Annotated in this window: 41 protein-coding genes (2 of these 41 cut by a window edge); 23 read left to right on the forward strand and 18 right to left on the reverse strand. The window is 42.8% G+C overall.

Going from position 1 to position 57,671, the window contains the following annotated elements:
* Positions 1-560, forward strand: partial view of a bifunctional 3-deoxy-7-phosphoheptulonate synthase/chorismate mutase type II gene (locus tag Q1W14_RS01490; RefSeq protein WP_300698570.1) — the 3' portion only. 508 nt of this gene lie to the left of the window's left edge; 560 of the gene's 1,068 nt are visible here — the last part of the coding sequence; its start codon lies beyond the left edge, outside the window; its stop codon occupies positions 558-560.
* Positions 561-649: 89 nt separating this feature from the next.
* Positions 650-1,423, forward strand: a complete 774-nt coding sequence (locus Q1W14_RS01495) for a prephenate dehydrogenase/arogenate dehydrogenase family protein (RefSeq protein WP_300698572.1) — start codon at positions 650-652, stop codon at positions 1,421-1,423.
* Here Q1W14_RS01495 and Q1W14_RS01500 read toward each other — a convergent pair.
* Complete coding sequence (locus Q1W14_RS01500) at positions 1,416-4,271, reverse strand: HAMP domain-containing sensor histidine kinase (RefSeq protein ID WP_300698573.1); 2,856 nt, start codon at positions 4,269-4,271, stop codon at positions 1,416-1,418. The genes Q1W14_RS01495 and Q1W14_RS01500 overlap by 8 nt on opposite strands.
* Positions 4,272-4,286: 15 nt before the next feature.
* Entirely contained in the window at positions 4,287-6,434 is a 2,148-nt protein-coding gene (locus tag Q1W14_RS01505; protein WP_300698575.1) for a hypothetical protein, read from the reverse strand.
* Between the two features lie 133 nt (positions 6,435-6,567).
* On the opposite strand from Q1W14_RS01505, the gene dnaG reads away from it, so the two are divergent.
* Complete coding sequence (gene dnaG / locus Q1W14_RS01510) at positions 6,568-8,667, forward strand: DNA primase (RefSeq protein ID WP_300698576.1); 2,100 nt, start codon at positions 6,568-6,570, stop codon at positions 8,665-8,667.
* Positions 8,668-8,669: 2 nt separating this feature from the next.
* Here dnaG and folE read toward each other — a convergent pair whose 3' ends face one another.
* The 13 genes from folE to Q1W14_RS01575 all read right to left on the reverse strand — a co-directional run bounded on the left by folE (position 8,670) and on the right by Q1W14_RS01575 (position 19,831).
* A complete protein-coding gene (gene folE, locus Q1W14_RS01515; RefSeq protein ID WP_300698578.1) occupies positions 8,670-9,263 on the reverse strand; it encodes a GTP cyclohydrolase I FolE in 594 nt (197 codons plus the stop codon).
* A 36-nt stretch (positions 9,264-9,299) separates the two neighbouring features.
* Positions 9,300-9,758: an SPOR domain-containing protein gene (locus Q1W14_RS01520; RefSeq protein WP_300698581.1), complete on the reverse strand. Its 459-nt coding sequence runs from the start codon at positions 9,756-9,758 to the stop codon at positions 9,300-9,302.
* 123 nt (positions 9,759-9,881) lie between these two features.
* Positions 9,882-10,637: a triose-phosphate isomerase gene (gene tpiA, locus Q1W14_RS01525; RefSeq protein ID WP_300698584.1), complete on the reverse strand. Its 756-nt coding sequence runs from the start codon at positions 10,635-10,637 to the stop codon at positions 9,882-9,884.
* Positions 10,638-10,681: 44 nt separating this feature from the next.
* Positions 10,682-11,986, reverse strand: coding sequence for a BT_3928 family protein (locus Q1W14_RS01530; protein ID WP_300698586.1), 1,305 nt, complete (start codon positions 11,984-11,986; stop codon positions 10,682-10,684).
* Complete coding sequence (locus tag Q1W14_RS01535; protein ID WP_300698588.1) at positions 11,976-12,518, reverse strand: DUF1599 domain-containing protein; 543 nt, start codon at positions 12,516-12,518, stop codon at positions 11,976-11,978. Before Q1W14_RS01535 ends, Q1W14_RS01530 begins: the two co-directional genes overlap by 11 nt.
* A 105-nt stretch (positions 12,519-12,623) precedes the next feature.
* A complete protein-coding gene (locus Q1W14_RS01540; protein ID WP_300698589.1) occupies positions 12,624-13,493 on the reverse strand; it encodes a M23 family metallopeptidase in 870 nt (289 codons plus the stop codon).
* 268 nt (positions 13,494-13,761) lie between these two features.
* Positions 13,762-15,858 carry an ATP-dependent DNA helicase RecG gene (gene recG, locus Q1W14_RS01545; protein ID WP_300698591.1) on the reverse strand — a complete coding sequence of 699 codons (2,097 nt, stop codon included), beginning with the start codon at positions 15,856-15,858 and terminating at the stop codon, positions 13,762-13,764.
* Positions 15,846-16,517 (reverse strand): 2-C-methyl-D-erythritol 4-phosphate cytidylyltransferase, encoded by a 672-nt coding sequence (locus Q1W14_RS01550; protein ID WP_300698592.1) that lies wholly within the window; start codon positions 16,515-16,517, stop codon positions 15,846-15,848. The genes recG and Q1W14_RS01550 overlap by 13 nt, the downstream gene beginning before the upstream one ends.
* Positions 16,518-16,550: 33 nt before the next feature.
* Positions 16,551-17,099, reverse strand: coding sequence for a DJ-1 family glyoxalase III (locus tag Q1W14_RS01555; RefSeq protein WP_300698594.1), 549 nt, complete (start codon positions 17,097-17,099; stop codon positions 16,551-16,553).
* Positions 17,100-17,114: 15 nt separating this feature from the next.
* A complete protein-coding gene (locus Q1W14_RS01560) occupies positions 17,115-17,945 on the reverse strand; it encodes a TonB family protein (protein ID WP_300698596.1) in 831 nt (276 codons plus the stop codon).
* 9 nt (positions 17,946-17,954) lie between these two features.
* Positions 17,955-18,329, reverse strand: a complete 375-nt coding sequence (locus tag Q1W14_RS01565; protein WP_294587604.1) for a biopolymer transporter ExbD — start codon at positions 18,327-18,329, stop codon at positions 17,955-17,957.
* A gap of 72 nt (positions 18,330-18,401) precedes the next feature.
* A complete protein-coding gene (locus Q1W14_RS01570) occupies positions 18,402-19,118 on the reverse strand; it encodes a MotA/TolQ/ExbB proton channel family protein (RefSeq protein ID WP_300698598.1) in 717 nt (238 codons plus the stop codon).
* Complete coding sequence (locus Q1W14_RS01575) at positions 19,118-19,831, reverse strand: pyridoxine 5'-phosphate synthase (protein ID WP_300698600.1); 714 nt, start codon at positions 19,829-19,831, stop codon at positions 19,118-19,120. The genes Q1W14_RS01570 and Q1W14_RS01575 overlap by 1 nt, the downstream gene beginning before the upstream one ends.
* Before the next feature lie 104 nt (positions 19,832-19,935).
* Here Q1W14_RS01575 and Q1W14_RS01580 point away from each other — a divergent pair, with 104 nt between their 5' ends.
* From Q1W14_RS01580 to Q1W14_RS01640, 13 genes are all read left to right on the forward strand, one after another.
* Complete coding sequence (locus tag Q1W14_RS01580) at positions 19,936-20,808, forward strand: NAD kinase (protein ID WP_300698602.1); 873 nt, start codon at positions 19,936-19,938, stop codon at positions 20,806-20,808.
* 485 nt (positions 20,809-21,293) lie between these two features.
* Positions 21,294-21,872, forward strand: coding sequence for a sigma-70 family RNA polymerase sigma factor (locus Q1W14_RS01585; RefSeq protein WP_300698603.1), 579 nt, complete (start codon positions 21,294-21,296; stop codon positions 21,870-21,872).
* A gap of 53 nt (positions 21,873-21,925) precedes the next feature.
* The gene (locus tag Q1W14_RS01590) at positions 21,926-22,930 is read left to right on the forward strand and encodes a FecR family protein (RefSeq protein ID WP_300698604.1); all 1,005 of its coding nucleotides are present in this window, start codon (positions 21,926-21,928) and stop codon (positions 22,928-22,930) included.
* A gap of 213 nt (positions 22,931-23,143) precedes the next feature.
* On the forward strand, positions 23,144-26,461 hold the full coding sequence (locus tag Q1W14_RS01595; protein ID WP_300698607.1) for a TonB-dependent receptor: 3,318 nt from the start codon (positions 23,144-23,146) through the stop codon (positions 26,459-26,461).
* Between the two features lie 11 nt (positions 26,462-26,472).
* Positions 26,473-28,209 (forward strand): RagB/SusD family nutrient uptake outer membrane protein, encoded by a 1,737-nt coding sequence (locus Q1W14_RS01600; RefSeq protein WP_300698609.1) that lies wholly within the window; start codon positions 26,473-26,475, stop codon positions 28,207-28,209.
* A gap of 126 nt (positions 28,210-28,335) precedes the next feature.
* Positions 28,336-30,207, forward strand: a complete 1,872-nt coding sequence (locus tag Q1W14_RS01605) for an FAD-dependent oxidoreductase (RefSeq protein WP_300698612.1) — start codon at positions 28,336-28,338, stop codon at positions 30,205-30,207.
* A gap of 5 nt (positions 30,208-30,212) precedes the next feature.
* Complete coding sequence (locus Q1W14_RS01610) at positions 30,213-30,986, forward strand: DUF5040 domain-containing protein (RefSeq protein WP_300698614.1); 774 nt, start codon at positions 30,213-30,215, stop codon at positions 30,984-30,986.
* Between the two features lie 30 nt (positions 30,987-31,016).
* The gene (locus Q1W14_RS01615; RefSeq protein ID WP_300698616.1) at positions 31,017-33,074 is read left to right on the forward strand and encodes an alpha-galactosidase; all 2,058 of its coding nucleotides are present in this window, start codon (positions 31,017-31,019) and stop codon (positions 33,072-33,074) included.
* A 20-nt stretch (positions 33,075-33,094) separates the two neighbouring features.
* Positions 33,095-34,387 carry an acetylxylan esterase gene (locus Q1W14_RS01620; RefSeq protein WP_300698618.1) on the forward strand — a complete coding sequence of 431 codons (1,293 nt, stop codon included), beginning with the start codon at positions 33,095-33,097 and terminating at the stop codon, positions 34,385-34,387.
* Positions 34,388-34,398: 11 nt separating this feature from the next.
* Entirely contained in the window at positions 34,399-36,390 is a 1,992-nt protein-coding gene (locus tag Q1W14_RS01625) for a glycoside hydrolase family 97 protein (protein WP_300698620.1), read from the forward strand.
* A 23-nt stretch (positions 36,391-36,413) separates the two neighbouring features.
* Positions 36,414-38,210: a glycoside hydrolase family 2 TIM barrel-domain containing protein gene (locus Q1W14_RS01630; RefSeq protein WP_300698621.1), complete on the forward strand. Its 1,797-nt coding sequence runs from the start codon at positions 36,414-36,416 to the stop codon at positions 38,208-38,210.
* Entirely contained in the window at positions 38,207-40,927 is a 2,721-nt protein-coding gene (locus tag Q1W14_RS01635; protein WP_300698624.1) for a sugar-binding domain-containing protein, read from the forward strand. The genes Q1W14_RS01630 and Q1W14_RS01635 overlap by 4 nt, the downstream gene beginning before the upstream one ends.
* 11 nt (positions 40,928-40,938) lie before the next feature.
* Positions 40,939-41,709 carry a hypothetical protein gene (locus Q1W14_RS01640; protein WP_300698626.1) on the forward strand — a complete coding sequence of 257 codons (771 nt, stop codon included), beginning with the start codon at positions 40,939-40,941 and terminating at the stop codon, positions 41,707-41,709.
* Here Q1W14_RS01640 and Q1W14_RS01645 read toward each other — a convergent pair.
* Positions 41,702-41,833, reverse strand: coding sequence for a hypothetical protein (locus Q1W14_RS01645; protein WP_300698629.1), 132 nt, complete (start codon positions 41,831-41,833; stop codon positions 41,702-41,704). The genes Q1W14_RS01640 and Q1W14_RS01645 overlap by 8 nt on opposite strands.
* Positions 41,834-41,927: 94 nt before the next feature.
* Between Q1W14_RS01645 and Q1W14_RS01650 the strand changes: the two genes are divergently transcribed.
* Entirely contained in the window at positions 41,928-44,138 is a 2,211-nt protein-coding gene (locus tag Q1W14_RS01650) for a glycoside hydrolase family 3 N-terminal domain-containing protein (protein ID WP_300698632.1), read from the forward strand.
* 101 nt (positions 44,139-44,239) lie between these two features.
* Here the strand turns inward: Q1W14_RS01650 and Q1W14_RS01655 are convergent, their stop codons facing one another.
* Positions 44,240-46,054: a von Willebrand factor type A domain-containing protein gene (locus Q1W14_RS01655; protein WP_300698633.1), complete on the reverse strand. Its 1,815-nt coding sequence runs from the start codon at positions 46,052-46,054 to the stop codon at positions 44,240-44,242.
* A gap of 156 nt (positions 46,055-46,210) precedes the next feature.
* On the opposite strand from Q1W14_RS01655, the gene Q1W14_RS01660 reads away from it, so the two are divergent.
* From Q1W14_RS01660 to Q1W14_RS01675, 4 genes are all read left to right on the forward strand, one after another.
* On the forward strand, positions 46,211-46,780 hold the full coding sequence (locus Q1W14_RS01660; RefSeq protein ID WP_300698636.1) for a sigma-70 family RNA polymerase sigma factor: 570 nt from the start codon (positions 46,211-46,213) through the stop codon (positions 46,778-46,780).
* Positions 46,777-47,985 carry a carboxypeptidase-like regulatory domain-containing protein gene (locus Q1W14_RS01665; RefSeq protein ID WP_300698638.1) on the forward strand — a complete coding sequence of 403 codons (1,209 nt, stop codon included), beginning with the start codon at positions 46,777-46,779 and terminating at the stop codon, positions 47,983-47,985. Before Q1W14_RS01660 ends, Q1W14_RS01665 begins: the two co-directional genes overlap by 4 nt.
* A gap of 421 nt (positions 47,986-48,406) precedes the next feature.
* Positions 48,407-50,866 carry a glycoside hydrolase family 3 N-terminal domain-containing protein gene (locus Q1W14_RS01670; RefSeq protein ID WP_300698640.1) on the forward strand — a complete coding sequence of 820 codons (2,460 nt, stop codon included), beginning with the start codon at positions 48,407-48,409 and terminating at the stop codon, positions 50,864-50,866.
* A gap of 17 nt (positions 50,867-50,883) precedes the next feature.
* Positions 50,884-53,088, forward strand: coding sequence for a glycoside hydrolase family 3 N-terminal domain-containing protein (locus Q1W14_RS01675; protein ID WP_300698642.1), 2,205 nt, complete (start codon positions 50,884-50,886; stop codon positions 53,086-53,088).
* A gap of 28 nt (positions 53,089-53,116) precedes the next feature.
* Here the strand turns inward: Q1W14_RS01675 and Q1W14_RS01680 are convergent, their stop codons facing one another.
* The gene (locus Q1W14_RS01680; RefSeq protein WP_300698643.1) at positions 53,117-53,665 is read right to left on the reverse strand and encodes an RNA polymerase sigma-70 factor; all 549 of its coding nucleotides are present in this window, start codon (positions 53,663-53,665) and stop codon (positions 53,117-53,119) included.
* 164 nt (positions 53,666-53,829) lie between these two features.
* On the opposite strand from Q1W14_RS01680, the gene Q1W14_RS01685 reads away from it, so the two are divergent.
* Positions 53,830-54,837 (forward strand): FecR domain-containing protein, encoded by a 1,008-nt coding sequence (locus Q1W14_RS01685; RefSeq protein WP_366945714.1) that lies wholly within the window; start codon positions 53,830-53,832, stop codon positions 54,835-54,837.
* 141 nt (positions 54,838-54,978) lie between these two features.
* Positions 54,979-57,671 carry the 5' portion of a TonB-dependent receptor gene (locus Q1W14_RS01690; protein WP_300698645.1) on the forward strand. The gene runs 544 nt beyond the window's last position, so only the first 2,693 of its 3,237 coding nucleotides appear in the window; it begins with the start codon at positions 54,979-54,981; its stop codon lies off the right edge, out of view.

Here is a 57,671-nt window from a genome sequence, read left to right on the forward strand (position 1 = left end):
ACGATAAAAAGATATACCGCAACCTGCCTCAATGGCATATCCCTATCGAGTTGCGCCGTCGTATTCCTAACTTGCCCATCATCTGCGACCCGAGCCACATTGGTGGAAAACGTGAATTGATTGCCCCACTTTCCCAACAAGCTATGGACTTAGGCTTCAACGGTCTGATTATCGAAAGCCACTGCAATCCCGATTGTGCTTGGAGCGACGCCTCACAGCAAGTTACTCCGGATGTTCTTGATTACATCCTTAACTTACTCGTTATCCGTAAGGAAACCCAAACTACTGAAAACCTCAGTGAATTGCGTAAGCAAATCGATGAATGTGACAACAATCTTATTCAGGAATTAGCCAAACGTATGCGTGTAGCCCGTGAAATCGGTACTTACAAGAAAGAGCATGACATGACCATCTTACAAACCGGACGTTACAACGAGATTCTCGAAAAACGTGGTTCACAAGGAGCACTTTGCGGTATGGATTCTGAGTTCATAAAGCATGTTTTTGAAGCAATACACGAAGAGAGTGTGAGACAACAAATGGAAATCATTAATAAGTGATTAGTGTTTAGTGATTAGTGATTTGTTTATAAATACAGTTGTATAACAAATCACTAATCACTGATCACCAATCATTAATAAAGTTTATTATGCGAATATTAATACTCGGAGCCGGTAAAATGGGCTCCTTCTTTACAGATATATTAAGTTTTCAGCACGAGACGGCCGTGTTTGACGTCAACCCGCATCAGTTGCGTTTTGTCTATAACACTTATCGTTTCACTACGCTGGACGAAATAAAGGATTTTGAACCGGAACTGGTCATCAATGCCGTTACAGTGAAATATACGTTGGATGCATTCCACCAAGTGTTACCAGTGTTGCCCAAAGACTGTATTATCAGTGATATAGCTTCTGTAAAGACAGGGTTAAAGAAATTCTACGAAGAAAGCGGTTTCCGTTATGTATCTTCGCATCCTATGTTCGGACCGACTTTTGCCAGCCTCAGTAATTTGAGCAGCGAAAATGCCATCATTATCAGTGAAGGAGACCATCTAGGAAAGATATTCTTCAAAGATTTGTATCAGACTATGAAACTGAACATCTTTGAGTACACTTTCGATGAACATGATGAAACGGTAGCTTACTCTTTGTCTATTCCATTCGTTTCTACCTTTGTATTTACAGCAGTGATGAAACACCAGGAGGCACCAGGAACCACCTTCAAAAAGCACATGGCTATTGCCAAAGGACTGCTTAGTGAGGATGATTACCTACTTCAGGAAATCTTGTTCAATCCTCGTACTCCGGCACAGGTAGAGAATGTACGCTTGGAGCTGAAGAACCTATTGGAAATCATCAATAACAAGGATGCAGAAGGCATGAAGAAGTATCTGACTAAAATCAGGGAAAAAATTAAATAACAGGATGAGATGGCAGTACAAACCAAAATGTACTGCCTTTTCCTTTTTCCGAAATCACACCAATCTCACCGTTCAGATGTTTCACGATACTCTTACAGAGCGCTAACCCAAGACCCGTGCCTTGTACGTACTCATCCAACTTCACAAAACGGTTAAAAATATTCTTTTGATCCTCCGGTGCAATACCACAACCGGTATCAGCAACATAGAAGTAATAACTTCCATTTTCTTCCTTCTTATACCCCAAAGTGATACTGCCTGCCTCCGTAAACTTCACCGCATTGGAGAGCAGATTCCAAAGTATAACTTGCAAATATTCCCTATCTGTAGTGATAAACCGTTCTGCTTCAACTTCCGGTAATTCACGAATAAATTGTAGCGAACAATTGTGCAGATTAGAATTTCTAACGTACTTCTCCATATCAAGAAAGATATCAGCTACATTGCACTGCATATAGCAGAAGTTAACTTTACCGCCATCAAGTGCAGACAAATCAAGGATATTTGTAATCAAAGCATCGAGCAGACGAATGTTGTGCAAGATAATAGGAGTATATTCATTTCGATCTTTTTCATCATTTAACATTGAAAGAATCATGGAAAAACCAACAATTGAGTTCAAGGGAGTGCGTACTTCATGGCTTATACTGTTCAGAAAACCTCGTGTTTCTTCATTGGCTTCTTCTGCCTTCAGCTTCGCTTCTTCCAGTTTTTTCTCACTTTGTTTCTGCTCATCAATACACAAACTCAGTTCTACCAAGCGGTTAGAAGGTTGAATAAAATACATGTGTTGACGAATCCAATGTTCTTTACCATCAGCATTCAATACTTGTATATCCCTGCAAAAAGGTTCGTTCACTCCTCCTGCACGTACAGTTTCCTGAAATTTTAATAAGGCCTCCCTATCTCCCGCTACTACCCGTTCATAAGTGGGGAATGTACCCGAAACATACGTTTCATTCATATTCTTGCACCAAGAATCGGTAGCCATGCCCACTGCCGACTGGGCATCATAAAATACCACTCCTACCTGTGAAGAATCCGAAGCAAAGCGGAATAGATCTTCAAACCGTTCTTTCTCTTGACGTTCCCTGATAGTCGGAGTCAAATTGACTGCAATAGCCATAAAATAGGAATTATCATTATCTATTTCATGCAACGGTTTAACAATCAACTGATAAACTTCCGATTCTGCAAAGTTAGTTCTCGACAGCCTACCCGCATAATCAAGAGAGACCTCACAATTCACTGTTTTTTGAGATCGTATTTGTTCTTTCAAATCATCACTCAAGTAGGGACTCTCAAAGATATTCTCCAAAAACAAGTCACTATTTCCATCCGATGTTTCCACAGTTCCATTGATAATTCGTAATACACGTTTCCCATTTTCGTCATACAAAGCAAAATCAATGGAACTGTTTTTATAGATTACCTGCAATTTATCGTACAAGCGTTTATACCGCGCATAGTCAGCCTTAATTCTCTTGTTATAGCGGTTGTGACGCCAACTGATAAAGGCATAGCAACATACTAACACTAAAACAAGTATACTCACCAGCAGTTGCTTTTCATATTTATGAACAAAATCGGGAGGAATATGAACATACGTTACCCCTTCTATTTCATCTGCAACCTTAGCCAGTTTGAAACGTTCAACCGCCGTACGGTTCAAAACAATTCCCATCTCCGACAATGTATCAAAAGGAAGAGTCATAATACAATCCCCCTGAACTGCACGTTCCAACAAACCCATTGCAAAATCTGCCGACTTCATTAAATTCAAATAGCATCCACCCACCCAGTAATTATCTTGATCGAAATCGCGTTTGGTCAAGGTAAACAATGGTGTAGTCAAAACATTCGTAAACAATGAATCTATTTCTTTATCACAACGTTTACTGTGTACCCCGCTGATATTCCAGCTGTAAGTCAAGAATGCCCGATGCTCGGCAGGTTCCAACATAACATCATAAATTGAATCCGTATTCAGGAAATTACTTATCATTTTGATGTATTTCACGCCAGGCATTACCTTCTTGACCGTGTTTTCCACTTCCAACTGTGTCTCCATACTTCGGTATGAATTTCTATCCACCCATATCAATTCTTTCAGATCGGGTAACATGCGATGAATCAATTCGAGGTTTTGGAGTATGGGAAGCTTCACGATATTGCCGGAATAATTCATCTTGAAATCAAGTTGATATAAATCTTGTCCCTCCTGAGTTATTCTGGTGACTGCAATCATCGAATCCTTTTTGGCCATCTCAATAAAAGGATCTTTAAGTGGCAGCGATTTGCCCACTATAAAATAATCGCGAATACCTAATTTTGAGTCGAAACGGAATGGCCTTTCGGGATACCATCCATTAGCGGAAATTGAATCTTTTACCGCACATAACACCATAGGAATTCTCCGCCATTTTCCTAACTGTACTATATAGGAAATGTAGTTCATAAAACCTTCCTCACCTATCCAAACGAGCGCATCCGGTATATCATCTTGTACGAACAATGAAACAGTCTTTAAGTCTGTAGCCTTTACAGAAGTTTGCGTACGTTCGGCATACCCCCATATAATAGATCGTAAAGTCAGTGCGCTTGCAGCAGTATAAACTGCGCTTTCCGTTCTCAAATCGCCGGAATAAACCATCCAATCCGGATGAATTTTAAGAATCTTTCTTTCTAAGCTATCGGCAATGTCTTTACTCCATTTAATATGTTCACCATAAGAATTGATAATGAGTATTCTTTTCCCTACCGAAGTTTCTGCCGGAGCCGCTACTGCTACCGTTATTCCTAAGAGTAACAGAATGACAGACACGCTATAGAAAATCCAATTCCTCATATATATATTCCAATATTATTTATCCAACTCGACTTTAGAAATGCTTATTATCTCATCCAGCAATTTCAGCAATTGATGATTACCACTTTCAATACGGGTATTGAGTTCAGCCCGACGTTCCAAATCGTCGGTAAAAACCAATTCCTGTGCACATAGAATAACCTCTTTCAGCGGAACACGGATTTCGTCCCTCATATTAGCAACAAAAGCATTCTTGAAACGATCGGCTTCTTGTGCTTCGTGCATGGCAGTTTCCAATTCCCGTTCTCTGGCCATTTGTTCATCCATGTTAAGTATCATTTCGGCAACGATAATATGCCCTCTTTGAGGAACAAACTCCAAAGGTTGAATCATGTATCGTATGAAATGAGATTCACCCGTCTCTGTTTGTATTTGCAGACTTTCCAAGAAATGCCTGGACACTCCATAACGAACATTCTCTAAATAAGACTCCACCTTTTTGCGGTCTTCAGGTATCAGACATTGGTGAATGTGAGAAAAATCATTAGTACCCCGTTGTATATTCAATGTATCATACCAAGCGTCAGTTGCAAAGCCATGCCCGTTGACCAAATTATATTCGGCTATTCCAATCACTGCCTTATTCATAGCAAAATTCAACATATTGCAAATCTTCTCTTTTGCTTTTCTCTCGTTTTCAATATTCGTATTGTCAATAACAATAACCAGGATGTTATTTGCCTCTGTTTCTTCATCCACTATCAGACAACATTGAATACGGTAACAGTGCTCTTCCTGATAAAGCAGTCTACTCACCAATTCTTTGTTGAAAAGGGCTTCACGCATTTCATTATCTATAAATCCCGGATCAAAAAGCCGGAATTCGTTAGAAGTAGAACGAGTAAATCGCTTACAGAAAATATCTGTCTCGGCATTACGTTTCAATAAATTTCCATCTGTATCGAATAACATCAAACCAATAGGCATATTTTCATATACTACCTGATACTCGTCATATAAAGATTTATAGCGCTGAAACAATGCCTTCAAGTTATGCCGATACCGACGTGAATAGATTATTCGAAAAGTAACGAACGCCAACACTATGGCAATCAACAAAATAATAGATATAATACGTATATGACGCACAATAAAGGGCTGCGGCACATTTCGACCTATCACATTAGGTAAGTTCTCAACTGCCGAGTGCAAACCGGCATGCATCAAGGCAGTCTGATTCAAATAATAAGCAGCTTTTGGAGCAACACTATAAGAAAGGCTATCGGCTCCCCCCATCTCTATAAAACGAATTACTGCTTTTACAGTCTCATCGGCAATAGCAGAATAAGGAGAGAAATACCCGCCTACCGGGATATGCGATTGGTAGGTTTTATCACGTAACGTAAGAACTGGTACACGTACACAAGTAGGCACCGGCACACCATTAGTAACAAGTACCGATCCGGCAGGTAATTCTTCCAAAGTTTGTATCATAGAAGCGTCATTACTACGTTCAGTCCGCAACTCATAGAGAGAAATGCCCGAAAGATTACAGCTTTGTTCCAATTTCATTTTAGCATAAATATCGGCATAACTGCCATCGGAAAGAAAATATATTTTTTGCAAGCTGGGCACCAATGCAAAAGCCAGTTGCAGGGTTTGCAAGGTATAATCCGATTCAATAACGGCAGCTGTTTTTATAGTAGATGTAGAACTTTCTAAAGAGATAAAAGCGGTATCGGATAATTGCTTGTCCGGAAAGAAATTCTGATAATCTTTTAATACTTCTGCATGAACGCCACACAGTACAACCGGAACCTTCTCCCAAATACCCCTCAGATCCATGCTTCGATAAAGCATCCAGCTCTCATCTCCAATGAGTACCAACACTTTGGGCACATAAATTTTATTGCTTAACCTACCATAAGCAAAAGCCCCTTGCATGGCAAAACGGTCTGCTAAATAGGAAGTACGAGCTGCAATACCGGCATAAGTGATATTTACTTGTAGTCCTGTTCTTTTTGCTTCTAGGTTATTTCGAATTTCCTTTGCCAATGTGGTACTCCACTCCTGCTCATAAGAATAGGAATTCAATATCATGACAAATTCCGGTTTCGATGCCTCATCTTTGGAAGATTGAGCCAACATTACCGAAGGATACAACATATATCCAAGTAATAAAGCTACAACGAACCTGTACATTCTATAACATTTGTTGCAAATATAGACTTTATAATTGAATATTTTATCTCAAACGTTACTTTTTATTCACATAGGTTACTATATTTGATAATTCAAGAAATATCATGTATTTTTGCAAACCCAAATAAAAACAATGATAGACCAAGCCACCATAGACCGGATATTAGATGCGGCACAAATTACCGATGTCGTATCGGATTTTGTCACTCTGCGCAAACGCGGAGTCAACTATGTAGGTTTATGTCCGTTCCACGAAGATAAAACTCCCTCTTTCTATGTATCACCTGCCAAAGGGCTCTGCAAATGCTTTGCTTGCGGAAAGGGTGGAAATTCTGTGCACTTCATCATGGAGCACGAGCAGATGTCTTATCCCGAAGCATTGAAGTACCTAGCTAAGAAGTATGGCATTGAAATCAAGGAACGGGAACTCTCCAACGAAGAAAAGATTGTGCAGAGCGAACGCGAAAGTCTGTTCATTGTCAATAACTTTGCACGCGATTATTTCCAAAATATACTGCGTAACCATGTAGACGGGCGCAGCATCGGTATGGCTTATTTCCGTAACCGGGGTTTTAGGGATGATATCATCGAAAAGTTTCAGTTAGGTTATTGCACCGAAAGCCATGATGCTCTTGTACAAGAGGCTTTACAGAAGGGATATAAGAAGGATTTTCTTATAAAAACCGGACTTTGTTATGAAACGGACGATCATCGTCTGCGTGACCGATTCTGGGGACGCGTTATCTTCCCGGTACACACTCTTTCAGGTAAAGTAGTCGCTTTTGGCGGCCGCGTACTTGCCAGTGCCACCAAAGGAATCAAAGTAAAGTATGTCAACTCTCCCGAATCGGAAATCTATCATAAGAGTAATGAACTGTACGGCATTTATTTTGCCAAGCAAGCCATTGTGAAGCAAGACCGTTGCTTCTTAGTGGAAGGTTATACAGACGTTATCTCCATGCATCAATCGGGTATTGAGAATGTCGTAGCTTCTTCTGGAACAGCATTGACTCCTGGACAGATACGTCTGATTCACCGTTTTACCAATAATATGACCGTACTCTACGATGGAGATGCTGCCGGCATCAAGGCATCTATCCGAGGTATCGACATGTTGCTGGAAGAGGGTATGAACATCAAAGTCTGCCTTCTCCCCGATGGTGACGACCCGGACTCTTTTGCTCGTAAGCATAATGCTACGGAATTTCAGGAATTCATACAGAAACACGAAACCGATTTTATCCGTTTCAAGACTAATCTATTGCTGGAAGACGCAGGTAAAGATCCGATAAAGCGTGCTGAGTTAATTGGTAATCTGGTACAAAGTATTTCGATTATTCCCGAAGCCATTGTACGTGATATATATATCAAGGAATGCGCCCAATTATTGCGTATAGAAGACAAACTGTTGGTATCTGAAGTTGCCAAACGACGAGAAACACAAGCCGAAAAGACAGCTGAGCGTCTGGAACGTGAGCGCCGTTCTGCTGCTGCCAGCGCTGCTAATTCTGCTGCGGGAATTGGTGATAATGTGGCGCCCCCTTATCCTGAAGATGCAGCTTTTGCCGAACAAGCTGCAGGTCCAGATGGTAATTTTCCACCACCGGAATTCAACAATCTCCCACCTACGGAGGAATATGTATCTTTCATCCCGCAAGATGGCAAGGAAGGACAGGAGTTTTACAAGTACGAACGGTTGATTTTACAAATGATAGTTCGCTACGGCGAAAGAGTCATGTGCAATATTACTGATGAAGAAGGTAAAGAGACTCCTATCACAGTAACCGAATATATAGTCAACGATTTAAAGCAAGATGATCTTGCTTTCCACAATCCGCTTCACCGACAAATATTAACGGAAGCTGCGGAACGTATACATAATGAAGGGTTCACTGCCGAACGCTATTTTCTGGCGCATCCCGATACCACTATCAGCAAGCTGAGCGTGGAACTTATCAGTAATCGCTACCATTTAAGCAAATACCACTCTAAGAGTCAGAGAATCGTAACCGATGAGGAACGCCTCTTCGAATTGGTTCCTACTTTAATGATTAACTTCAAATACGCCATTGTCAGTGAGGAACTTAAGCATATCATGTTTGCTTTGCAAGACCCTGCTGTAATCAATGACGAAACGCAATGCAACAGTGTCATGAAACGCTATAATGAGTTGCGTGAAATAAAAAGTATTATGGCAAAGCGTTTGGGAGACCGAGTCGTAGTAAGCTACTAATTTTAGGAATTTGAATTATGACGAATCAGATTCATAAACTCTTCACGGGTCTTTGCCTGATTAAAGGCTCCGGTAAAATCTGAAGTAGTAGTAATAGAATTCTGCTTCTCAACCCCACGCATTTGCATACACATGTGTTTAGCCTCTACTACAACCATTACCCCCAAAGGATTCAAGGTTTCTTGAATACATTCCTTGATTTGTAATGTCATGCGCTCTTGTACCTGCAAGCGGTGAGAGAAAATATCTACTACACGGGCAATCTTACTCAGTCCGGTTATATAGCCATTAGGAATATATGCCACATGTGCTTTTCCGTAAAATGGAAGCATGTGATGTTCGCAAAGTGAGAAGAAATCAATGTCCTTAACAATTACCATCTGGCTGTATTCTTCCTTGAATTTTGCAGAGCGGAGTACTTCATGCGGGTCCACAAAATAACCCTTAGTAAGTGACAACATCGCTTTCGCTACTCGCTCGGGAGTTTTCTGCAAACCTTCGCGTTCGGCATCTTCGCCCAACAAAGTAAGAATACGATGATAATGTTCTTTTAGCTCATCCAATGAAGGAGATTCTATTTCTTCTTTTCCTAACATGATGGAATTTATAATTTATGATTTACCTCTTGACGATTATAGAGGGATATTGATTTGATCTTTTACAATGGAAACTTCTTTAAATACACCGGTAGCACGTAACTGGCGCATCATGGCATCTGCTTCTTCAATACTGCGGAAGTCTCCGGCACGACACAACCAACGAGGAAGATTGAAAAAAGTATATACCGTAAGATCAGGAAAGCGCTCTTTTACACGCGAAGCTACCGAATGAGCTTCGTTTTTAGCCTCACGGGTATTATTGCCTGCATACACCTGCAAACGAAATCCCGAACTCTTAATTACTTTCCGTTCTTCAGTACCGGCAGGAGTATACTCCGATCCGATTAATGCCCCGATACGGGCATCTTGATGGATGGTCACCTTACCTTGTCCCGGCACAGTGCGTTCCAAACTCTTCACAATATTATTCTGTGCTACAGAAAAAGTTGCAAAAGCAAAACATACAACTAAAAGCAAACCAAACCTCTTCATAAATTGAGAATTGAAAATTAAGAATTGAGAGTTACTAAATTGAGAGTTGAGAATTAAAAATTGAGAAACAGCTGCGCTTACACGCTGCATAGTATTTCTCAATTTTCAATTCTCAATTTTCAATTAATTAAAAGCGTCGATGATACCTTTGAAGTCAGCAACTTTCAAAGCAGCACCACCAATCAAACCGCCGTCAACGTCCGGATTAGCGAACAATTCTTTTGCGTTAGAAGCCTTGCAGCTACCACCGTAAAGAATAGAACAGTTTTCTGCAATTTCTTTTCCGTATTTAGCAGCAACCAATGAACGGATATATGCATGAATTTCCTGAGCTTGTTCAGCAGAAGCAGTCTTACCTGTACCAATAGCCCAAACCGGCTCGTAAGCCAAAACGATCTTAGAGAAGTCTTCAGCAGACAAAGAGAATACAGATGCCAACTGTGAAGCAACTACTTCATTTTGTTTTTCAGCTTCGCGTTCTTCCAATACTTCACCGATACAGAAGATCGGAGTCAGATTGTTTTCCAAAGCCAATTTTACTTTTTCTTCCAAGATAGCTACTGTTTCACCATAGTAAGCACGACGTTCTGAGTGACCTAAGATTACGTACTGAGCTCCTGTAGAAGCAACCATAGCAGCAGATACTTCACCGGTATAAGCACCAGATACCTTGTCTGCACAGTTTTCTGCACCTACACCAATCTTAGCAGCATCTACCAACGGAGTAACAGATGCCAAATGGATGAACGGAGTACAGATGATTACATCACAGTTAGGCTTTTCGTTAGCCAACGCTTCATTCAATTCTTTTGCAAGTGCAATACCCTCCTGAAGGGTTTTGTTCATTTTCCAGTTTCCTGCAACAATGTTTTTTCTCATTTTGTTTTATTATTAAAAGGGTTAATATATTTACGATTTTCTATTTACGATTTACTATTTGCGGCTGTTTGCCGTTTCTTCTCTCTTCGCCTTATGACTAGAATATCCAGCCCGATAACCATCATAAGCGGGATAATGAACCAAAGGAAAACGTAACCGATAGTGTTCAAGTCACTAACCTGCTTTTGTTTGCCTAATTCCAGTTTATCCAAACTGTCGGATAACACATACTCATCGGGCAGTTGGTTATCACTCCACTTATTCAGAATCGTTCCGTCCTTAATCAACATCAATCCAGGATTGGAACGAATAATCGTTTTCAGCGTAATGTCATCCATTTGGCAAAAAGGATATTCCGCACCGGTTTTGTCACGCCATAATTCTATTTCACTGTCAGGAGAGGAGGTCAGGGCATAAAAGCCGTAACCGTGCTCCATACTATAATCATATATCTCGTTGATAAGGTCAATATTGCTGTCATCCGCATTCTCTATGCGAGGGGCGACTAACAAGAAAGTATAGTCCTTATCCATCAACACGCTATCTGTGATATCTTCTCCGGTTTCCAGACTCTGCATTGAGAAGTCATGAATAGGAGGTTCATATCCTTTTTCCTTCAGTATGGTTCGCGTCTCTATATATTTCCAGGTACTATCCGGATAGTTTTCTAGAGTAAATTCCTGACGTTTACCGTTCTTTTCCATAATGAAGCGACTTTCGAATACGCTTGGTTTGGCACCTTTGGGGATTTCCATTGCTTCCCGAATGTTCGTTCCAATCTTATAAGGACGGAAATCAAGTATCGGCAAATGTCCCAGACAATAAAACGAAAGCACAAATACAAACAGGAACGTGTACATAGATACCATCCATTCCAGTTTTACTGTAATAAAGCGAATCAGTAGTTCTTTCCACTTAAAAACTGATATTGCGGCAATCAGCAACACAATATTCTTCCCGAATGTCTGCCAGTTGGTCAAAACCCAAGCATCGCCGAAACAACCGCAATCTGATACCGGATTAGCCAAAGCCAGATAGAAGGTCAACGGAGTCATTACCCCCATTAACAATAATGCCAATACCGATGCCGTATTCTTCCGAATGCCTAAAAACAAGAAAACACCTACACTGAATTCTACAGCCGACAATATGATGCCGATAAACAAAGGCAGGTAAGATGGAAACCAGGATATGATGCCAAAAGCCGTCATATAATCCTGTATCTTATAGAAAGAGCCTAACGGATCGACCGCCTTTACAAATCCGGAGAATATAAAAGTTATTCCCAGTAAAAAGCGGCAGGCATTAACCCAGACTTTCTGAATAATATGTAATTTCTCAGTCTCCAAATTCAAGCTTAATCAAACCGAATACGGAATAATTTATCATATCCATATAATTAGCGTCGATGCCTTCTGAAACCAAGGTTTGCCCGGACAAGCTTTCAATCTGCTTGGTTCTGTGAATCTTCATCAATATCAGGTCGGTATAAGAACTGATACGCATACTACGCCATGCTTCATCATAATCGTGATTTTTAGCAAGCATCAGGTCCAAAGAGATCTTAGCGTATTTGTCATACAACGTCAATGCTTCCTCATTCGTTATATCAGCAGACTCGGCATAACCTAGTTCCAACTGAATTAAACCAATGATTCCATAATTGACAATGGCAATAAACTCTGAACGGATTCCTTCGTCAACCAAAGTGACTCCTTTAGTTTCAATACTCCTTATACGATTGGCTTTGATGAATATCTGATCTGTCACGGAAGCCGGACGAAGAATACGCCACGCCGGACCGTAATCATGAAGTTTCTTGGAGAACAAATCACGGCAAATGGCGATGATATGTTCAAATTGCTGCTTGGTATCTTTCATATCCTTACAAATGAGCAGCAAAGGTAGGAAATAATTAAAGAAAAAAGAAAAGAGGACACTCTAAATTATATTAAAGTGCCCTCTTCTATAGAGATTGTTTACGTTTTATGAACAACGGAGTACCTGCCCCGGACGAAGAATAGTCTTACGTGTAATGCGGTTCAGTTTGCAAAGTTTATCTACAGATGTTCCCTGACGGGATGCAATTCTTCCTAATGTATCACCACTCTTAACCTTGTAGAATCTGCCTTCACCGGATGCCATGCTACGAGCCGTACCGGTAGAACCTTTCGTCTTCTGGAAAGTATAAGAATCAGCAACTATATCTTGCTTTTCAAAGTCAAACATAAGAGCGGGGTTCATAGGAATACCCAAGAAACGGGTTTCAAAGTGGAGATGTGAACCGGTAGAACGTCCGGTATTACCACCCAATGCAATAGGTTCGCCGGCTTTTACCAACTGATTGATATCTACCAATTGTTTGGACAAGTGTCCATATACAGTTTCTAATCCATTATCATGACGAATAACAACGTATTTTCCGTATCCACGGCGTCCCTGATTCTTGACTACCCGTACTTTTCCATCAAAGGCTGCGCGAATAGTATCGCCTACATACACTTTAATATCCAAGCCATAATGTCCTCTTCTTCTGCGGGGACGATAACCAAAGACATCGGTTATCTTGGTATTGGGGGTAGGCATACAGAAACCGGTCAAATCGAATGTATAGTTATCCGGGACAATAGCGTCTCCGTAAGCTTGTACAAACTCATTGTTCCAGTTAGGATATAGATCCAAACCCGGATACAAAGATTGTTCGGCACGGATTTGTTTCTGTAATGCAAGTGAATCTACACTCTTAAGTTTTCTGTCAATAGGGGCTTGACGAGCAATCAGGTCTTGAGAAAAAGAGTTCAAGCTCACCATTGCTGTCGCAGCTAATACAACTGTTTTAATCCAATTAAAATTCATTCGTTCGTCATTCTTTTCGATATTCGTTGCAAGCATTCTTGGCTAATCAAAACACCACTGTTTTCACGAATATCCCGATTGATTTTTTAAAAATTCTCCCAAAGGTAACGTTTCTCTCTGAAAAATTGCATCTGTTATTAACTATTTTTTCGGACGGGAAAGGCCACTAGAAGGTAGTAATCAGCCCTAATCCCTTATGAATAGGGAAAATACAGGCAAACATGTTTTACAACATAAAATGTAAATAATGCGTATGTTTAACCGTTTTTCAGCTAATAGCTGCCCAATTAACGTTCGTTTTTCTTAGTACTTTCAGCTGCCTCCAAAGCACTTCATTCTCAGGTAGAGTACCGCTAGGATCGACATCCACAACCTTTTGGGCAACTTCTCGAACGTATTGTAGTAACTGACCATCACGAGCAATATCGGCTATCTTCAAATCAAAGGCAATTCCACTTTGTTGGGTTCCTTCCAAGTCACCGGGACCACGAAGTTTCAAGTCGGCTTCTGCAATTTCAAAACCATCGTTGGTACGCACCATAATTTCCAAACGCTTCCTCGTATCTTCAGCCAGTTTATAACCGGTTACTAAAATGCAATAGGATTGATCGGCACCACGTCCTACACGACCACGAAGCTGGTGCAGTTGGGATAATCCGAAACGCTCTGCATTCTCTATGATCATTACCGAGGCATTCGGCACATTCACCCCTACTTCTATTACGGTAGTCGCAACCATAATTTGTGCTTCACCGGAAACAAAGAGTTGCATCTGCGCATCCTTCTCGGCTGGTTTCATCTTGCCATGTACCTTGCAGACCCGGCAATCGGGAAAGGCTTCGCAAATATGCAAATAGCCTTCTTCAAGGTTTTTCAAGTCTATCTTCTCGCTTTCTTTAATCAATGGATAAACCATATATATCTGGCGTCCTTCGGCAATTTGTTTATGTACAGACTGGTACATACTCGCACGGCGGTTGTCAAATTGGTGAATAGTGGCAATTGGTTTACGACCGGGAGGAAGTTCGTCTATAACGGATACGTCCAAGTCACCATATAGCGTCATAGCCAATGTACGTGGTATAGGGGTGGCAGTCATTACGAGTACATGAGGAGGTTGCTGATTCTTCGTCCACAAACGAGCACGTTGCGCTACTCCGAAACGGTGTTGTTCATCAATTACTACCAAACCTAATGAAGCGAAATTCACCGTATCTTCGATGACAGCATGGGTACCGATCAAAATCCGCACATCTCCCGTCAACAAGCCGGAAAGAATTGCTTCACGGCGTTTTCCTTTGATAGATCCGGTTAACAGTTCTACATGGATGTCCATACCGTACAGTAGTTCACGAATCGTTTCATAATGCTGATTTGCCAGAATCTCGGTAGGCGCCATCATGCATGCCTGAAAACCATTATCGAGAGCCATCAACATACTCATTAGAGCTACGAGCGTTTTTCCACTACCCACATCTCCTTGCAACAGACGATTCATTTGTTTACCGGAACCCACATCCCGACGAATTTCTTTCAACACTCGCTTCTGTGCATTCGTCAATTCGAAAGGAAGGTTACGGGTATAAAAGGTATTGAACACCTCTCCTACTTTCTCAAAGATATAACCACGATACTTCCGCTGGCGGTCTTTTGCATAACGGAGAATATTCAGTTGGATATAAAAGAGTTCTTCAAACTTCAGCCGGTACTCCGCTTTACGCAATAAGTCCGAATTACCGGGGAAATGGATATTAATCAGTGCCTCCGTCAATGGCATCAGATGATACTCATTCAAGATTGCAGGAGATAGCGTTTCAGGCAGTGGTTCCTGCAATTGCTGCACCACTGTATTCATCATCTTCTCAATCATATTCGAATTGAGAAAACTTCTTTTCATCTTCTCCGTCGTATTGTAATAGGGTTGCAAACCCATGGAAGACAATTTAAGTTCTGAAGCGAGGTCGATATCAGGATGGGCAATGTTCATCCGTCCGTTAAAAACGGTAGGCTTACCGAAGACGATGTATTCCTGATGTACTTTATATTTTCCGATAATGAATTTGATACCTTGAAACCAAACCAAGTCAACAACACCTGTGCCATCCGAGAAATGGGCAATCAACCTGCGTTGACGTCCTTCACCTGCGGTTTCAAAACTCAGGATTTCACCTTTCAACTGTATATAAGGCATCGTGCCGTCGATCTCCTGAATATAATAGATACGACTCCGGTCTACATATTTATAAGGGAAATAATAAAGTAAGTCATGCAAAGAGTAAATGCCCAACTCTTTATTGAGCACCGATGCACGTTGAGGTCCGACGCCCGACAAATATTTTATGTCTCGCGTAGTTAAATCGAACATGAATCAAGAAGTGCTGTAGCTATTTTTAAATCAAAAGGAGTAGTTATTTTTATATTTTCCCGATTGCCAGTAGTCAATATAACGGGGATACCCAAGGCTTCTACAACTGAGGCATCGTCTGTAAAATGAGGTGTATAAGGTTGATTATATGCTTGCTTCAATAGTTCCGCATCGAAGACTTGAGGAGTTTGCACTAGTTTATAATCATCACGATTCACAGTAACACTTCCTTCCCCTTCGATATGCCGAACCGTCTCGACCACATCAATAACAGGAATGACCGCCCTCTTTTCCGCAGCTAAATCGTAGCAACGTGAAATTACCTCTTGCGACACAAACGGACGAACTCCATCATGTACTCCTACCAAACCGGGAGTATTCACTAAAGCCAAGCCGTTTTTCACCGAATGGAAACGAGTTTCCCCGCCATCGACAATAGTATGTGGTACTAAAAGAAGATACTCCCGGCACAGCTGTTTCCAATAATCCTGTTGGCTGTGCGGAAGTACCAATATTATCTGTATCTCAGAGTTGTAGGTATAAAAAGCTTCCAATGTACGCATCAACACTGGTTTCCCTCCTATCGGAAGAAACTGCTTCGGGAGTTCAGTACCCATGCGCAAGCCTTTACCACCGGCAACAATAAGAGCATAGTTCATTTTAGTTGAAAGTTGAAAGTTAAAAATTGAAAGTTAATGAATGCACATGGCTTCTTTCAGTTCTTGCACTTTTTCTTTACCTCTCAGAAGTTCTACTATTGTCAATGCAAATTCCATTGCGGCAGATGGACTGTTTCCTGTAATGATATTGCCATCCTTTTCAACCGGAGCACCTGTATATTCAGCACAATCCAAGTATTGTTCAAAGTCTGGATAGCAAGTTGCTTTTTTGCCTTTCAGTAAACCAAGCTTTCCTAATATCATAGGAGCAGCACAAATAGCGGCAATCGGTTTATTCTGTGAAGCAAAATGCAAGATCAGTCTACGCAGGTCATCACATTTTTCCAAAGTTGCGGCACCCGGCATACCACCCGGCAATACAATCAATTCCGCATCATAGAAATCACAATTCACTATATTCTTATCACACAAAACCGGCACGTCATGAGCACCCGTAACAATTTCGTCAGGAGTTACAGAAATCATTTCAACATCCATTCCTGCACGTCTCAGCACATCAACGGTAGTAAAGGCTTCTATTTCCTCGAATCCGTCAGCAAAAAAAACATAAACTGTACCCATAGTTACTTCTCCTCTTTATTTTAGATTAAAATAATATGTTATTGTTCCCGTTTGGTTATTCAATCCGCCAACAGCATTGAACCGTGCTTTTTTAGCAGCATCTTCCGCTGCTTTACGCAAAGACGGATTCACTGTATTCGTTTGACGGTTGATACTGGTTGCAATTACTTGTCCGGCAGGATTTACGGTAATAGAAACTACTACCCTACCTTCGTCCTGTACATTGTAGACCGGACGCGGTAGTCCGCCTTCTCCTATAGAACGTCCACCAAGGTTAAATGTTCCATATCCTCCCGTACCGGATGTCGCTCCGGTAGGAGCATTGCCCGTAGGACTTCCCTGAATGCCTTGACCTTCGGTATTCCCTTTACTACCCATCTGAGCCCCTTTACCAAAAGCTCCCGAAACCCGTTTACGGGCAGCCTCTTCAGCTTCCCTGCGCTCCTTTTCGGCTTTTGCTTCCGCTAATTTACGAGCGTCCTCTGCTTTTTCAGCAGCAGTCTTTTCCGGTTTCTTTATCTCAGGTTTCTTGACTTCTTTCTTCTTTTTAGGCTCGGTTTTAGGTTTCAAGACAACAGTTTCTTCATCTTCCTGCGTTATAATATCCTGTTCGGTAGGTTCCTGTACATCAGGAGCTACCTCCTCAGGCATCACATCAACCTTTACCAAAGAAGGATCGGCATCTCCTAATGCATCGGGAACTTCTCCCAACATCACAGGTATACCACCTTCTTCCGATGGTTTGGGCATCGCAAATCCGACAAGTATCAGAAGGGCAATGATAGCGACGTGCACTAATAATGCCCCCACCATTCCTACGTATTTCCCTTTTTTCTTCTGATCCATCCTATTATGTTACTTTCCTTCCGGCGGGCGTGTAGCCAACACCATCTTGAAGTGATTCTCATTTGCAATATTCAGCACCTTTACGATTTCACGATATGGCACCGATTCGTCAGCATATAGGGCAACATACATTTCCGGTTCCTTTGCAGCACATTCCTGCAAGAAAGGAGTCAGTTCCTCCAAAGACAGCGTTCTTTCCTTATCATTGCCAAAAGCAGCGTAGTAGTTCAAGTCCTTATCAATAATGACTCTCGTCAACGGTTTGGCGGATGTTTGTTGCTTTCCTTGCGGTAATAACACCTTAATGGCGTTAGGTGATACCATCGTAGATGTTATCATAAAGAAAATCAACAGCAGGAAAATTAAATCCGTCATGGATGCCATGCTGAAGTTAGGCGATATTTTAGCTCTACGTTTTAACACGCTTCGGTTTAATTATTAATTATTAATCATCAATTACTTAGCCGGCTCATTCAATAAGTCCATGAATGCCATAGTCTTAGATTCCATCTTGTTGACTACTCCGTCGATCAATGTTACCAGGTAGTTATAAGCAAACATGGCAATGATGCCCACGATCAAGCCACCGACAGTAGTAATCATGGCTTCATAAATACCACCGGATAACATCGTAATATCAATATTATTACCTGCGTTTGCCATTTGCCAGAAAGCCCTCACCATACCCGTTACCGTACCAAGGAAACCAAGCATCGGCGCACCACCGGAAATGGTAGCCATAATCGTCATTCCTTTTTCCAGTTTGGCGACCTCAATATTACCTACATTTTCAATAGCAGCCTGTACATCGTTCACCGGACGTCCCAAACGACTGATACCTTTCTCGATCATACGTGCCGATGGAGTGTTCACGCTTCGGCAATAAGATATAGCGGCTTTTAATTCTCCACCCAGGATATAATCCTTGATCTTATCCATAAACATAGGATCTTCTTTTCCCGCCTTACGGATTACATAATTGCGTTCAAATAAGATGTAGAAACAAAGAACAGACATCAAACCTAACACAATCATGATCCAACCGCCTTTTACTGCCATACTCCATAGATTCATATCATCGGAAGCAGAGACTTGGGTCAATACAGGATTTGCACCTGCAATAGAATCGGTAAGTGCCGGAGCCACTTGGGCTAATAACAACATTGCATTCATTAGCGAAGACAGTTTTTATATTCCTGAATGGTACGTTCCAGTCCCAGATACAGCGCATCGCTTATCAGCGCATGCCCGATAGAGACTTCATCCAACCACGGAATGTTTTGATAAAAATAGTTCAAGTTCACTAAGCTCAAGTCATGTCCGGCATTCAAGCCCAGACCTAAGCTACGAGCCACTTTGGCAGCTTCTACAAAAGGAGCTATTGCTGCTTCCTGTCCTTTAAGATAAGCAGTTGCGTAAGGTTCCGTATACAGTTCCACCCGGTCGGCACCTGCTTTGGCAGCATACTCTATCATTTCTGCATCAGCCGAAACAAATACAGATGTACGGATACCGGCATTGTTGAATTCTTCTAATATCTCACTCAGAAAAGCAAGATTACTTTTAGTATCCCAACCGGCATTTGAAGTCAATTGTGCAGGAGTATCAGGAACTAAAGTCACCTGATGCGGTTTTACTTTCAATACCAAATCCATAAACTCCGGTGCAGGATACCCCTCTATATTGAATTCAGTACGCAATAATGGGCGCAAATCGTAGACATCTTTACGACGAATGTGTCTCTCGTCAGGCCGAGGATGCACTGTAATGCCATCTGCACCAAAGCTTTCACAATCTAATGCTACTTTCACAACATTAGGTACATCACCCCCACGAGCATTCCGCAAGGTGGCTATCTTGTTTATATTAACGCTTAATCTAGTCATAATTTGGTTTATAGTTTGGGACAAAAGTACAAATAATAGCGATATGTTGGCAGCATTCTAAGAAAAAAATAGCATCTTTGCATTCCACAATAACTGAATCGATTATGAAATTTGCCATATTTGGAAATACTTATCAAGCCAAAAAATCCTCGCATGCAGAAAACCTTTTCCGCATCCTGGAACAACGTAAAGCGCAAATCTGTGTATGCCGTGAATTTCATCAATTTCTTACTACTGACTTACATTTAAACATACCTTCTGCTGAACTGTTTGATGGCGACGACTTTCATGCCGACATGGTAATCAGCATCGGCGGTGACGGAACTTTTCTAAAAGCAGCCAGCCGTGTGGGGAAAAAAGATATTCCTATTTTGGGTATCAATACAGGGCGCCTCGGTTTCCTGGCCGATATCTCTCCCAAAGAAATGGAGGAGACATTCGACGAAATCTATAACAACCATTATAAAGTAGAGGAACGCAGCGTCCTACAATTAAAATGCAATGATGAACAACTAATGAAATCTCCTTATGCACTTAATGAAATTGCAGTGCTAAAGCGGGATAGTTCTTCTATGATAAGTATCCATACGGCTATCAACGGTGCACACCTTACTACCTATCAGGCAGATGGATTGGTTATAGCAACGCCCACCGGTTCTACCGCCTACTCGCTCAGCGTAGGTGGTCCTATTATTGTTCCGCATAGCAAGACTATCGCCATAACCCCCGTTGCTCCTCATAGCCTCAACATCCGTCCTATTGTGATTTGCGATGATTGGGAAATTACTTTGGATGTAGAAAGCCGAAGCCACAGTTTTTTAGTTGCTATTGATGGAAGTAGCGAACCGTGCGACGAATCAACCCAACTGAAAATTTCACGGGCAGATTATACGATTAAAGTAGTGAAACGCTTCAATCATATCTTCTTCGATACCCTGCGCAACAAGTTGATGTGGGGCGCAGATATCCGTATCTAACTTAGATAAACTAATCAACGGTCTGCTGACGCGATAAACATTAACCATTATCCCGCTTCCCCTTATCCTTTCAGTAGTTTTGTACTAGCAATTATCATCGTCCGACGATGATCGGATGTTCATTCGACCATTGTCGGACGTTCGTTCAACCATGGTCGGAAGATTACTCAACCATGGTTGTACGGCAATTATGACTAATGGATAACACGACAATCCCTTATATGTAACGTAACAATAGCTTGTATCTGATAGACGAATAGCTTGTTAATGAGAACTGAAGACTTAATCCGCTGAATATCCGAAGGAAATTATTCGTAAGGTCAAGTAGGTAGTTCTACCGATTCATACCCATTCTAAAAGGAATCAGTAACTAATTCTCACCAAGTATTAAAAATTTCTATTAACTTTGTGCTTCAATTCCCATTCATGGAGTATAGCTATTCAGAAATGTTTGTAAGCTTAAATACAGAATAAAAGAAGCGATAATGACGGAAAGTGATAGTTTGTTAGTAACCAAGTTAAGAGAAGGCAATAAATTTGCTTTCGAAGCACTGTATGAAAAATACAGCGCTAAACTTTATAACACGATCGCACTTTTAGTATATGATAAATCTATCGCCAAAGATATCACTCAAAGCAGCTTTCTGACAATTTGGGAAAAGCGTGCCGGTTTGGACGCAGATAAAAGCTTTCCTGCCTACTTGTCTACCATCGCCCGCAATCTGGTGTATAAAGAAACCGAACGATTGCTGTTGCACCACAAGTTTGTAGAAAACAAACTCGAAACAGAAACAGAAGTCACAGAAGAAGATACCACCCAAATGGACGTCTCCTTAATAGAAAAGCAGATAGAGCAATTACTGCATGAACTGCCAAGTACGTCGCAAGAAATCTTTCGGTTGAAAAGAGACGGAGAACTATCCAATCAAGAAATAGCCACCCGCCTAAACCTCACGGAGCGTGCTGTAGAGGCACATCACTATCGCACCATGAAACTATTGAAAGAAGAATTGCGCAAGTTCATCATGCTCTTCCTCACCCTTTACTTTCTAAATAATTGTTAAACTTCAATTTTCCGTGAGTGTTTTTCCGTACTTGCGGATATATAATACAGAACATGGAAAAGAAAGACAGTCATATTGAATTATTAGATCGTTTCTTTTGCGGACTGACCAGTCCTGAAGAAGACGCATTGCTAAAGTCCCAGATAAAGCAACCGGATTTTAAGCAAAGATTCTCTGAGTATTATCAGCAATGTTGGGCATTAGCACCCGACACCATGGATAAGGCAGTGCAAAACGAGATGTTGACTGAGCTTCTGAGCCAGATAGACCAGACCCCTGAAGCAGAAATCCATGTAAAGAAGTTGAGAAACACTTTCTGGTACCGGGCAGGACGCTATGTGGCAGCAGCTTGTGTGGCATTAGTGATTGGTAGCGGCGCCTATTATATAGGAGTCAGCCGACCGGATGCTACTGAAAGCTCGGAAGTAACCATGTCTGTTGCCAACGGACAAAAAGCGGATATCATACTAGCCGACGGAACCAAGGTTTATATTAATTCTGATTCAAGAATCGCATACGATAACTCTTATAATAAGAAAGAACGCATTCTTACTCTGGAAGGAGAAGCCTATTTCGAAGTAGCCAAAGATAAAGCAAAGCCTTTTATTGTAAGAGCGAACGGAATCAATGTACAAGCTTTGGGTACCAGTTTTAATGTGCAAGCCTACAAAGAAGATAAATCGGTATCGGTAATCTTGATAAATGGTAAAGTAAAAGTGGACGATGGCAAACACGAAGCTTATATGGAACCCAATGAAAGACTGGTCTGCAATTTAACGGATGGCAAGTTCGAAAAGAGCGAGATGCACCCTAATGCAAACTACTTACTTTGGAGAAGCCAGGAGTTAGCTTTCTACGGCGAATCATTTGAAGAAGTATGCGCTATGTTGACGCGAATGTATAACTGCAAGTTTGTGTTCAAAAGTGAGAAAGCCAAACAATATACCTATCACGGTATCATCAAGAATAGCAGTTTAGAGAATGTATTGGAATATATCAGCCAAGCTGGTGGAATCAATTACAAAATAGAATCTGATAATACGATCGTTATATATTAATCTTTATGTTAACTAAAAAAGAAAGATATGGAATAATACTTTTATAAGCTTTTTACTTCTAAATCAGTTGTCAGTATCTGGCAATCTTGAATAAATACAATTTACATTTTACGAGAAGCACATTTATATTGTCGCTCTAATAAATTATTAGAGTCTGCTCTTATATTGCCTTCTCCGAAACAAAAAATCAATTAATCTAATATTACTTTAGACATGAAACAAAACAAAATGATCAAGCAGTTTTTTATGCTGCTATGTATGTTGTTTTTCTGTGGGAGTAGTTTTGCCCAAATCAGCTTATCAATAAACAAGCAAACTATCAAGCAGATTATACCGCAAATTGAGAAAGCAAGCGGTTACAGCGTATTTTATACGGATAAGCTACCCAATCTTGATACCCAAAAAGAATTAAAAGTATCAAATGCTTCACTCAGTGCCGTATTGGAAACACTATTTAAAGGCACACAGATTTCTTTCGAGATAAAGCCGAACAAACAGATTCTGTTGTTCCAACAAACCAACAAACCGACAGGTGCCAAGAAGAAAGTCTCCGGCAAGATTTTAGATGAGAACAAAGAACCGCTTATCGGCGCATCTATCATGGTTAAAGGTTCAACTCAAGGTACCATAACGAATATTGATGGTGAATATACTTTAGAAGATGTACCCGAAAAGGGCACATTGACCATATCTTACATAGGATACCTTCCTGAGCAAGTGCCCATTAACGGTAAGAATTCCATTAATATAATTCTAAAAGAAGATACTCAAACACTGGAAGAAGTTGTAGTTATTGGTTATGGCGCAGTGAAAAAGAAAGATTTAACAGGATCGGTGGCTGCCGTACAAGGGGAGAAACTAGCTTCAAGAAGAACCTCACAATTATCTACTGCGCTGCAAGGAGCAGCATCCGGTTTGATGGTGACTCGTGATAACAATGAACCCGGTGCTTCTGCTACAATCCGTGTACGTGGTATCACAACGATGGGCGATACAAATCCTCTTGTTATAGTAGATGGCGTTCCCGGTGATATCAATCAGGTGAACAGCAACGATGTAGAAAGCATTACTGTTTTGAAAGATGCCGCTTCGGCTGCCATTTACGGATCAAGAGCAGCTGCCGGTGTAATCCTTATTACCACCAAAAGAGCAGAAGATAAAGCCTTGTCACTATCCTATACAGGAGAGTTCGGTCTTGAAATACCGACTACCGAGCCCGGCATGGTAGGCGTACAACGCTATCTTGAAATGAGCAATGAAATGCGTTATAACGACAACCCTTCGGGCGGAAACTTTCAGGCCTATTCTGAAGATCAAGTGAACAACTGGCTAAAGTACAATGCCACTGACCCCAACCACTACCCTGTAACCGATTGGAGAGATTTAATCTTAAAAAGTTCAGCACCTCGTCAATCACACAGCGTACAAGTATCCGGCGGTAGTAAAAATGTACGTACGCGCGCTTCTTTGTCGTATGATGAAGTAGACGGTTTGTATGCCGAACGTTTCTATCAACGCTACAATCTTTCAGTCAACAATGATTTCAATATCAATAAATGGCTGGGAGCAGTCATTGACTTCAATGTGAAACGTTCCAAATACCACAATCCGGTTTTCAATCCTTTCGAAATGATGCGTAATATGCCCGCTATATATGCCGGTATGTGGGATGACGGACGTTTGGCTGAAGGTAAATCAGGCGGTAACCCGTATGCTTTGGTAAATCATGGTGGTTATGAAGACAAATGGTACACACGTGTAGCAGGTAAGGCAGCCCTGAATATTACTCCATTCAAAGGATTTAAAGTGTCAGCTATCGTTGCTCCGGTATATAATGCCAATAAGTTTAAAAAATTCAAAAAAGCCATATCTTACACCCTGGCCGATGATCCCAATACAATAGGCGGATATATGGATAATGGAGGTAATCTTTATAATACCAACATGCTGACCGAAGAACGCAAAGATGATTATAATGTTACAACTCAACTCATAGCCAACTATCTACGCACATTCGGCCAGCACGATGTAAACTTAATGCTGGGTTACGAAAATTATTATGAATTCAGCGAAGAACTTTCCGCTTCAAGGGATGGCTATATATTGACAAACTTTCCTTACTTGAATAATGGTCCTGAAGACTTACGTGATAATGGCGGCAAAGCCAGCGAGTATGCTTACCGTTCTTATTTTGGCCGTATCATATATAGCTATGCCGACAGGTATCTATTTCAGGCCAATGTCCGCCGTGATGGTTCTTCTCGTTTTGCCGATGGTCACAAATGGGGTACATTCCCATCATTTTCAGCCGGTTGGGTAATGAGTGAAGAAAAGTTCATGAAGAACTTGAACCTTGATTGGTTGTCGTTCTTGAAACTAAGAGCCTCTTGGGGTTCATTGGGCAACGAGCGCATCGGTAACTTCCCCTACATGGCAAGACTTAAATTCGACAATGCTTTGATCTATCAGAACGGAATCTCCTCTCCTATTTCATCTGTAGTTCAGTCTACTTATGCCGTAGAAGATGTAACTTGGGAAACTACCGAATCTACGGATATAGGTATAGATTTGGCGTTCTTCAACAACCGCCTGCGTTTTACTGGTGATTATTATTGGAAAAACACCAAAGACATGCTGCTAGAAATTGAGATTCCTAAATACATGGGATTCGGAAAGCCCAATGTCAATGCAGGCAAGATGCACACTAAAGGCTTTGATGTAGAAGTGAGTTGGAACGACCGCATTGGTGAATTCAGCTACGGTGTTACAGCCAACTTATCAGACTTTACTTCTAAAATGGGCGACATGGGAGGTACCAAAGTGCTGGGCGATAAAGTGAAGATAGAAGGCAGTGAATTTAATGAGTGGTATGGTTATATCAGTGAAGGTATCTACCAGACTGAAGAAGAAGTCAAAAATTCGCCTACGTTGAATAGTAATACCAAACCGGGTGATATGAAATACAAAGACATTTCAGGTCCTGACGGTAAGCCCGATGGCAAAATTTCAGCAGAATATGATAAGATTTTGTTAGGTGGTTCGTTGCCTCATTTTCTTTATGGTGGAAATTTGAATGCTGCTTATAAGGGAATTGACTTTTCTATCGCTTTTCAAGGTGTGGGCAAAGAAACCCAACGCATAGCAAGAGAAATGGTAGAACCTCTGCGCAGCAATTACGGTAATATACCTGATATTATTGATGGTAAGTATTGGAGTGCATCGAATACAGCTGAGCAAAACATACAAGCTATTTATCCTCGACTGACAAATACCAATAGAGGTAACAACTATGCATTATCCGATTTTTGGTTGTTCAATGGTGGCTATTTCCGCTTGAAAAATATAACCTTGGGATATACATTGCCACAAAACTGGATGAAAGCCATTAGTGTAAAGAAAGCGCGCATTTACGCATCAGCTTCCGATTTATTCTGCATCAGCAACTATCCTAGTGGTTGGGACCCCGAAATGGGTGCTAGTAAATATCCTATAACTACTTCTTTGGTATTTGGTGTATCTGTTAACTTCTAAAATCAAGTATTATGAAAATTATAAAAACTCTATATTTAGGCTTAGGATTGATTGCAGGGAGCACACTTAGTTCATGCAACGACTTAAATTTAATCCCGCTTTCAGAAACATCTACCGGTAACTGGTATGCTTCAGAAACAGAACTTGAAATGGCTGCCAATGAATTTTACAAAATAGGATATTGGCAAGAGGTTTGGAATATTCTGGAACAATCAACCGACAACTTTACATATCGCAATACCAACCGTTATACCATATTGGATGGTACATTGAGCAGTAGCGGCGGTGATGGCGGCTGGTTCTGCCAGACACAATGGGAAAAGAATTACAAGCTGATTGCAATGGCAAATATGTTATTGGAAAAATCAGAAAGAGCTTTGAATGCAGGTGTATCTGCAGATGTTGTCGAGAAATATCGTGCTGAAGCTAAATTCGCAAGAGCTTGCGGATATGGCACACTGATAACTTTCTTCGGAGATGTACCCTATTTGGATAAGAACTTAACAATCGATGAAGCTTTGAAATTAGGACGACGTTCGAAAGAAGAAATTATACCTCTAATATATCAAGACTTTGGGGATGCCGCCGCTATACTCCCCGCTTCTTATGGCAACAATGCAAAACGCTTTACCAAAGGAGCTGTTTATGGAATGAAAGCCCGTTTCTCCATGTATCTAAACGATTATGAAACAGCACTTGAAGCAGCAAAAAACTGTATGGATTTAAAGGTGTATGAGCTGCATTCCGATTTTGCGGAATATTTTCTGGCCACTACAAAGGATTCCAAAGAGAGTGTTTTCTGTTTTCCCCGTTCAATAGAAAACAATACTATTTTAGATGGATGGATAATCAATAATCAAACCAGCCGTAACTCAGGTGGTTATGGTTCGGCCAGTCCGTCATGGGACCTGTTAGCATCTTTCCTTTGCACTGATGGAAAGCCCATTGATGAATCCCCTTTGTTTGATTCTAAAAATCCATTTAAGAATAGAGATCCACGTTGTACAGCTACCATTGTTGAGTTTGATACCCCACACCTGGGTTTTAACTTTACTCCGCATCCCGACTCTCTGAAAGTATGGAACTATAAAACCGGAAAACTACAACAGAATAATGATTCAAGAGCGGTTGCCCAGTATGCCTCCTTCAATGGATTACTGTGGAAAAAAGGTATTGACGCAACTTGGCTCGCCAATAGTAAAAAGGTAGAGAATGATTTTGTTTTGTTGCGCTATGCTGATGTCATGTTGATGTATGCCGAAGCAAAGATTGAATTGAACCAGATTGACCAAAGTGTATTAGATTGCATCAACGCAGTACGTGCCCGTGCCTATGGAGTAGATAAAACGAAAGTAGATATGTATCCGGCAGTTACCACCACCAATCAAGACGAATTGAGACGTATATTGCGTACAGAACGCCGTATGGAGTTTGCCAATGAAGGTGGTGTGCGTTATATGGACTTAGTACGTTGGAGGTTGGCAGAGAAAGTGCTGAATTCCTTTAATTATGGCATTCTATATCCTGCTACAGATTTACGCGACAAGGTAACCTCAAAAGGTTTATGGTTCTGGCCTATGACTCCAAAGATTGACAAAGATGGTTGTGCCGATTTCTCAGAGATGGTAACTGCCGGTTTGATTACTCCTTTGTCAGAACGCCATTGGCCGGAAAGACAATATCTGTGGCCTATTCCGGAAGTAGATATTTTGGTGAATCCTAATATGAAGCAGAATCCGGGATATTAATACAAAAAAAACAATGATACAGAAATAAAACTACTTACTGGTAGTTGATCGATTACCTCTAAGTAGTTGATCAACTACTACGTAGTAGTCAAGCAATTATTTATAGGTAGTTAAAAATACATTTGAATGAGAAAAATAATATGGTTAATAGGTTTGCTGATAAGCAGCCAATTCATTTCAGCATCCAGTTTATTAGTCGAAGCAGAAAGCTTTCAGCAGAAAGGAGGATGGGTAGTCGATCAGCAGTTCATGGATCTTATGGGTTCACCTTATTTAATGGCGCATGGTATGGGCATTAAAGTAGAAGACGCTTCCACTACGGTTGCCTTTCCGGAAAGCGGTATCTATAATGTATATGTACGCACCTATAATTGGACATCTCCTTGGTATGATGGAAAGGGACCGGGAAAATTCACATTGACGGTAGGCAACAAGCGTTTGCCGGTAGTATTAGGAGATGAAGGCAAGCAGTGGATGTGGCAATCAGCCGGAAAAGTAAACGTGAAAGCAGGAGAGAATCGTTTGACGTTAAAGGATCTGACTGGCTTTAACGGACGTTGCGATGCTATTTATTTCACAACAGAAAAAGGACAACTTCCTCCCGATGAGATGAAGGAATTGGCGGACTTTCGAAAGAAGATGTCGGGAGTATCGGAAGAACTGGAACAACACTCATACGACCTGGTAGTAGTAGGTGGCGGCATAGCAGGTATGTGCGCAGCAACCGCCGCAGCACGCTTGGGATGCAAAGTAGCATTGATTAACGACCGTCCGATACTTGGGGGAAATAACAGTTCCGAAGTGCGGGTTCATTTAGGCGGGAATATAGGGGTAGGCCCAAATCCCGGACTTGGACGCATGCTAAGGGAGTTCGGACATTCTAAAGAAGGGAATGCACAACCAGCCGCAAACTATGAAGACGAAAAGAAAGAAGCATTTATTGCCAATGAAAAGAATATTACGCTTTATGCCAACTATCGTGCCATATCAGTAAAAACAGCCGATAATAAGATAGAGTCTATTGTTATCAAACAAATAGAGAACGGCAAAGAACAGACATTGAAAGCACCCCTGTTTTCGGATTGTACAGGAGACGGCACTATCGGATACCTCGCCGGAGCCGATTACAGCATGGGTCGTGAAGCCCGTGATGAATACGGAGAAGACCTTGCCCCTGTAGAAGCAGATAAAATGACTATGGGAGCATCCGTACAATGGTATTCAGCAGATAAAGGCAAGTCAAGCCATTTCCCCCTATTCTCTTACGGACTTACTTTCAATGAAGGTAATTGCGAGAAGGTGACCATGGGCGAGTGGAAATGGGAAACCGGTATGAACTTCAATCAGATCACTGAGTTCGAACGTATTCGTGATTATGGTTTGATGGTGGTATTCTCCAACTGGAGCTACTTGAAGAATGGAATGAAAGACAACGCCAAATACAAAACCCGTGCTTTAGACTGGGTAGCCTATATTGCCGGTAAGCGTGAATCGCGCCGCCTGTTGGGAGATTATATCCTGAAACAGGACGATATCGACAAGAATGTATATCACGAAGATGCCTCGTTTGTAACTACCTGGAGTATCGACTTGCATTTTCCCGATTCAATAAATGCCTCCCGCTTTCCCGACGCTCCCTTTAAGGCAGCCACCAAACACATTTATATTTATCCCTATGCAGTGCCTTATCGTTGCCTGTATTCCCGGAATATCGAGAACCTTTTTATGGCAGGCCGCAATATCAGTGTGACCCATGTGGCATTGGGCACCGTAAGGGTAATGCGCACCACGGGCATGATGGGAGAAGTAGTAGGATTGGGCGCTTCGCTATGTAAGAAGTATGCAACTTCACCAAGGGGAGTTTATCAAAAGCACTTACCTGAATTACGTAGTCTGATGGAAGAAGGAGCCGGAAAGAAAGAAGGAATTCCGGATAATCAAAAGTTCAATGAACAGAAACTATTGAAACAACCACGTATCTTTACACAAAAAAAATAAATAGGATGAAAAAGTCATTAATAGTCTCAGCTCTTTTATTGATATGCGCAGGAGTATGCGCCGCACTTCCGCAAGACACTGTTTACAAATATAAAGTGGTTCTTACCGGTGCTTCATTCGCATCTCCTCAAAACACTTGGTTCGAACAAGGGTGTGAATCGGCAGATGCCCAAGCAATCAATCGTGCTATCGGTGGAGAAGCCATAGCCAATACTGCCAACCGCATGATTGACCGCACTCTTTATTCGCAAGAAGAACTGGAACAGATGGATGCATTGGTCATTATGCAGGTACACGATAAAGATGTGGCGGACGAAACCCAACTGAAAGAGAACTACCAGGATTACAAAACGCCTTTCGATCGTACCAATTATGCTGCCGCATACGACTATGTTATCAAACGATATTTGTCCGAGTGTTACGAATTGCGTAATAATCCGAAATCAAAGTATTACAATACACCGACCGGAAAGCCGGCCATCATCATACTATGTACGCATTGGCACGACAGCCGGGTTATCTACAACGAAGCCATTCGGAAACTAGCAGCCAAATGGGGGCTTCCACTTGTAGAATTCGACAAGTATATCGGCTTCTCACGCTATGTATTGCACCCGGCGACAAAAGAACCCATCAGCCGCTTATATGCTTACGACACACAAGAAATACGGGGAGTAGTTTACGGACATCATCCGATACGTGGACGGAAATCTTATATCCAGCAACGCATGGGTGCAATTTTTGCAGATGTGCTGAAAACTGTACTTCCGATACGCTAATTAATAATTACCAAACACTATTAGAATACCATGAAACATCTAGCTTCCTTATTAATCGCCCTCTCTTTGGCAGGTTCGTTGCAAGCACAGGATACCTGTTACGGTCGATTGAAGAATGATACCCTGACCTTGGGAAACAGTCGGATAGAACGTAAATTCCTTTGGAACAACGGTAACATTAAGACGTATAGTTTAACCAACAAAGCCAACGGACAGACATGGCTAAACAGTAACCCTACTCCGGATTTCAGAGTAACCAAAGACTTGCCCGAAGCACAAAACGGAGACATATCAGTAGAAAAGGTAAAGGAAACCAAGATTTACCCTGCTTATTTGAAAGTGGAAGTTGCTTTCAAGTTGGATCAACTGGACATCAAACGTGTGTATCGAATCTATGACGATTGTCCGGTTATTGCTTGTGATACCTATCTGAAAGGTGTAGTCAACAGCGTCTTCGGAGGCAGAGAAGTCAGTGCTGCCGACCGTAAGAATATCGAGTTCTCTGATGATATGAAGTCTAAAGAAGTGACCGCCGTATTAGATCAGTTCCAGTTTCAAGGTCAGCACTGGCATGCCCGCAGCGTGGAGTTCTCTGACGTAACCGATTGGCATAACAACCTGGTATTCGAGAAAGATATTATTTCTTATCGCAAACTAGGGTATCGTGGTAACTTACTATTTGCCTATAACGGCGAAGATGATTGCGGCATTTTCTTCTTGAAAGAAGCACCTTGCTCTACCGTACAATTGGCTTATCAGGGACAGGACTTCTTTACAGACTTTGGAAAGTTCACCGTAACCGGACTGGGCATAACAGAGAAGGACATTACTCCCGATCATTGGACAAAGACTTACGGATGCGTACTTGGTGTGTACGGCAAAGGAGAATTAAACCGACTGCAAGCACTTCGTTCCTATCAAAAGAACATCCGTACCTACCGGGCGGATCGTGACGAAATGATTATGATGAATACCTGGGGCGACCGTAGTCAGGATTCCAAGGTAAACGAAGCATTTTGTCTGAAAGAGTTGGAGCGTGCAGCACAACTAGGTATTACGCACTTCCAGATTGACGATGGATGGCAAGTAGGTAAAAGCCCCAATTCAGCGGTAGCCCGCGGTTCTTTCAAGAATATTTGGGATAATAAAGATTATTGGAAACCCGATCCTAAGAAATATCCACGTGGTTTATACCCGATTGTAAAGCGTGGCAAAGAACTGGGTATTGAGATAGGACTTTGGTTTAACCCAAGCGTACAGAATAATTTTGCCGACTGGCAGAAAGATGCGCAAGCATTGATCGCTCTTTATCGGGAATATGGTATCAGAATCTTTAAAATAGACGGACTCACCATTCCTACGAAAGAAGCAGAAACCAACTTGCATTGCCTCTTTAATAAGGTATTAGAAGAAACCGATGAAGAAGTCATCTTCAACCTCGACGCTACCGCCAGCCGTCGTGGAGGGTATCATTCTTTCAATGAGTATGGCAATATCTTCTTAGAGAACCGCTATACGGATTGGCAAAACTACTATCCTTACTGGACATTACGTAACCTCTGGATGCTTTCCAAATATGTACCTGCCGAGAAACTTCAGATTGAATTTCTGAATAAATGGCGGAATGCGGATAAATATAAAGGGGAAATCTTTGCTCCTGCTAACTACTCCTTCGAATATCTCTTCGCCACAACCCTAGCCGGGCAACCACTCGTTTGGCTGGAAGGAACGAACCTGCCCGAAGAAGCTTTGACATTGAAGGAACAAACAGAAGCTTATAAGACCTTTCAGCATGACATGCATACCGGCACTATTTTGCCTATTGGCGATGAACCTTCAGGACGTTCATGGACCGGCTTCCAGTCTTTGAAAGGGAATAAAGGATATCTGATTGTCTATCGTGAAAACCATCCGGAAGAGACGGCAGAGATTGACACCTGGTTACCTAAAGGAGTGAAAGTAAAATGTACTCCCTTGATGGGACATGGAAAAGAGATGATAGCCATTACTGGTAAGAAAGGCAGACTGGAAGTTTCGTTACCATCAGTAAATGATTATGTAGTCTACAAATATGAAATCATAAAATGAACCTTCAAGCATAAACCGATATGAAAACAATACGAATAATTCACTTGGCAGTATTTTGTATGCTGGCTTCCTGGCTCTTTGGACAGCCGGCGGAACGGATAATCCGAATACAAGTCAGCCCCAATCATGCAAACTGGTTATATAATCCGGGAGAGAAAGTTAAGTTTGACATTACGGTATTAAAGAACAATGTTCCTCTTACCGGTGCTGAGATTCGATATAGTATTTCAGAAGATATGATGAAGCCTCACAAAGAAGGCACCTTACAAGCCAAAGAGGGCATGACGACACTGGATGCGGGAACTATGAAAAGCCCGGGTTTTCTACGTTGTCAAGCTTACGTGAAATATAAAGGGAATGAATATCGTGGTGCATCTACCGTAGGCTTCAATCCTGAGAAACTGGAGCCTGCTACTTCTCTACCCGAAGACTTCGTGGACTTTTGGGAAACAGCCAAGTCTAAAGCAACCAAAGTGCCGATGGATATACAGATGACGCTTGTGCCCGATCGTTGCACAGAGAAGGTGAATGTTTATCATGTAAATATCCAAAGCTACGAATCTTATAGTCGTATATATGGTATGCTAACAATGCCCAAGGCAGAAGGGAAGTATCCTGCTGTTCTGAAACTGCCGGGTGCGGGCATTCGTTCATATACGGGGGATGTGGAACATGCCGCCAATGGCATGATTATCCTCGAAATAGGAATTCATGGTATACCGGTCAACATGCAGGGGTCGATCTATACAAACCTCTATATGGGGGCATTGAAGGAATATCATACATTCAATTTAGACAATCGGGATAAATACTATTATAAACGGGTTTATCTGGGCTGCGTACGTGCCATTGACTTTCTATTTTCTCTTCCACAATTTGATGGTAAGAACTTGATAAGTTTTGGTGGAAGTCAAGGTGGAGGATTATCCATTGTAACAGCAGGACTTGATAACCGCGTCAAAGGGTTAGTTGCATTCTACCCTGCTCTTAGCGACATGGCGGGTTATATGTATGGTCGTGCCGGAGGATGGCCACACATGTTCAATAAGAAAGAGAATCAGACGGCAGAAAAGGAAAACACTGCACGCTACTATGATGCAGTAAACTTTGCCCGCCAACTGAAAGTTCCCGGATTCTACACTTTTGGTTATAACGACATGGTATGCCCTCCTACTACGACATATTCGACCTACAATGCTATTCAAGCTCCCAAACAACTGCTAATATCAGAAGAAACAGCACACTATGCATATCCAGAGCAGTGGGCAGCTGCTTGGCAATGGGTAACTACTTTTTTCAATCAAAACAAATAATAACAAGCATCATGAAAACACTATTTCTAATCACAGCACTGCTATGTGCTATCCCGAACTTGTTTGCTCAGAAAGAATATCGCCTGGATTCACCGGACGGTAAGCTGACGGTAACGGTACGGATAGATAATCAAATTACTTATTCACTAACTGAAGGCAATCAGACTTTAGTAGCTCCCTCTCCTATTTCTGTTCAATTGGCAGATGGTACGACCTGGGGAAGTGGTTCACGTTTAAAGAATGTCAGCAATCGTAAGGGCAATGAAGTGATTCCATCGCCTTTCTACAAGCGTAGTGAAATAAAGGACATTTATAATGAGATGACACTGAATTTCCGTGAGCGTTTCAGCCTCATCTTCAGAATGTATGACGAAGGAATGGCTTATCGTTTTGTTTCCAACGGTAGCAAACCCTTTAAGGTGACGAATGAAGAAACTGCTTTCAACTTTGAGAAAGATTATAAAACATTCGTTCCATACGTAAAAGATGGCAAACAACCTATCGAAACTCAGTTCTCCAATTCTTTTGAGAATACTTATACCCATGTTGCGCTATCCGGGTTGAATCCTCAACGACTGATGTTCACTCCGATAGTGATAGAGCAAGACAACGGTCGTAAGCTTTGCATTGCCGAGTCGGATGTAGAAAACTATCCGGGTATGTTCCTTATCAACCGGGATGGAAAGAATTCGCTCACCTCAGTGCTAGCACCTTTCCCTAAAGAGAAGAAGCAAGGTGGACATAATGAGTTACAGATTTTAGTCAAGGAGCGCGAAGACTATATTGCCTCCTGCCAACCGAAAGCAAAACTACCTTGGCGTATCATCGTAGTGGCACGCAATGACAAAGAACTGGCGGATAACGACATGGTCTATAAACTGGCTACTCCTTCACGTATCAAAGACATCTCCTGGATTCGTCCGGGCAAGGTTGCCTGGGAATGGTGGAACCATTGGGGAATACAGAATGTAGACTTTAAAGCGGGAGTGAATAATGAAACTTACATGCATTACATTGATTTCGCTTCCCGTCATGGCATTGAATATGTTATTCTGGACGAAGGTTGGGCAGTCAACTTGCAAGCCGACCTCTTTCAGGTAGTTCCTGAGATTGATTTGAAGAAGTTAGTGGCATACGCCAAGCAAAAGAATGTAGACCTGATTCTTTGGGCAGGTTACTATGCTTTTGCGCGAGACATAGAGCGGGTATGCAAGCATTATTCCGAGTTAGGTATCAAAGGTTTCAAGATCGACTTTATGGATCGCGACGACCAAGAGATGGTAGATTTTCATTATCAGGCTGCCGAGATTGCCGCTAAATATAAGTTATTGGTAGATTTCCACGGTACCTACAAGCCTACAGGCCTCAACAGAACCTACCCGAATGTAATTAACTACGAAGCCGTTCACGGATTGGAACAGATGAAATGGAGCGATATTCGTACAGATCAGGTGACCTACGACGTGACTATGCCGTTCATCCGTATGTTGGCAGGTCCGATAGATTATACCCAAGGCGCTATGCGGAATGCCACCAAGCGTTGCTACGCCGCTTGCAATGATGCTCCTATGAGCCAAGGAACCCGTTGCCGCCAGTTAGCGGAATATGTAGTATTTGAATCTCCTTTGAACATGCTGTGCGATAGTCCCACGAATTACGACCGTGAAGAGGAATGCACCGACTTTATCGCAACCATCCCTACTGTTTGGGATCAAACGGTAGCTATGAATGGTGAAATAGGAAAATACATCACGATGGCTCGTCAGAAAGAAGGCGTATGGTATGTAGGTTCTCTCACTAATTGGGATGCACGCACACTGGAGCTCGACCTTTCTTTCCTGGGTGCAGGTGAATGGAAAGCTGAAATATACAGTGACGGTATCAACGCCAATCGCCTGGCTACTGACTATAAGAAGACAGTCATTGACATCCCCGCTTCCCGCAAGCTGACCATCAACATGGCACAAGGTGGAGGATGCGCCTTGAAAATATCTAAAAGATAACATAAACCGATATACATATATTTATGAAAAGAAGAAAACTACTCCTGATTTGCCTGCTCATAGCATCTGCACTGGGCAGCAAAATGCAAGCACAAGAATTATTGTCCAATGTTTATGGGCGTGACTTTCAGTTACTGAACGGTAAATGGGGTGCCATCGTCGACCTCTACGATCAAGGGCGTAAGATGCAAGTCTACAAGAACAGAAAGCCACAGGACAACAAACAGTTCTACGAATATTCTTTCGATGGTGGATTAACGCTGAATGTCCCTTCGGACTTCAACTCACAGATGCCCGAATTGAAGTTCTATGAAGGCACCGTATGGTACGGACGTCATTTCGACGCTCCCCAAGCAAATGGTAAACGGTTGTTTCTTTACTTTGGAGCAGTAAGCTACCGTAGCCGTGTATATCTGAATGGAGAAGAAATCACCAGCCATGAAGGAGGTTTCACTCCTTTCCAGGTGGAAATTACCGATATAGTCAAAGAGAAAGATAACTTCCTGACTGTAGAAGTGAACAATACCCGCACCACAGACGCTATCCCCGCCATGTCTTTCGACTGGTGGAATTATGGTGGCATCACCCGTGACGTCATGCTGGTAAGCGTTCCGCAGACATATATCAAAGACCACTTCATCCAGTTAGATAAAACTCAGTCCAACTTGATTCGTGCCAAAGTATCTATGTCAGAAGCCAAGCCGGGCATGAGCGTACAACTATCCATCCCCGAACTAGGTATTCAGCAAACACTGACCACCGATGCTAATGGAACTGCCCAAGCAACCATCAAAGTAAAGAAGTTGCAACGTTGGTCACCCGATGCCCCGAAACTGTACGATGTAACTATCACCTCGAACAACGACCGTATCACCGAGAAGATCGGTTTCCGCAACCTTTATGTGAAAGGCGAAGATATCTACCTCAACGACCAACCCATCTTCCTGCGTAGCGTAAGCTTCCACGAAGAGATTCCTCAACGTCGTGGACGTGCTTTCTCCGAAGCCGATGCTACCATGTTGTTGTCCGAAGCCAAAGACTTAGGTGCCAATATGATTCGTTTGGCACACTATCCGCAGAACGAATATACCGTGCGTTTGGCAGAGAAAATGGGCTTCCTTTTGTGGGAAGAAATCCCCATTTGGCAAGGTATTGATTTCAAGAACGACGCTACCCGCGAGAAAGCAGGTCGAATGATTAAGGAGATGGTCATGCGCGACAAGAACCGTTGCTCCGTTGCCTTCTGGGGAATTGCCAACGAAACAGCCACTTCCGCTCCACGTAATGAGTTCCTGAAACACATGAAGCAATGTTGCCTCGACATCGACTCTACCCGCCTGATTACAGCAGCATTCGACTTGGTACGTTTCAACCGTGAAAGTCAGAACTTCGAGATGAATGATTCTATTATCAGCATTCTCGACATGGTGGCTATTAATAAATACATGGGCTGGTATCACGATTGGCCGCTCACACCGGATAAAGCTATCTGGAATGTAGCACCCGGCAAGCCCCTCTTCATTTCTGAGTTTGGTGGCGAAGCGCTTTATGGCAAGCACGGCGATGCCGAAGTAAAAAGTTCATGGAGTGAGGACTACCAGGCACAACTCTACTTAGATAATCTGGAAATGTTCAAGCACATCCCCAATCTGCGTGGCACCTCTCCCTGGATTCTCTTCGACTTCCGTTCGCCCTTCCGTTTCCACCCTTATCAAGGAGGCGAGTGGAACCGTAAAGGATTGGTTTCCGACCAGGGACAACGCAAGAAAGCATGGTACATCATGCGTGATTACTATAACGAAAAGAAAGCAGGAAAATGAAACAGACATTGAAATACTGGATGGCTGCCCTCCTCTTCGCCACTACGGCGTGGAGCGGGTATGCCCAAACAAAGAACGAAATGGATTTGTCCGGCGAATGGGCTTTTCAAACGGACGTGATGGACTTCCGGAGAGGTTCGCTCGATGTCCGCTATTGCCATCGCTTGCAAGAAAGTATCGTGCTACCGGGCATTACGGACGATTACAAGATAGGCTATAAATCTCCTTATCGACACCTGGACCGTCTGACACGTGTGTACGAATACATGGGTCCGGCTTGGTATCAACGTGAAATAGAGATTCCGGCCGATTGGAAAGGAAAACGTATATTTCTTTATTTCGAACGCACGCACTGGCTTAGTTCAGTCTACGTGGGTAAAGATGAAGTCAGCAAGATAGATTATATCAGCGTTCCTCATAACCACGAGCTTACCCAATGGCTGCATCCGGGCAAGAAGGAGTTGATAACATTCTGTATCGATAACCGCTACCAATATGATACCCATAAGTGGGATCACGCCCATTCTGAATTTACACAGATCAACTGGAACGGTGTACTCGGAGAAATCAAGCTGGTAGCCGTCGATCCGGTTTATATGGACGACATTCAGGTTTATCCTGATGTTAAGAATAAGAGTATCAAGGTAAAAATGGCGATTCGCAACTGTACCGAGAATACAGTAAAAAGTAATCTTACTTTCCGCATCAAAGGAGAGAAATATGAGTTGCAAAAAGAAGTTCCATTCAATACCAACGACTCTATCGCTTATATGGAGGAAGTAATAGCCTTAGGTAAAGACATCCGCTTATGGAATGAGTTTGAGCCTAACATCTACACGCTGGAGTGCAAACTGACTACACCGAGTGCAAAGCAATCGTATATCCACGAAAAGAGTACGACTTTCGGTATGCGTGAAGTGGGCGAAAGCGAAGATCACATCCTCATCAATGGTCAACCCATCCATTTGCGTGGAACGGTAGAGAATGCCGTTTTCCCAAAGACAGGATATGCTCCCGTAGATGATGCATCTTGGGAACGTGTTCTTCGTATCTTGAAAGAATACGGCATGAACCACATGCGCTTCCATTCCTGGTGTCCGCCTGCGGCAGCTTTCCGTATGGCGGATAAGTTGGGTGTATATCTGGAAGTAGAAATGCCGATGTGGGGCAAAGACGCACAACCTGATGAAAAGCGTTGGAACTTCTTTCGTCGCGAGTTACGAGCTATCTTGAAAGAATACGGCAATCATCCTTCCTTTATTCTTTATTGCAATGGCAACGAGATTACCGGTGATTTCAACTTCATCGAAGAGCTGACCGCCACTGCCCGGCAACTGGATAACCGCCGCTTGTTCAGTGGTTCAACCGCACGTACACGTGTAAAATCAGACCAATTCTATATCACTCACCAGACGACTAAAGGACACATGGCTATCTACGAAGGTCGCCCTTACACCAACTGGGATAAGAATAAAGAGCTGGGGGTAGGTCTGCCTATTATATCGCACGAATCAGGCCAGCGTTGTGTTTATCCTAATTTTGAAGAGATAAAGAACTTCACCGGTCCGGTACAAGCACGTAACTTCGAAGTGTTCCGTGAGTTGTTGGATAAGAATCACATGCTCGATCAAGCAAATGACTTCTTCCGTGCATCCGGTGCTTTGACTGCTATTGAATATAAAGATGTGATTGAGGCACAGTTGCGTACCTACCTGAAAGCAGGTTTCCAGTTACTCTCGCTAAACGACTTTACAGGTCAGGGATATGCTCCGGTAGGTATTCTCGATCCGTTTTGGAATAGTAAAGGCTTAATCACTTCCGAGAAATGGCGTGAGTTCTGTGCTCCCACAGTTGCGTTGGTTCGCTTTGACAAACGTGCGCTCTACAATGACGAGGTATTCAAAGCAAAAGCTGAAGTTTACAACTACGGTCCTTCTGCATTGAAGAATGCTAAAATCAATTGGAGCATTACCAATAGCGAAGGCAAGATATTGAAAAGTGGAAAAATGAAGTCCCGCACCATCGGCAAGGATGGAGTATTTCCTTTGGATAGTTTCAATTATGTCCTAAACGGCATTATCGAGCCGCAGAAGCTGACGGTGCATCTTTCGGTTGCTCACGTTCAGAATAGTTGGGATATTTGGGTATATCCTCGTCCTAACAACCAAATGCAATCTACGGATAAAGTACTTTATACTAATGTCTTCGACGAGAAAGCGAAACAGTATCTTGCCGATGGAAAGAAGGTAGTGCTCTGTCCCAAACCTTCTAAAGTAAAAGGTCGTAAGTCTGTTTTCCATAATCACTTCTGGAATCCTATCATGTTCAAGTGGGCACCTATGACCATTGGTTGCCTGATACACGACGAACTGCCCGTATTCGATCATTTCATCACGTCTTATCATACCGATTGGCAGTGGTGGGATATTCTGGAGAATGCCAAAGTGATTGAGATGAAAGATGCTCCGGCAGCACTCCGCCCTTTCATCCAAGTGATAGACCGTTACGACAATAACGAGAAGCTCGGCATCGGGTTCGAAGCAAAGGTAAACAAAGGTAGTTTGCTGGTACTGGCTGTAGATACTCAGAAGAATATAAAAGAGCGTCCCGCCACGCAGCAGTTACTGGAAAGTATTGACATCTACGTGAAGAGCGACAAATTCAATCCGCAGATAGCCGTTGATGAATCTTACATCGAATCATTCTTAAACAAATAAAGGAGAAGAATATGATAAGAACATCTTTGTTCCTGCTTTGGGTATGGGTATTTGCCGGCACGGCAGCCTCTCAAGATATAAACATGTCACAGATAGCCTCTTTGGAACAAGTTTATGGTGAGAGCGTCGAAGATGAAAGTCCGCTTCCGATGAACGACTTGGACATGGACTTCGGTTATGCTCTTTATGAAACAACCGTCAATGTGGGAGAAGATAATCCCACATTGACTTTGGAGAATGTGAGAGACTATGCTACAGTATATGTGAATGGTAAGTTGCAAGGCTATCTGAAAGATAACAAGAAAAGCATGGAAACCCAACTATCGCCGGGTACGCATAAACTAAGTATCTATGCCGAGAATATCGGTCGTATCACTTATGGTCCGGAAATACTTGATAACTCAAAAGGGATTTACGGCAGCATCACCTTAGGAGATACCGAACTGACTGGCTGGAAGATGACTCCTTTACTTATAAAAGAGTGTGAAGTGGATAATCTGACATTTGCAGAAGGAACCTCCCTTACTCCCTGCTTCCATAAAGGCAAAGTGATGGTGGATGACGCAGCGCGGGAGACTTATCTCAACATATCAGGTTGGGGCATGGGTGAAGCCTGGATCAATGGGCAGTATATCGGTGCCTATTGGGAAGAGAACTCTGAAACTACCTTAGCCATACCAACCGGTGTGCTAAGAAAAGGAGAGAACTCCATTGTAGTGTTCGAACTGAAAAACAACACACAAACTCTTATGTCGCTGACGGATAAAGCTTGCTTCAAATAACTCTGACTGCTTCGTTATAATTAGCAGTTTTTGCCAACATATTGGCAAAGTCTTGCCATCGCAGTGGCAAACCTTTGCCAATACGATGGCAAGGACCTGCCAATACGATGGCAAGAGATGGCATTCATCTGTTGTTATTTCTTAAAAAAGCACTCCCGCTATAGGAGTTAAGCAGTAGATACGTGTCTAGTATATATACATAATAAATATATCATATCATGAAGAACCTCACACTAATGAGTTGCCTCCTTTTAAGTGGTTGGCTGACTGGAGCAACTGCTGCCGACAAGAACCAGCCCATCTACAAGGATGCCAAAGCTCCCATTGAAAACAGGGTAAATGACTTAGTCAGCAAAATGACCCTTGAAGAGAAAGTATCTCAACTAAACCAATACACCTTGGGACGCAACAACAATGCCAACAATCTTGGCGAAGAAGTTAAGAATCTCCCTGCCACTCTAGGCTCTGTTATCTACTTCGACGAAGATCCTGAGTTACGCAATGCTGCCCAAAAGAAAGCAATGGAGGAATCGCGTCTTGGTATACCTATTATCTTCGGCTATGACGTTATCCACGGTTTCCGCACCGTATATCCTATTTCTTTGGGACAAGCCTGTTCGTGGAATCCCGCATTAGTAGAAGATGCATGTGCCGTAGCTGCTCAGGAATCACGTATGTCGGGTGTGGATTGGACATTTTCTCCAATGATTGACGTCGCCAGAGACGGTCGTTGGGGACGTGTAGCCGAAGGATATGGCGAAGACCCTTATACCAATGCCGCATTCTCTGCCGCCTCCGTTAGGGGTTATCAAGGTAAAAACTTGGCAGATGGCAAACAAGTAGCCGCTTGCCTGAAGCACTACATCGGCTACGGAGCCTCTGAAGCCGGACGTGATTATGTTTATACCGAGATCTCCAATCAGTCTCTTTGGGATACCTACCTCCCACCCTACGAAGCTGGCGTTAAAGCCGGTGCAGCTACGTTGATGAGTTCCTTCAACGACATCAGCGGTACGCCCGGCAGTGCCAATCACTATATTATGACGGAGATATTGAAGAACCGTTGGAAACACGATGGTTTCATTGTTTCCGACTGGTCTGCCGTGCCGCAACTCATAGAGCAAGGTCATGCCGCTAATCGCAAGGAAGCTGCACGACTGGCTTTCAATGCGGGACTTGAAATGGACATGATGGGACATTGCTATGATAAATACATGGCGGAACTGGTGAAAGAAGGCAAGATCAGTATGGCACAAGTAGATGATGCCGTGAAGCGTGTATTACGTCTCAAATTCCGTTTAGGATTGTTCGATAATCCTTATACTCCTGTAACCACAGAGAAAGAACGTTTCCTCCTGCCCCAAAGTCTGGCAACTGCCGAAAAACTGGCGGAAGAAACCATCGTTCTATTAAAGAACGAAAATAATGTTTTGCCTCTGAATACCACCAAGAAACCTACTATCGCCGTTGTAGGACCATTAGCAAAGAATCGTCCTGAACTATTAGGTTCTTGGTTCGGTCATGGACATGCAGAGAATGTACTTCCTATCAACGAAGCATTGAATGCTGAGTTTGCAGGCAAAGTAAACTTCATCTATGCAGATGGTTGCGACTTCGATGGCAATGATACTGCTAAATTCAACGAAGCATTATCTGCCACCCAGAAAGCTGATATTATCCTTCTGTGTATGGGTGAGAAGAAAAGTTGGAGTGGCGAAAACGCTTCCCGTTCTATCATAGAGCTACCTGCTATCCAAGAACAATTCATTGCTGAAATGAAGAAAGCAGGCAAGCCGATGGTACTTGTACTGGCTAACGGTCGTCCGTTAGGATTGTCTAAAGTAGAGCCTCTTTGTGATGCTATTGTAGAGATGTGGCAACCGGGCGTACCGGGTGGTAAGCCATTGGCAGGTGTATTGTCGGGCAGAGTAAATCCTTCAGGCAAGCTGTCTATCACTTTCCCACGTTCCACGGGACAAATACCGGTTTATTATAACCAACGTAAGAGTGCACGTCCTAATAGTGGAAAGTATCAGGATATTCCTTCTACTCCGCTTTATGAATTCGGTCATGGGTTGAGTTATACTACTTTCAATTATGGCGATATTAAACTGGGAAAAGAAACGATTAAGCGTAATGAAAAGATTGTAGTTGAAGTTCCTGTAACCAATGCAGGCAAACGAGATGGAGCGGAAGTGGTTCACTGGTTCATATCCGATCCATTCTGTACCATCACTCGTCCGGTGAAGGAGCTAAAACATTTCGAGAAACAGTTAATCAAAGCCGGCGACACATACGTCTTCCGTTTTGAAATTGATCCAATGCGTGACCTTAGTTTCGTAGATTCCGACGGCAAGCGCTTTCTTGAGAATGGCGAATACTTTGTAACAGTGAAAGATAAAAAAGTGAAGTTCACTGTGGAGGATTAAGACAATAATCAAAACCCCTCAGTTCACTAAAAAAGAAGGTGGATACTCTCGATTATAAGCAGAGTATCCACCTTCTCTTTTAGGGGACCGAGGGGTATATATTATTTTGCCAGTCCTTTTGCTGATTCTACCAACCGTATAAACTCTCTTCTATATCCCTTCTCATCATTATCCAATCCTTGTTTTGCAAGACCGATTACCTTATCATAACTTGCGTTTCCTTTATATTCCGAATCCCGAAGCAACTGCCCGAACATGGCTACTGCTGAGGCAAAGCGGAAGTCAGGAGATACGTTGTCATTCTTCGAATCCATCAAAGGTAATTCAATCTTTTTGCTGACGTCTCCATCGGGAGCTTTATAGCGAAGCTTCACGGTCAACAATTCTTTTGATCCGGAAGGAGTTGATGCGGTTTCTTGGGTCTTCTGATATTTCAAGTCATCCACCTTCCCTGCATAATTGGACTTCGCACCTGTAGGGATTACTTCGTAGAAAGCGGTCACAGTATGTCCTGCTCCCATCTCTCCGGCGTCCTTGGCGTCATTGTTAAAGTCTTCATCTTCGAGTAGGCGGCTCTCGTAACCAATCAAGCGATAGGCTTGAACTTGTGAGGGATTGAACTCTACTTGAAGCTTCACGTCCTTGGCAACGGTATGCATGGTTGCTCCGAATTCATTGACTAATACGCGGTTGGCTTCCTGTAAGTTGTCGATGTAAGCATGGTTACCATTTCCTTTTTCGGCTAATGTCTGCACAAGGTTATCTTTGTAGTTGCCCATTCCGTAGGCAAGTACGGTAAGGAATACTCCCGATTTGCGTTCTTTTTCAATGAGTTTTTGCAGACCTTCTTCGGAAGAGACACCGACATTAAAATCGCCGTCGGTACACAGGATAATGCGGTTATTACCGTTCGGCATAAAGTTTTGACGGGCAATCTCATATGCAAGCTGAATACCTTCACCTCCGGCGGTAGAGCCTCCGGCAGACAAATCTTCGAGGGCTTCTTTAATCTTCTGTTTGTCGTTACCTTGCGTAGACGGCAATGCTAAACCTGCATTTCCCGAATAAGTAACAATAGCTACACGGTCTTTCTCACGAAGATTATCGACGAGAAGTTTCAAAGACGAAATAACTAAATCCAGTCGGGTAGGTCCATACATGGAACCGGAAACATCAATCAGGAATACCAGGTTGGAGGCAGGCAGATGATCGGAAGGAATTTCCCGTGCTTTCAGTCCGATGCGTACCAGGCGGTGTGCTGCTTCCCAAGGGCAGTTACCTACTTCGGTGGTAATCTTCACCGGGTCACCGTTGGTGGGTTGCAGGTAGTTGTAAGTAAAGTAATTCACAAGTTCTTCCGTACGGATAGCATCGGCGGGAGGCAATTCGCCTTGGTTGAGGTAACGGCGCATGTTGCTGTAAGAGGCTGCGTCCACATCAATAGAAAAGGTGGAGAGTGGATTCTTCTTCACTTGCTTGAAGCCGTTTTCCTGAATGGATTTGTATTCTTCGGTGTTCACGTCTCGATAGGAAATGCAGGCAAGCATTTGTTTAGAGTTGGCTACAGCACTTCCATACCCCACAACAACGCATTCTTCTTCAAAAACAAGCATATCGGGTTGAAGTTTTACATTCATTACGGACGATTTCACGACTTGCGTCACGGAGAGGTAACCTACAAACTGGAATACTAAAGTCTCTCCCTTGCGAACCTCAATAGAATAACGCCCTTTATCATCTGTTATAGTGCCGCGTGAAGTTCCTTCTACCTGTACCGAGCATCCAACGAGAACCGTACCGTCCGATGCGTCCATTACTACTCCACTCACTTTGGATACTTGTGCCCATACAGCGGTTAATACGATAAAGATAAGTGCTGTGGCAAGCACTGTCACTCTGAATTGAATTGTTTTCATAACTATAAGTTTTAAATGTGATGTAAATTCTACTTTTACTATAGAGATGCGGTTTTCTTCCGGATTCCATAAATGCACACGAATATTTTTTATTTTTCTTTTCAGAGTTGCTCTTTACAAGGAGTGTTCCTATCTTTGGGGGCAAAAGTATCGTACTTGTTTTTCAGAAAGAACATATCGAAGCTTTCGGATGAAGAGTTGTTGGCACACTACACAAAATCCGGAGACACGGAATATTTCGGGGAATTATATAACCGATATATATCGTTACTGTATGGGCTTTGCCTGAAATATCTACAGGACGAAGATCGTGCCCAGGATGCGGTCATGCAGATGTTTGAAGACCTGATGCCCAAACTGGCCAATTATGAGATCACGGCTTTCAAGCCCTGGCTCTACCGGGTGGCAAAGAACCATTGCTTGCAACTGTTGCGGAAAGATAACAAAGAAATTCCGTTGGATTATACCGTGAATATTATGGAATCTGACGATTTTTTGCATCTCTTATGTGAAGAGGAAAGTACGGAAGAACAACTTGAGGCGTTGCATCGTTGTCTAGAGAAGTTGCCCGAAGACCAACGAGTCAGCATTACCTGTTTCTTCCTGGAAGAAATGTCGTATGCCGACGTGGCCGGACAAACCGGATTTTCTCTGAATAATGTGAAAAGCTTTATCCAGAATGGAAAGCGAAATTTAAAGAACTGTATCAAGAAGCAAACCCCATGAAACTATCGGATTACATAAAAGGACTCCGCAAAGGAAAAGAAGCACATCGGCTCGAAAAAGAGTCGATGCAAGATCCTTTCCTTGCCGACGCATTAGATGGATACCAGCAAGTGGAAGGGGATCATGAGCGTCGACTGGAACAGCTGCACCGTCAGGTATCGGCACGGACTTCAAAAGTGAGATTCCGCAGGGCAGTAAGTTGGAGTGTAGCGGCATGCCTGGCATTAGGAGTAGGTATCAGTAGTTATTTCCTGTTTATGAAAAGCGAAGAGGTGATGCCCCCCCTGCTTTTTGAAGAAGAAGTACTTGCAGTAATCCCAACCGAAAAGGATTCGGTAAGGAATGGAGATACAACCGGTATCCGGGACGTTTCCGAACCATCCCAAACCGTTACGGCAGAAATAAAGAAGACCCCTTCTGATGTATTGGCACAGAACAAACATGTGCAACAAGCACCTGCCGCAGCAGAAGAAATAGATGAATTGTTTTTGGAGGATATAGAAGAAGTGGTATCCGATAAAGAAACAGCCGAAGTTACCACAAACGTTGAACAGCCCTCTGCTGTTATTATGACATCCCCCGCAAAGGCTTCCAAGCAATTAGCAATAGTGGGAGAGAACCTTGTGAAAGGGAAAGTGATAGACGAACATAACGAGCCTGTCATTGGAGCAGTAGTCTCCGTAAAAGGAACAGATTTAGCGACTTTGACCAATGCAGAGGGGCAGTTTGAATTGAAGACACCCCAAAAGGCAGTCGAACTAACGGCAGAATTTATAGGTTACGAACCTGTGGTACTACCGGCCGACACGGGAAATAACATGCTGATTGCGATGAGAGAAGACACGCAAAGACTTGAGGAAGTGGCAGTGGTAAGTTATGGATCAAAGAGAAGGATTAAAAAAGAGACTTCCGCATCTGCCGGAACGATAGCCAATGATTATCGGGTACCTGAACCTATAATTGGCAAATCAGAATATAAGAAATATCTGAAAAACAGTTTAATCCATCCTTCCGACGAAGCTTGTAAGCATTTGAAAGGAACTGTAACCCTTGCTTTCTATGTAGACAAGGATGGAAATCCCGAACGTATAACCGTAGTTAAAGGCTTGTGTAAATCTATCGACCAAGAAGCAGTCCGATTAGTGAAGGAAGGTCCGAAGTGGACACCGGGCAAATTACCTGTAGAGTTGGATATTGAATTCTAATCTACCCTTTTAATAAAATATTTTACAGCGAACAGACAAATATCAATCAGTCCATACCTGAACCCTATTCAGTCGTATACTTAATATGATTCAGTCGTATACTTAACCCTATTCAGTCCGTACCTGAATAGGGCTTATTATATCATATTGATAATCAAAATATTACAAACGGCGAATCCAAAGTAATCAAATTAAACAAAACAGGCATCAAAATATCCTGTTTTTCATCACCGGGCAGATAATATCCACACCATAGTTTTGCATTCAAATAATCAGTTTCACAGTCCATGCCGAGTAGAAGATTCTGTTTTTATGTGTTAAAAAAGTGTTTCCGATATAAGAGTAGCTTATAGAATATGTGTCTCACTTATGTAAACACAATAAAATAATTAATATCATGAAACGGAAACAGAGTACAACTATGAAACACAAACTATGGATCATAATAGGACTATTCATACTATGCCCAAACATAGTTAAAGCACAAATCTGCATTACCCAAGAAGCAGAACAGCGTGCCCGGGAGCTGGTCTCTCAAATGACGCTGGAGGAAAAGATCGATTACATTTCAGGTCCCAAGTCTTTTTATATCAGGGCGGTTCCACGATTGGGAATCCCCGAAATAAGATTGGCCGACGGTCCGCAAGGCATACGAAACAATACCAAAAGTACCTTGTACCCGTGTGGAATCCTTTCAGCATCGACCTGGAACAGAGAATTAGTGCGAGAGTTGGGGCATGGGCTTGGACGAGATGCCAAAGCTCGTGGAATAAGCATTCTGCTGGGGCCCGGTGTTAATATCTATCGGTCACCCTTATGCGGTCGTAATTACGAGTACTTTGGCGAAGACCCTTATCTGACCAGCGAGATTGGCAAGCAATATATACAAGGTGTTCAAGAAGAAGGCGTAATGGCCACCGTGAAGCATTTTGCGGTAAACAATCAAGAGTGGAGCAGGCACAACGCCAGTTCGGATGTAGACGAGCGCACACTTCAGGAAATCTACTTCCCCGCCTTCCGCAAGGCTGTAGAAGAAGCCCAAGTGGGTGCCGTGATGAACAGTTACAATCCTGTGAACGGAGTACATGCTACCGAAAACCCTTGGATGAACATCGACATCCTGCGCAAGCAATGGGGCTTTAAAGGTATTCTGATGTCCGACTGGACTTCAGTCTATTCCGCCGTAGGTGCTGCCAACGGGGGGCTGGACCTTGAAATGCCCGTCGGTAAGTTCATGAACAAGGAACAACTGATACCGGCTATAAAGAATGGCATTGTAACCGAAGCCACTATTGATGCCAAAGTGCAACACGTGCTTCAGACATTGATTGCTTTCGGATGTTTCGACTCACCGAAAGAAAGCTCCAATGTTACCAAAGATAATCTCCAATCCAAAGAAACAGCCCTCAAACTAGCAAGAGAAGGAGTGGTACTGCTGAAGAATGAACGCCAAACCCTGCCCTACCGGAAAGGTAAAACTCTGATTCTCGGTCCCAATGCCGACATTATTCCTACCGGAGGAGGTAGTGGGTTTGTCACTCCATTTTCCGTAGTATCGGTATACGATGGCATGCGCCAGTTGCGAGGCGACAAGCAGGTGGAATTATTATCCGACAGCCTTCTTTATAAAGACCTCGCCGACCAGTTTTATACAGACAAGCAGTTTACCCAAAAGGGATTCAAGAGCGAATATTACAACACTCGCAACCTGACAGGAGATATCTTCCGGACAGGTATCGAACCTGGAATTGAATATGCCTGGAAATACGGTGCACCATTTGCAGGTATGCCCACCGATCAGTTCTCCGCCCGCTGGACAGGAGCCTATCGGGCTCAAAAAGACGGGACCATCAAATTCCAATTGGCAGGTGACGACGGTTACCGATTGTTTGTAAATGACCAGCTCATTACGGGCGATTGGGGGAATCATTCCTACAGCACACGCAGTGCTTTCATGGAAGTGAAGGCAGGAGAAGTGTATAAGCTAAGAATGGAGTTTTTCGATAATGTAGGCGAAGCTACGGTCAGTTTTCGTGCAGGGATGATGGATGAAGCCCAACTTGCCACCTCCTTGAAGCGTGCGCAAAACGTCATAGTATGCGCCGGGTTCAACAGCAGTACCGAAGGAGAAGGTTTCGACCGTCCGTTTGCATTGTCGCACGGTCAGGAGTATCTTATCAATAAAGTTGCAGCCTTGCACAACAACGTAACTGTTATAGTAAATGCAGGAGGCGGAATAGACTTCCGCAATTGGGGGAATAACGTTCCATCCATCCTAATGGCATGGTACCCCGGTCAAGAAGGAGGGTTGGCATTGGCAGAAATCATCACCGGAAAAGTATCACCGAGCGGGAAATTACCAATCAGCATTGAGGAGAAATGGGAGGACAATCCTACATTCAACAGCTACTACGATAACCGCAGCGTAGCTCATAAACGTGTGCAATATACCGAAGGCATATTCGTAGGCTACAGAGGTTATGACCACACAGGCAAGAAACCGCTCTATCCCTTCGGCTACGGGCTATCTTATAGCAACTTTGCATATAGCAATCTCACTGCCGAAAAGACTGGAACCAATAACATAACAATAAGTTTTGACATCAAGAATATAGGAAAGACCGATGCCGCGGAGATAGCGCAAGTTTATGTTAGTGATCTCCATTCGTCCGTACCACGTCCACTGAAAGAATTGAAAGGGTACGACAAAGTTTATTTGAAACGTGGAGAAAGCAAACGCATAAGTATCTCTTTATCGAAAGAAGCCTTCGCGTTCTATGACATCAACACACATCAATTCATAGTTGAACCGGGCGAATTCAAAATACAGGCAGGCCCCTCTTCTGCCGAATTACCATTGACTACAACACTCAGTTTATAATCCCAAAGCTATAGAATATGAAGAAACTGCTAACACTCACGCTTGGTTTGTGCACATTCGGAATCATGAATATCTCCGCACAAATCATGCCCAAAGATAAATTCGTCAATAATTTGATGAAGCAGATGACCTTGGATGAAAAGATAGGCCAACTGGCTCAGTGCACCTTCCGAGGCAACTTCACAGGACCGGATGGGGCGAATCTTCCGAAAGAAGAATATGTAAAACAAGGGAAGATAGGTTCGATGCTGAACGTGATAGGTATTAAGGATATACGTCGTTTTCAGGAACTGGCTCTACAGTCCCGCCTCCGCATTCCACTCATTTTCGGTTTGGATGTGATACATGGTTACCGTACCGGCTTCCCCATCCCCCTTGCCGAAGCCGCCAGCTTCGATTTAGAGATGATTGAAGAAGCCGCTCGCTACAATGCCTTAGAGAGTGCGGCCGATGGTTTGAACTGGGTTTTCGCTCCGATGGTCGACATCTCTTGGGATGCCCGATGGGGACGTGTCATGGAAGGTGCGGGCGAAGATCCCTATTATGGTTCACGAGTAGCCGAAGCCCGTATACATGGCTTGCAGGGAAATAATCTAGCCGATACCGCCACCGTCATGGCTTGCGTTAAGCATTTCGCCGGATATGGAGCACCCATAGCAGGAAAAGAGTACAATAGTGTGGACATGTCATTGGGGCAATTTGCCAATTTCTACATGCCCACTTATCAAGCCGCAATAAAAGCAGGAGCGGCAACGGTAATGAGTGCATTCAATGACTTCAACAACATCCCTTGCACCGCCAGTGACTTTCTGCTTAATCAATTGCTCCGCGAAAAGTGGGGCTTCAAGGGTTTTGTAGTCTCCGACTATAATTCAGTAGAAGAACTGGTGAATCATCGTTATGCAGCCGATAAGAAGGATGCAGCAGCCAAAGCCTTGAATGCGGGCCTCGACATGGAAATGGTTAGTACCTGCTATCTGACTTATCTCAAAGAACTGATACAAGAAGGTAAAGTTAAAGAAAGCGTTCTGAACAATGCCGTACGACGCATTTTAGAGAAGAAATATGAACTCGGTCTGTTCGAAGATCCTTTCCGTTATTGTAATCCGGCACGTTCGACCCGTGTGCTCAATGCGCCGGAAGTTCGTAACGCCTCCCTCCGTATGGCGGAGCGTTCCATCGTATTGTTGGAAAACAAAGGCTCGGTACTTCCTGTAACACCGCAAGTAAAGTCAGTAGCGCTGATAGGTGGTCTTACCAAGTCGCGTGACGATATGGCAGGAGCTTGGGCGGCCATAACAGACCGTAGCAAGATAGTAACCCTGCACGACGCATTGCTTCAGCAAGGACTGGCAGTGAACTATGCCGACGGTTACGATTTAAAGACTAACCGCATGACCGGTTTACAGGAAGCCCTTCAGGCAGCTAACGCATCCGATATTATCATTGTAGCCATAGGCGAGAAAGCCAATCAAAGTGGTGAGAAGACTTCAAAAGTAGATATATCTCTTCCCGAAGAGCAACAAATGCTGGTAGCCGAACTAAAGAAAACAGGAAAACCCGTGATTGCCCTCGTCATGTGTGGTCGCCCTGTTATCTTCAATCAGGCAAAGAAGCATGCAGATGCGGTATTGTGCACTTGGTGGTTGGGAAGCGAAGCAGGTAATGCTATTTATAATGTGCTTTGGGGAAAATATAATCCTTCTGCCAAACTCCCCATGACCTTTCCTGCACATGTAGGTCAGATTCCTATCCACTATCAGCAGAAGAGCTCCGGACGACCGACTAGCTTGAAGCAAGCCTATACAGCATCCTATATTGATTCTTCCACCGAACCGGCTTATTACTTCGGTCATGGTTTGTCCTATACCACTTTCGGTTATTCGGATTTGGATGTAAAGCCGGGGAAAACACGCGGTACCCATGCATTGGTTTCCGTAAAAGTAACCAACCAAGGGCAATATGCCGGAGAAGAAATCGTCCAACTGTATGTACAGGATAAGACTGCCTCCGTGACACGTCCAATAAAAGAGCTAAAAGGTATCCGGAAAATAAAGCTGGAAACAGGCGAAAGTCAAACCGTTACTTTCAGCATAACCGATGAAGCAGTAGGTTTCTACGATAATGATATGAATTATAAAGTGGAACCGGGAGATTTTATCTTTATGGTAGGAGGCAGCAGCAATAACTTGCAGCAGATCACTTTTACCCTCAAAGGATAAGCAACCGAACAACCGAACAATACACTTTTCAGAAAAGATAAGTGTATTGTTCTCCCAAAAACTTCTTGATATGCTTTAATGCTTTAGTAATCTGAGCCTCCACCGTCTTTACCGAAATATCCATTTCATTCGCAATTTCCTGATTCGTCTTGCCCTCTTCCCTACTCTTACGATAGACTTGCTGGCACTTATCGGCTAACGCACAAACCGCTTCTTCAATCAAATGATTCAGTTCTTCCATTTCCAAGGAAGTATCAGCAGCCAACTCATAAGCACAGTCTTCCGATTCTTCTACACTGACAGTAATCTTTTCATCGCGCAGCGCATTCAGGCAACGGTTGCGTGCCGCCTGAAAAAGATAAGCCTTGAAAGATATCTTCAGTTCCAACGTCGCCCGATTCTCCCATAAGTTCATGAATATAGTCAAAGCAATCTCTTCCACCTCCTGCTTATCCTTTACATAGAGTAACATAAAGCGGCAAAGTGAAACAAAATAGGTATCGAAGAGGTGCTTAAACGCCTTCTCGTCATCTTGCTTGATTAATTGTAACAATAGGATATCGTCTGTTGCTGACATACTTAATAGAGTATAATAGTATTAGACAAGGCTATTTTATGCAGCAAAGGTACTAATATTATTCATTCTTAGAAAATTCTAAAAAAAATAATTGATTGGAGTAAGGGTCAGGTCAAAGTGATGTGTCATATAAGTGAAGGCCTCAAAAAGATATTATCATGATGATGAAAAAAAGTGTTCCTTGGAATTTAATCATTCCTAAGCTGAAACAGGAAATTTCCGCAGACGAAGAGCGGCAATTGGATACTTGGTTGCGCAACAGTAACAACGAAGCGCTATTCCATGAACTACAGCAACTATGGGAGAAGATTCAGGCAAACGTAGATAACTATACGCCCAATACTGAATTTTACTGGAATGAACTGGTCAACCGCATGCATGCCGCACAACCGAAACCAGCCGAAGCCCCTGCAAAGAAACGCTTCGAACTGAAACGGATGTACCGCTATGTAGCCGCAGCTTGCATAGCTATTGCTATCGGTTGTTCATTCTATATAGGTTTCCTCAACGGACAACCCGAACCCGTACCACAACTGTACACCAATTTGTCGGGCAAGTCGAAGGTACTCCTTCCTGACGGTAGCGAAGTATGGATGCATACGGAGACAGCATTACAATACGTCTCACAAATGAATGGAGACGAGCGTATGGTAAACGTCACCGGTGAAGCCTACTTTGACGTGGCACACGATGCCGACAAGCCTTTTGTGGTACAAACAGACGGCATGCGTATCGTAGTTCACGGAACCAAATTCAATGTCGATGCATTCCCCGGCTCGGAGAATACACTCGTTAGTTTGGTCGAAGGCTCCGTCTCTTTGGAAACCAAGACCATGAACCGTTTCCTCAAACCGGGCGAAACGGCCATTTATAACCGGAAAACCCAGACGCTAAAGGTAGAAAAAGATGATGTAAAATTTGCATCGTCGTGGGCCAACACCGAACTGATCTTCAAGAACCGTTCATTGGGAGATATCTGTAAATTGCTCTCCAAGTGGTATCGGGTTAAGATTGATTTGGACCCGACATTGGCACACAAATATTTCTATACGTTTACGTTGCGTAACGAACCGCTGGACGAAATCCTGCGCATTATGGCTCGCATCCAACCTATGAAATATACCTTTAGTGAAGAAAATGAGTTAACCATCTCGTTTGCAGATACAAAATAAAACAATTACAAACTTTAAATGCCTATGTAAATACAGAGATTTGAGATTTTTAGACTACTAATAACCAATAAAACAGATGTAACTATTCAAGAGGTTTAGTTACATTCAAGACCTACATTAATCTTTAAATTTATAATAATTATGGATATAAGAAAGCAACTCATTGTTCTTATACTGATACTTCTGTGTGCTCCCGTTTCTGCACAAAAACAAGAGAAACGTATCACACTAAGTTTCACAAACATCTCACTATCAGAAGCTATGCCCAAAATAGAGAAGGCAAGCGGATATACTTTCTTCTACGAATCACAACAGTTGAACGTAAACCAGAAAGTCAGCCTCAACGTGAAGAACGAAACAGTCGGCAAAACCATTGCCGCCCTACTCAAAGGAACAAATATCAAATTTGAAATCGACGCAACACACATCATTCTATATACCGGAAAGAATGCAAAGCCATCCGGAGACCCTCAAACAATAACAGGAACCGTAGTAGATGAAAACGGTGAGCCGATTATCGGAGCCAATGTAATGGTAGTAGGCACCAACACAGGTGTAATTACCGATATTGATGGAAAATATTCTATCAACGCTCCCTTCGGAGCTAATCTACAGATTTCATACATCGGCTTTATTACCCAATCTATCAAAGCCGGTAGTAAGAACCTTGTAAAATTGGTAGAAGACAGCAAAACACTTGCCGAAGTCGTAGTAATCGGTTACGGTACCCAACGTAAATCGGACTTGACCGGTGGTCTTGTATCTGTAGACCAAAAGAAGCTGAACATGATAAACAGCAGTAACCTGATGGACCGCCTTGCCGGCCAGATTCCGGGTTTGAGCGTAACCACCGGTGATGCCAAACCGGGTGCTGACCAGACTCTACGTGTTCGTGGAGAGAACTCATTGAGCGCAGATAACTCTCCGCTTATTGTATTGGATGGTATTCCTTACAATGGTTCTTTGAGTGACATCGACCCCAACATCATCGAAAACCTAAGTGTATTGAAAGATGCATCCGCAGCAGCTATCTACGGTTCTCGCGGTTCTAACGGTGTTATCCTTATTCAGTCAAAGAAAGGCAAGAAAGGTGCAGCACAAGTTACGTACAAAGGACAATTCAGAATGTCACAGCCTCAACAGACCATCGACGTGATGACTCCGGGTGAATACATTACATTCAAACAAGACATCGCCCGTCTGAAAGATGGATGGAGCGGTGACCAACTGAACCCTGAAAATATATTGAGCGCCAGCGAACTTGTAAACTATAAACAAGGCATCACAAACGATTGGCAAGACCTCATTTTCCGCAATGCCTTTACAATGGAACATCAAGTGGGCATCTCCGGCGGTACCGAAAGCACTACTTATATGGGTGCAGTTTCTTACTTGGATCAAGAAGGTGTAGTTTACAACTCCGACATGAAACGCTACAACCTGAACTTAAGCGTGACTCAGGTATTGAATAAATGGTTGACCATCGGTGTACAGACTCAGTTCGTACAAAGAGATGGCGGTGGCATTACTCCCAACATCGAACATGCCGTAAAGCAAAGTCCTTATGGTATCTTCAAAGACGAGAATGGTAATTACTACGAAGAACCTATGGATCAGTCGTTAATCATCAATCCGATGGCTAATGTCAATGCCGACCAGGATCAGACAAACCGCAACTTCTTCATCAATACCTATGCTGACATCTTATTACCTGTAAAGGGACTTTCTGCCCGCACGACCTTCGGTTATAACTATCGTAGTGGTTTCACAGGTACTTATTATGGCCGTGATACCAAAGACGGTAGAACAGCCAGTGGTAAAGCCAGCATCAGCAATGAACATTACTGGGATTATACTTGGGAAAACTTGCTTAAATACAATCGTGAGTTTGGCAAACATCGTTTTGATGCAACCGGTTTGTTCAGTGTACAACAAACTCAAAGAAAGAAGTCCAATCAATCTGCCGAAAGCTTTGTGAACGATGATTCCAGCTATCACAATATCAGTGCCGGTGAAAATAAGAAAACCGTAGGTTCCAGCTTACAAGAAACATCCATGTTGTCTTACATGCTTCGTTTGAACTATTCGTATGCAGGTAAATATATGTTGACCCTGACCGGTCGTTCCGATGGTTACTCTGCTTTTGGTGCCAACAATAAATATGCAATCTTCCCCTCAGTAGCAGCTGCATGGAACATCGCTTCCGAGAATTTTATGGAAGGCGCACAAAGTTGGTTGGACCAATTAAAGCTACGTGTATCCTATGGTTCTAACGGTAACCAAGCTATCAGCCCTTATCAGACATTGGACCGTCTGCACCTCACCAACTACATTTGGGGCGACGGAGGCACAGGTGTTAATGGTGCTTATTTGGCTAATGATGGTGTAGGTAATCCTAACCTGAAATGGGAAACTACCAATACCTTCAACGTAGGTATCGACTACTCTTTTTTCAATGGACGTATCAACGGTAATATCGAAATGTATGTTGCCAATACCAAAGATTTGCTGATGAAGCGTACTGTACCCATCATGAATGGCTATAAGACCATCTGGGACAATGTGGGCAAGACTCGCAACAAAGGTGTTGAAATCACTTTGAACACTGTAAACATCCGTAAGAAAGATTTTGAGTGGAGCACCGGCATCATCTTCTCACTAAACCGTGACAAGATTGTAGACCTGCGTGGTGACAAGAAAGATGATGTTACCAATAAATGGTTCATCGGCAAGCCCCTGAGAGTATATTATGATTACGAAGTAGGTGGTATCTGGCAAGAAGGCGACAAATTTACTTATACCGCAGACGATGGCAAAGAAAAAGAAATTCAAAA

The organism is Bacteroides sp. (genome assembly GCF_030151085.1).
GTDB lineage: Bacteria > Bacteroidota > Bacteroidia > Bacteroidales > Bacteroidaceae > Bacteroides.

Excerpts from the sequence above, each read along its gene's own strand:
- Q1W14_RS01495 (WP_300698572.1), top strand. The coding sequence starts at position 650 with ATGCGAATATTAATACTCGGAGCCGGTAAAATGGGCTCCTTCTTTACA.
- Q1W14_RS01500 (WP_300698573.1), bottom strand. The coding sequence starts at position 4,271 with ATGAGGAATTGGATTTTCTATAGCGTGTCTGTCATTCTGTTACTCTTA.
- Q1W14_RS01505 (WP_300698575.1), bottom strand. The coding sequence starts at position 6,434 with ATGTACAGGTTCGTTGTAGCTTTATTACTTGGATATATGTTGTATCCT.
- dnaG (WP_300698576.1), top strand. The coding sequence starts at position 6,568 with ATGATAGACCAAGCCACCATAGACCGGATATTAGATGCGGCACAAATT.
- folE (WP_300698578.1), bottom strand. The coding sequence starts at position 9,263 with ATGTTAGGAAAAGAAGAAATAGAATCTCCTTCATTGGATGAGCTAAAA.
- Q1W14_RS01520 (WP_300698581.1), bottom strand. The coding sequence starts at position 9,758 with ATGAAGAGGTTTGGTTTGCTTTTAGTTGTATGTTTTGCTTTTGCAACT.
- tpiA (WP_300698584.1), bottom strand. The coding sequence starts at position 10,637 with ATGAGAAAAAACATTGTTGCAGGAAACTGGAAAATGAACAAAACCCTT.
- Q1W14_RS01535 (WP_300698588.1), bottom strand. The coding sequence starts at position 12,518 with ATGAAAGATACCAAGCAGCAATTTGAACATATCATCGCCATTTGCCGT.
- Q1W14_RS01540 (WP_300698589.1), bottom strand. The coding sequence starts at position 13,493 with ATGAATTTTAATTGGATTAAAACAGTTGTATTAGCTGCGACAGCAATG.
- recG (WP_300698591.1), bottom strand. The coding sequence starts at position 15,858 with ATGTTCGATTTAACTACGCGAGACATAAAATATTTGTCGGGCGTCGGA.
- Q1W14_RS01550 (WP_300698592.1), bottom strand. The coding sequence starts at position 16,517 with ATGAACTATGCTCTTATTGTTGCCGGTGGTAAAGGCTTGCGCATGGGT.
- Q1W14_RS01555 (WP_300698594.1), bottom strand. The coding sequence starts at position 17,099 with ATGGGTACAGTTTATGTTTTTTTTGCTGACGGATTCGAGGAAATAGAA.
- Q1W14_RS01560 (WP_300698596.1), bottom strand. The coding sequence starts at position 17,945 with ATGGATCAGAAGAAAAAAGGGAAATACGTAGGAATGGTGGGGGCATTA.
- Q1W14_RS01565 (WP_294587604.1), bottom strand. The coding sequence starts at position 18,329 with ATGGCATCCATGACGGATTTAATTTTCCTGCTGTTGATTTTCTTTATG.
- Q1W14_RS01570 (WP_300698598.1), bottom strand. The coding sequence starts at position 19,118 with ATGAATGCAATGTTGTTATTAGCCCAAGTGGCTCCGGCACTTACCGAT.
- Q1W14_RS01575 (WP_300698600.1), bottom strand. The coding sequence starts at position 19,831 with ATGACTAGATTAAGCGTTAATATAAACAAGATAGCCACCTTGCGGAAT.
- Q1W14_RS01580 (WP_300698602.1), top strand. The coding sequence starts at position 19,936 with ATGAAATTTGCCATATTTGGAAATACTTATCAAGCCAAAAAATCCTCG.
- Q1W14_RS01585 (WP_300698603.1), top strand. The coding sequence starts at position 21,294 with ATGACGGAAAGTGATAGTTTGTTAGTAACCAAGTTAAGAGAAGGCAAT.
- Q1W14_RS01590 (WP_300698604.1), top strand. The coding sequence starts at position 21,926 with ATGGAAAAGAAAGACAGTCATATTGAATTATTAGATCGTTTCTTTTGC.
- Q1W14_RS01595 (WP_300698607.1), top strand. The coding sequence starts at position 23,144 with ATGAAACAAAACAAAATGATCAAGCAGTTTTTTATGCTGCTATGTATG.
- Q1W14_RS01600 (WP_300698609.1), top strand. The coding sequence starts at position 26,473 with ATGAAAATTATAAAAACTCTATATTTAGGCTTAGGATTGATTGCAGGG.
- Q1W14_RS01605 (WP_300698612.1), top strand. The coding sequence starts at position 28,336 with ATGAGAAAAATAATATGGTTAATAGGTTTGCTGATAAGCAGCCAATTC.
- Q1W14_RS01610 (WP_300698614.1), top strand. The coding sequence starts at position 30,213 with ATGAAAAAGTCATTAATAGTCTCAGCTCTTTTATTGATATGCGCAGGA.
- Q1W14_RS01615 (WP_300698616.1), top strand. The coding sequence starts at position 31,017 with ATGAAACATCTAGCTTCCTTATTAATCGCCCTCTCTTTGGCAGGTTCG.
- Q1W14_RS01620 (WP_300698618.1), top strand. The coding sequence starts at position 33,095 with ATGAAAACAATACGAATAATTCACTTGGCAGTATTTTGTATGCTGGCT.
- Q1W14_RS01625 (WP_300698620.1), top strand. The coding sequence starts at position 34,399 with ATGAAAACACTATTTCTAATCACAGCACTGCTATGTGCTATCCCGAAC.
- Q1W14_RS01630 (WP_300698621.1), top strand. The coding sequence starts at position 36,414 with ATGAAAAGAAGAAAACTACTCCTGATTTGCCTGCTCATAGCATCTGCA.
- Q1W14_RS01635 (WP_300698624.1), top strand. The coding sequence starts at position 38,207 with ATGAAACAGACATTGAAATACTGGATGGCTGCCCTCCTCTTCGCCACT.
- Q1W14_RS01640 (WP_300698626.1), top strand. The coding sequence starts at position 40,939 with ATGATAAGAACATCTTTGTTCCTGCTTTGGGTATGGGTATTTGCCGGC.
- Q1W14_RS01645 (WP_300698629.1), bottom strand. The coding sequence starts at position 41,833 with ATGCCATCTCTTGCCATCGTATTGGCAGGTCCTTGCCATCGTATTGGC.
- Q1W14_RS01650 (WP_300698632.1), top strand. The coding sequence starts at position 41,928 with ATGAAGAACCTCACACTAATGAGTTGCCTCCTTTTAAGTGGTTGGCTG.
- Q1W14_RS01655 (WP_300698633.1), bottom strand. The coding sequence starts at position 46,054 with ATGAAAACAATTCAATTCAGAGTGACAGTGCTTGCCACAGCACTTATC.
- Q1W14_RS01665 (WP_300698638.1), top strand. The coding sequence starts at position 46,777 with ATGAAACTATCGGATTACATAAAAGGACTCCGCAAAGGAAAAGAAGCA.
- Q1W14_RS01670 (WP_300698640.1), top strand. The coding sequence starts at position 48,407 with ATGAAACACAAACTATGGATCATAATAGGACTATTCATACTATGCCCA.
- Q1W14_RS01675 (WP_300698642.1), top strand. The coding sequence starts at position 50,884 with ATGAAGAAACTGCTAACACTCACGCTTGGTTTGTGCACATTCGGAATC.
- Q1W14_RS01680 (WP_300698643.1), bottom strand. The coding sequence starts at position 53,665 with ATGTCAGCAACAGACGATATCCTATTGTTACAATTAATCAAGCAAGAT.
- Q1W14_RS01685 (WP_366945714.1), top strand. The coding sequence starts at position 53,830 with ATGAAAAAAAGTGTTCCTTGGAATTTAATCATTCCTAAGCTGAAACAG.